The 43052-nt window shown below is 65.4% G+C and carries 42 protein-coding genes, 1 tRNA gene and 5 pseudogenes (1 of these 48 cut by a window edge); 25 read left to right on the top strand and 23 right to left on the bottom strand.

Annotated elements, in window-relative coordinates; translation table 11 throughout:
- From AAIL68_RS10460 to grxD, 6 genes and pseudogenes are all read left to right on the top strand, one after another.
- Positions 1 to 215 (top strand): hypothetical protein (locus tag AAIL68_RS10460; RefSeq protein ID WP_347139711.1); only part of this gene is annotated, 215 nt, incomplete at its 5' end.
- Positions 216 to 1269 (top strand): annotated as a pseudogene (locus tag AAIL68_RS10455) (ISNCY family transposase); the annotation flags it as partial. It lies immediately after the preceding gene.
- 191 nt (positions 1270 to 1460) lie between these two features.
- Positions 1461 to 1733, top strand: a complete 273-nt coding sequence (locus tag AAIL68_RS10450) for a hypothetical protein (RefSeq protein WP_347139710.1) — start codon at positions 1461 to 1463, stop codon at positions 1731 to 1733.
- A gap of 262 nt (positions 1734 to 1995) precedes the next feature.
- Positions 1996 to 2166 carry a hypothetical protein gene (locus tag AAIL68_RS10445; RefSeq protein WP_347139709.1) on the top strand — a complete coding sequence of 57 codons (171 nt, stop codon included), beginning with the start codon at positions 1996 to 1998 and terminating at the stop codon, positions 2164 to 2166.
- 109 nt (positions 2167 to 2275) lie between these two features.
- Positions 2276 to 2518, top strand: coding sequence for a BolA/IbaG family iron-sulfur metabolism protein (locus tag AAIL68_RS10440; RefSeq protein WP_347139708.1), 243 nt, complete (start codon positions 2276 to 2278; stop codon positions 2516 to 2518).
- A gap of 43 nt (positions 2519 to 2561) precedes the next feature.
- Complete coding sequence (grxD, locus tag AAIL68_RS10435; protein WP_347139719.1) at positions 2562 to 2924, top strand: Grx4 family monothiol glutaredoxin; 363 nt, start codon at positions 2562 to 2564, stop codon at positions 2922 to 2924.
- A gap of 56 nt (positions 2925 to 2980) precedes the next feature.
- Here the strand turns inward: grxD and AAIL68_RS10430 are convergent, their stop codons facing one another.
- The 3 genes from AAIL68_RS10430 to AAIL68_RS10420 form a co-directional block, all read right to left on the bottom strand.
- On the bottom strand, positions 2981 to 3634 hold the full coding sequence (locus tag AAIL68_RS10430) for a phage holin family protein (protein ID WP_347139707.1): 654 nt from the start codon (positions 3632 to 3634) through the stop codon (positions 2981 to 2983).
- An 8-nt stretch (positions 3635 to 3642) separates the two neighbouring features.
- Positions 3643 to 4110 carry a DUF883 domain-containing protein gene (locus AAIL68_RS10425; RefSeq protein ID WP_347139706.1) on the bottom strand — a complete coding sequence of 156 codons (468 nt, stop codon included), beginning with the start codon at positions 4108 to 4110 and terminating at the stop codon, positions 3643 to 3645.
- A gap of 75 nt (positions 4111 to 4185) precedes the next feature.
- A tRNA-His gene (locus AAIL68_RS10420) sits at positions 4186 to 4262 on the bottom strand.
- Between the two features lie 103 nt (positions 4263 to 4365).
- On the opposite strand from AAIL68_RS10420, the gene AAIL68_RS10415 reads away from it, so the two are divergent.
- Positions 4366 to 4584 (top strand): DUF6324 family protein, encoded by a 219-nt coding sequence (locus AAIL68_RS10415; RefSeq protein WP_347139705.1) that lies wholly within the window; start codon positions 4366 to 4368, stop codon positions 4582 to 4584.
- Here AAIL68_RS10415 and AAIL68_RS10410 read toward each other — a convergent pair.
- The 5 genes from AAIL68_RS10410 to AAIL68_RS10390 form a co-directional block, all read right to left on the bottom strand.
- A complete protein-coding gene (locus AAIL68_RS10410; RefSeq protein WP_347139704.1) occupies positions 4565 to 5029 on the bottom strand; it encodes an MmcB family DNA repair protein in 465 nt (154 codons plus the stop codon). The two genes, AAIL68_RS10415 and AAIL68_RS10410, sit on opposite strands and share 20 nt — an antisense overlap.
- A gap of 343 nt (positions 5030 to 5372) precedes the next feature.
- Positions 5373 to 6335, bottom strand: a complete 963-nt coding sequence (locus AAIL68_RS10405) for a DUF481 domain-containing protein (protein ID WP_347139703.1) — start codon at positions 6333 to 6335, stop codon at positions 5373 to 5375.
- A gap of 414 nt (positions 6336 to 6749) precedes the next feature.
- The gene (locus AAIL68_RS10400; RefSeq protein ID WP_347139702.1) at positions 6750 to 7061 is read right to left on the bottom strand and encodes a hypothetical protein; all 312 of its coding nucleotides are present in this window, start codon (positions 7059 to 7061) and stop codon (positions 6750 to 6752) included.
- A gap of 69 nt (positions 7062 to 7130) precedes the next feature.
- Positions 7131 to 7619, bottom strand: coding sequence for a transcription antitermination factor NusB (gene nusB / locus AAIL68_RS10395; protein ID WP_347139701.1), 489 nt, complete (start codon positions 7617 to 7619; stop codon positions 7131 to 7133).
- A gap of 52 nt (positions 7620 to 7671) precedes the next feature.
- Positions 7672 to 8280, bottom strand: coding sequence for a riboflavin synthase (locus AAIL68_RS10390; protein WP_347139700.1), 609 nt, complete (start codon positions 8278 to 8280; stop codon positions 7672 to 7674).
- A 134-nt stretch (positions 8281 to 8414) separates the two neighbouring features.
- On the opposite strand from AAIL68_RS10390, the gene AAIL68_RS10385 reads away from it, so the two are divergent.
- The 3 genes from AAIL68_RS10385 (at position 8415) to AAIL68_RS10375 (ending at position 12996) form a co-directional block, all read left to right on the top strand.
- Complete coding sequence (locus AAIL68_RS10385; RefSeq protein ID WP_347139699.1) at positions 8415 to 9749, top strand: capsular biosynthesis protein; 1335 nt, start codon at positions 8415 to 8417, stop codon at positions 9747 to 9749.
- 165 nt (positions 9750 to 9914) lie between these two features.
- A complete protein-coding gene (locus AAIL68_RS10380) occupies positions 9915 to 10991 on the top strand; it encodes a polysaccharide biosynthesis/export family protein (protein ID WP_347139718.1) in 1077 nt (358 codons plus the stop codon).
- 7 nt (positions 10992 to 10998) lie between these two features.
- Entirely contained in the window at positions 10999 to 12996 is a 1998-nt protein-coding gene (locus AAIL68_RS10375; protein ID WP_347139698.1) for a capsular polysaccharide biosynthesis protein, read from the top strand.
- A gap of 237 nt (positions 12997 to 13233) precedes the next feature.
- On the opposite strand, the gene AAIL68_RS10370 is transcribed toward AAIL68_RS10375, so the two are convergent.
- The 3 genes from AAIL68_RS10370 to AAIL68_RS10360 are packed head-to-tail and all read right to left on the bottom strand — an operon-like array spanning position 13234 to position 15451.
- Positions 13234 to 13863, bottom strand: coding sequence for a CDP-alcohol phosphatidyltransferase family protein (locus AAIL68_RS10370; RefSeq protein ID WP_347139697.1), 630 nt, complete (start codon positions 13861 to 13863; stop codon positions 13234 to 13236).
- Positions 13860 to 14813: a phosphatidate cytidylyltransferase gene (locus AAIL68_RS10365; protein WP_347139696.1), complete on the bottom strand. Its 954-nt coding sequence runs from the start codon at positions 14811 to 14813 to the stop codon at positions 13860 to 13862. The genes AAIL68_RS10370 and AAIL68_RS10365 overlap by 4 nt, the downstream gene beginning before the upstream one ends.
- Entirely contained in the window at positions 14810 to 15451 is a 642-nt protein-coding gene (locus AAIL68_RS10360; RefSeq protein ID WP_347139695.1) for a lysophospholipid acyltransferase family protein, read from the bottom strand. The genes AAIL68_RS10365 and AAIL68_RS10360 overlap by 4 nt, the downstream gene beginning before the upstream one ends.
- A gap of 245 nt (positions 15452 to 15696) precedes the next feature.
- On the opposite strand from AAIL68_RS10360, the gene AAIL68_RS10355 reads away from it, so the two are divergent.
- The 4 genes from AAIL68_RS10355 to cysW are packed head-to-tail and all read left to right on the top strand — an operon-like array spanning position 15697 to position 19464.
- Positions 15697 to 16794, top strand: coding sequence for an ATP-binding cassette domain-containing protein (locus tag AAIL68_RS10355; RefSeq protein ID WP_347139694.1), 1098 nt, complete (start codon positions 15697 to 15699; stop codon positions 16792 to 16794).
- Positions 16791 to 17786: a sulfate ABC transporter substrate-binding protein gene (locus AAIL68_RS10350; RefSeq protein WP_347139693.1), complete on the top strand. Its 996-nt coding sequence runs from the start codon at positions 16791 to 16793 to the stop codon at positions 17784 to 17786. Before AAIL68_RS10355 ends, AAIL68_RS10350 begins: the two co-directional genes overlap by 4 nt.
- Entirely contained in the window at positions 17783 to 18637 is an 855-nt protein-coding gene (cysT, locus tag AAIL68_RS10345) for a sulfate ABC transporter permease subunit CysT (protein ID WP_347139692.1), read from the top strand. Before AAIL68_RS10350 ends, cysT begins: the two co-directional genes overlap by 4 nt.
- A complete protein-coding gene (cysW, locus tag AAIL68_RS10340) occupies positions 18634 to 19464 on the top strand; it encodes a sulfate ABC transporter permease subunit CysW (RefSeq protein WP_347139691.1) in 831 nt (276 codons plus the stop codon). The genes cysT and cysW overlap by 4 nt, the downstream gene beginning before the upstream one ends.
- Here the strand turns inward: cysW and AAIL68_RS10335 are convergent, their stop codons facing one another.
- Positions 19465 to 20787, bottom strand: coding sequence for a sigma-54 dependent transcriptional regulator (locus AAIL68_RS10335; protein WP_347139690.1), 1323 nt, complete (start codon positions 20785 to 20787; stop codon positions 19465 to 19467).
- The gene (locus AAIL68_RS10330) at positions 20784 to 22466 is read right to left on the bottom strand and encodes an ATP-binding protein (protein WP_347139717.1); all 1683 of its coding nucleotides are present in this window, start codon (positions 22464 to 22466) and stop codon (positions 20784 to 20786) included. The genes AAIL68_RS10335 and AAIL68_RS10330 overlap by 4 nt, the downstream gene beginning before the upstream one ends.
- Before the next feature lie 215 nt (positions 22467 to 22681).
- On the opposite strand from AAIL68_RS10330, the gene AAIL68_RS10325 reads away from it, so the two are divergent.
- Positions 22682 to 24052: a dicarboxylate/amino acid:cation symporter gene (locus AAIL68_RS10325; RefSeq protein ID WP_347139689.1), complete on the top strand. Its 1371-nt coding sequence runs from the start codon at positions 22682 to 22684 to the stop codon at positions 24050 to 24052.
- 54 nt (positions 24053 to 24106) lie between these two features.
- Here AAIL68_RS10325 and AAIL68_RS10320 read toward each other — a convergent pair whose 3' ends face one another.
- Genes AAIL68_RS10320 through AAIL68_RS10285 form a run of 8 tightly spaced genes read right to left on the bottom strand, consistent with a single transcriptional unit; the run spans position 24107 to position 32910 of the window.
- Positions 24107 to 25066 (bottom strand): 2-hydroxyacid dehydrogenase, encoded by a 960-nt coding sequence (locus AAIL68_RS10320; protein WP_347139688.1) that lies wholly within the window; start codon positions 25064 to 25066, stop codon positions 24107 to 24109.
- 8 nt (positions 25067 to 25074) lie between these two features.
- Complete coding sequence (gene ggt / locus AAIL68_RS10315) at positions 25075 to 26679, bottom strand: gamma-glutamyltransferase (RefSeq protein ID WP_347139687.1); 1605 nt, start codon at positions 26677 to 26679, stop codon at positions 25075 to 25077.
- A 51-nt stretch (positions 26680 to 26730) separates the two neighbouring features.
- Positions 26731 to 28329, bottom strand: coding sequence for a GMC family oxidoreductase N-terminal domain-containing protein (locus tag AAIL68_RS10310; protein ID WP_347139686.1), 1599 nt, complete (start codon positions 28327 to 28329; stop codon positions 26731 to 26733).
- Positions 28329 to 29327: a branched-chain amino acid ABC transporter permease gene (locus tag AAIL68_RS10305; protein WP_347139685.1), complete on the bottom strand. Its 999-nt coding sequence runs from the start codon at positions 29325 to 29327 to the stop codon at positions 28329 to 28331. The genes AAIL68_RS10310 and AAIL68_RS10305 overlap by 1 nt, the downstream gene beginning before the upstream one ends.
- Before the next feature lies 1 nt (position 29328).
- Complete coding sequence (locus AAIL68_RS10300) at positions 29329 to 30216, bottom strand: branched-chain amino acid ABC transporter permease (protein WP_347139684.1); 888 nt, start codon at positions 30214 to 30216, stop codon at positions 29329 to 29331.
- A 1-nt stretch (position 30217) separates the two neighbouring features.
- The gene (locus tag AAIL68_RS10295; RefSeq protein ID WP_347139683.1) at positions 30218 to 30922 is read right to left on the bottom strand and encodes an ABC transporter ATP-binding protein; all 705 of its coding nucleotides are present in this window, start codon (positions 30920 to 30922) and stop codon (positions 30218 to 30220) included.
- Positions 30919 to 31692, bottom strand: a complete 774-nt coding sequence (locus tag AAIL68_RS10290) for an ABC transporter ATP-binding protein (protein ID WP_347139716.1) — start codon at positions 31690 to 31692, stop codon at positions 30919 to 30921. The genes AAIL68_RS10295 and AAIL68_RS10290 overlap by 4 nt, the downstream gene beginning before the upstream one ends.
- A gap of 15 nt (positions 31693 to 31707) precedes the next feature.
- Positions 31708 to 32910, bottom strand: a complete 1203-nt coding sequence (locus AAIL68_RS10285) for an ABC transporter substrate-binding protein (protein WP_347139682.1) — start codon at positions 32908 to 32910, stop codon at positions 31708 to 31710.
- Positions 32911 to 33098: 188 nt separating this feature from the next.
- Here AAIL68_RS10285 and AAIL68_RS10280 point away from each other — a divergent pair, with 188 nt between their 5' ends.
- Positions 33099 to 34004, top strand: a complete 906-nt coding sequence (locus tag AAIL68_RS10280) for a LysR family transcriptional regulator (protein ID WP_347139681.1) — start codon at positions 33099 to 33101, stop codon at positions 34002 to 34004.
- Positions 34005 to 34129: 125 nt separating this feature from the next.
- On the top strand, positions 34130 to 34582 hold the full coding sequence (locus AAIL68_RS10275) for a DUF1236 domain-containing protein (protein ID WP_347139680.1): 453 nt from the start codon (positions 34130 to 34132) through the stop codon (positions 34580 to 34582).
- Positions 34583 to 34671: 89 nt separating this feature from the next.
- On the opposite strand, the gene rhaI is transcribed toward AAIL68_RS10275, so the two are convergent.
- On the bottom strand, positions 34672 to 36228 hold the full coding sequence (rhaI, locus tag AAIL68_RS10270) for an L-rhamnose catabolism isomerase (RefSeq protein WP_347139679.1): 1557 nt from the start codon (positions 36226 to 36228) through the stop codon (positions 34672 to 34674).
- A gap of 5 nt (positions 36229 to 36233) precedes the next feature.
- Positions 36234 to 38335 (bottom strand): annotated as a pseudogene (locus AAIL68_RS10265) (bifunctional rhamnulose-1-phosphate aldolase/short-chain dehydrogenase).
- A gap of 164 nt (positions 38336 to 38499) precedes the next feature.
- On the opposite strand from AAIL68_RS10265, the pseudogene AAIL68_RS10260 reads away from it, so the two are divergent.
- From AAIL68_RS10260 to AAIL68_RS10225, 8 genes and pseudogenes are all read left to right on the top strand, one after another.
- Positions 38500 to 39305: pseudogene (locus AAIL68_RS10260) on the top strand (DeoR/GlpR family DNA-binding transcription regulator).
- Between the two features lie 34 nt (positions 39306 to 39339).
- A pseudogene (locus AAIL68_RS10255) lies at positions 39340 to 39678 on the top strand (ATP-binding cassette domain-containing protein); the annotation flags it as partial.
- Positions 39675 to 40199, top strand: a complete 525-nt coding sequence (locus AAIL68_RS10250) for a hypothetical protein (RefSeq protein WP_347139678.1) — start codon at positions 39675 to 39677, stop codon at positions 40197 to 40199. The pseudogene AAIL68_RS10255 and the gene AAIL68_RS10250, both read left to right, overlap by 4 nt.
- Positions 40151 to 40387, top strand: coding sequence for a hypothetical protein (locus tag AAIL68_RS10245; RefSeq protein WP_347139677.1), 237 nt, complete (start codon positions 40151 to 40153; stop codon positions 40385 to 40387). The genes AAIL68_RS10250 and AAIL68_RS10245 overlap by 49 nt, the downstream gene beginning before the upstream one ends.
- Positions 40356 to 40637 (top strand): hypothetical protein, encoded by a 282-nt coding sequence (locus AAIL68_RS10240; RefSeq protein WP_347139676.1) that lies wholly within the window; start codon positions 40356 to 40358, stop codon positions 40635 to 40637. The genes AAIL68_RS10245 and AAIL68_RS10240 overlap by 32 nt, the downstream gene beginning before the upstream one ends.
- Positions 40634 to 41623: pseudogene (locus tag AAIL68_RS10235) on the top strand (ABC transporter permease). The gene AAIL68_RS10240 and the pseudogene AAIL68_RS10235 overlap by 4 nt, the downstream one beginning before the upstream one ends.
- A complete protein-coding gene (gene rhaM, locus AAIL68_RS10230) occupies positions 41623 to 41937 on the top strand; it encodes an L-rhamnose mutarotase (RefSeq protein ID WP_347139715.1) in 315 nt (104 codons plus the stop codon). Before AAIL68_RS10235 ends, rhaM begins: the two are co-directional and overlap by 1 nt.
- On the top strand, positions 41934 to 43052 hold the 5' portion of the coding sequence (locus tag AAIL68_RS10225; protein WP_347139675.1) for an FGGY-family carbohydrate kinase. 240 nt of this gene lie beyond the right edge of the window; the window shows 1119 of its 1359 coding nt (coding positions 1–1119); it begins with the start codon at positions 41934 to 41936; its stop codon lies beyond the right edge, outside the window. Before rhaM ends, AAIL68_RS10225 begins: the two co-directional genes overlap by 4 nt.

The raw sequence follows: 43052 nt of genomic DNA, 5'->3' as shown, positions 1-43052 counted from the left end.
GAGGCACCATGACGAACCCTGCCCCGCAGGACTGGTGCATTCAGAATGGAGCCTGCACCGCAAATTTAAAATGTCTCACTTCTGCAGTTCAGGAATGTCACACTCCCTTGGATGAACATCGTGTCGATCCTTGGGAGCCGGACATGGGATGGGTGATGATGAGCGAACGGGAACTGAACCGCGTCGAGGTTCTGAGCCAAGTGCTGCAAGGTTAGATGTTAGCCGTAACCGCGGCGGATGTTCTGGCGCGCTGAGCCGCAGACAGGTTCACCGGTTGCTGAAGCGGTTTGGGGCTGATGGCCCGGCGGCGATCCGGCACCAGGCGCGTGGTCGGCATCGAACAACCGGATCGACCCAACGATCCGGGAGGCTGCCACGGCGCTTGTTCGGGAACGCTATGCCGACTTCGGCCCGACATTGGCGGCCGAGAAGCTGGCGGAGCTTCACGGGCTGACGGTGTCGCGGGAGACCTTGCGCAAGTGGATGCAGGATGCGGGTTTGTGGCTGTCGCGCAAGCAGCGCCTGGACGTTTCACCCGCCACATCTGCGCCGGGAGTGCCTTGGCGAGCTGATCCAGATCGACGGCTCGGATCATCGCTGGTTTGAAGGTCGCGGGCCGGCTTGCACCTTGTTGGTGTTCATCGATGACGCCACCAGCACCCTGATGCACCTGGAGTTCGTCCGTTCCGAGAGCACCTTCAGCTATTTCGGAGCCTTGGAGCGGTATCTGACGCTCCATGGCCGTCCCGTTGCCTTTTACTCCGATGAGCACACCGTGTTCCGGGTGCCGAAGTAAGATGCCAGGACAGGCTATGGGATGACCCAGTTCGGCCGGGCCTTGAACGAGCTGACATCGAGATCCTGTGCGCCAACTCCTCGCAAGCAAAAGGTCGCGTCGAGCGCGCCAACCGCACCCTGCAGGACCGCCTGGTCAAGGAACTGCGGCTGGCCGGCATCTCCGACAGGGAAGCCGCTAACGCCTTTCTTCCCGGCTTCATGGCGTGCCACAACGCGCAGTTTGCCAAGCTGCCCCGCCGTTCGGACAACCTGCATCGGCCGCTGAATGTCGAACCCGATCGGCTGCGCGACATTCTCTGCTATCGTGACGAGCGCTATGTGTTCGCGGACGGCCGACTGGAATTCCGCTGGAAAGGTGTCTCGCTGCCCTACTCCGTCTTCGACAAGGATCAGCGCGTGACCCATGCCGCCATCACCGAGAACAAGCATCTGAGCGCGGTCCTGGAATACATCAAGGCCGAGCAGGACAAGGCTCCTCCGAAAGTGCACCGGACGGGCCGAGCAACGCACCCGCTACACGCCCACCGGACGCCGCAACAACGGCTGGAACTCGCTGGCGGACCGCAAGGCAAAGGCGCATGCCGCTCCACCCCTGGAATGACGCTTCCCTGGCCCAGTTGCGGTGATACCCTGTGCTTTGATCGAGCAAGCGGGGCAAGAACATGGCAGACAGCGCTGAGCCGGAGATCATCTTCTCGGATCTGGCACAGGACGTGCTGATCGACGGTCACCGGTTCTCTGTCGAGATCTGCCGGACCTCGATCCACCCTGGCTGGGTGCTGTCGGTCATGAACGCGTTCGGCACCCTGACGATCTCGGACAGCCCGCCTTGTCTTGCTGATGGTCTTGCCTGGCGGGATTTCGAAAGGCGTGTCGAAACGGACGGCATTCGCGCCTTCTACTCGCCAAAGGAACGTCGAAAGCTGCGGCTCTGAACGCATGGCCGGTCAGGGCTGCGATGGCGGATCTCTCCGCCCTGCCCGGCCATGCTTCCCCCCACGGTGAGACATTTCTGCTTTGCGCAGCCGAGGACATTCCAACTTGGTTGCAACATTATCGACCCAGGGTGACGCGCTATCCTGAAATGCGACTTCCATAGCAAAGCCCTTCGAGAACCCGAACTTCTCTTCGGAACTTTTCACTGTCTCAAGCTTTCGTGAGATGAAGGCATGTCTTGGCGGCAGAAAGGATGACCTGATGCGAACTTTAGTGACGGCAAGTCTGATGGGATGCGTCATCTTCGGGCTGGCGGCTTGCGGAAATACGGCCACCGAGCGCGCCGCGACCGGAGGCCTTGGCGGGGCAGTTATTGCGGGCCCTGCCGGGGCCGTGGTCGGCGGCACTGTCGGCGCGGCGACGGCAAACTGATCCGATAAAAATTGAAACGGCCGTGCAACTTGCGCGGCCGTTTTTGTTGGCCTTGCGGGTCTATCCTGCTTCCCCTACATCTGGATGGCAACGGCAGAAGGACAGTCCCATGGCCATGGAAGCGCATGACATCGAAGCCCTTATCCGAGCTGCATTCCCTAACGCGCAGATCACCATCACCGATCTTGCAGGCGACGGTAATCATTATGCAGCCGAGGTGATCGACGAGAGCTTCCGGGGCCAGAATCGCGTCCAGCAGCAGCGCGCAGTCTATGCAGCGTTGCAAGGCAAGATGGATGGCAAGGCTGGCGAACTTCATGCCCTCGCGCTGACGACAAAGGCCCCTGACTAAGGCCCCTGCCCTTGGCCAGACCCTAGGAAACAGGATGACAAAAATGACCGAAGTAACTGAAAAAATTCAAGGATTGGTCGATCAGGCCGATGTCGTGCTGTTCATGAAGGGCACGAAGGAAATGCCCCAATGCGGTTTTTCCAGCCGGGTTGCCGGGGTTCTGAACTACATGGGCGTCGATTATCACGACGTGAACGTGCTTGCGGATGACCAGGTCCGCCAAGGCATCAAGGATTTCTCGGACTGGCCGACGATTCCGCAACTCTACGTCAAGGGGGAGTTCGTCGGCGGCTGCGACATCGTGACCGAGATGACGCTTTCCGGCGAACTGGACCAGTTGTTCGACCAGAAGGGCGTCAGCTATGACAAGGCGGCTGCCGATAAAATCCGTGAAGCGAACGCCTGATTCAACCGATGGCAAGACTGAAAGAAACGGGCCGCATCGCGCGGCCCGTCTGCTTTTTACAGGATGTCGTCTTCGTAAGGGTCGGGATCCCTGCCCTCTTTCAGCTTTGCAGCCAGGGTGATGCCGACGGCGAAGGCCCCCAGGATCTTGGCGATGCTGGCAGCATTGCTGCTGTTGGCGCGGGACAGGGTTTCGTTCGCGCTTTGGACCTTGGAACGTACGGTGTTGATATTGGTCGCCGTCAAACCCACCGCTTCTGCCGCGCTGCGGGCCGCGCCATAGACGCGCTGCTCGGTGTCGTTGGCAAGCTTGTTGGCGCGATAGGTGGCGTCGTCCATCAGCGAGGCAACCTTGTTGCCCGCCATGTCCATCAGCCGGTCCGCCTCGGCCCGCGCCTTGTCGGCCGCTGCTTCGGCCGCAAGACTGACCCGCGCCTCGACCTCTTTGCGCAGATCTTCCTTGGTGGGCATCTCGTGCTTGGTGTGCTTCGACATGACCAGCAGGATCACCGCGACCAAGACGAACAGCACGCCGATCGCCAGTGACGCCAAGGCTGGCCCCCAACCAAGGTTATGGGCGAGGAACGACCAAAGCGCAGCGACAAGAAAGCCGAAGGCGATGGCAAGGATGACCCCTGCCACCGCCTTCATCGCCGACCTGCGCGCCGTGTCCTTGAGTGCCAGTTGAAGACGCTGCGCATAGTCGAACATGGCAAACCTCAGCGACGTGCGAGAATCAGGCCGACAAGAAAGCCGACACCGGCGGCGATGCCCAGGGCCTGCGCAGGATTGCGGCGCACCATTTCGGATACTTCGTCATAGCGTTCGCCGGCATAATGGGTCAGGTCCGACGCCCGCTGCTGGCCTTGCTCATAAAGGCGCTCGGCCTCGGCCTTGGCGCGGCCGGCATAGTCGCTGCCGACTTCGCGCGCACGCTCCACATAGTCCTGCGCAGTATCACGGGCGTTCTGTGCAAGCTCGGCGCCGCGTTCCTTGAGACTGTCGATATTGGAGTTGTTCCCCAGCTTGTCCGCCGTGTCGCGGATATCCTCGCCCACCTTCTTGGCGCCTTCGTGAAGGTCGTTCTTGGCCTGCTGCCCGGCAGCGGCCGCGTCTTTCTTCATGTTGTCAGCGGTAGGGTTGTTGTTTTGAGCCATCTTGATGTCCTCCGGTGTGATTGTCACCATCAGGGATCAAACCCCGAAAAAACATCCAGGTTCCGCTTCAGGAAGAATAATCGGCGCGGCAATGGCTTAGGGGGATGGTACCGCCTCCCCGGCTCGAACGGGGGACCTCTAGATCCACAATCTAGCGCTCTAACCAACTGAGCTAAGGCGGCACGGATGCGTTCTGTAACGCCGGTTGGAGCGGGTTGCAAGCCTGTCTTGCCGGGAATTTGCACGCGCGATACAGAAAGCAATCACAGAACAAGGACAAGGGTCATGGGCATCAACAGCCAGAGCGACATCGCAGCCAATCTGCAAATCGGTCCCACCGACCAGGGCATGGTGCGAATCTATGTCGAGGCGGAAGGGATCGACCTGCCCCTGGACTTCGACCCTGACGAAGCCACCGAGATCGCCGAGGAATTGCTGGCTGCCGCCGAAGCGGCCCGGCAGATGGGCCAGACAGGCGGGAAGCCTAAAAAGCCGCGGCGCTGAAGGCCTCGGGGTCGGTCAGGCCTTGCAGGCGCAGGGCCGAGCAGCGGGCGAAATCGCGCATGACCCTGGAGCGCCGCGCCCCGGCAAGCCGCGTTTCCGGGGCCATCCGCTGGATTTCTGCGCCATAGGCGTCGGCGCAGATCAGGCCAGTATCAGGCGGCAGCAATTCGGACGGGAAATCGCAATCGACCGCCCAGAAATAGCGGTCGCACCATTCCAGATAGCCCTGCCATTTCCGGTCGCCCGTGAAGTCGGCGCGGCAGCTTTTGCATTCGACGATCCAGAATTCGCCCTTGGGGCCCATGCTGATGACATCGACCCGCAGCCCCCTGCTGGGCACGAATTCCGTCAGCACGGCATGGTCCATGCTGCGCAACATGCGGGACACGCCCCGCGCCAGACGCTGGCCGGGCATGGCGGGAAGGGTCGGGTCAGGCTGGTCCATCGCCGCACCATAGAACGAAGGGGAAACACCCTCAACCCGCTTGAAATGCGGGGGCGGCTTTCTTATCTGGTTGGTCAGGCGGGTTTCTGCTCTTCTCGCGAGCGGCCATTTTTCCACTGGCCTATAACTTTTCCGAGGGGGCTGGCTCTGGCGTGACCCTGGTCTCGTTACCCGGCGCCCACCTGGTAATCCAGGCTTTCGGGAAATCTCGTGCTGCCGCGGTCGCTGCGGTTCCCGCCACCTGATCCAACCGCCCTGCCCCGGCAGCGGCGGTTTTTTCATGCGAAAAGGGCGGCCATGCGGGCCGCCCTTTCCAGTTCGCTTCTGACCAGAGGGAGGGAAATCAGAAGCCGTAGACGACCGACACGCCCAGGGTGTTGTCCGTGCGGATTTCGCGGTTTTCCTGGTATTCGGTGGTATAGCTGATGCGGGTCGCCAGTTGGTCCGACATCTTGAAGTTCACGCCGAACTGGTTGGTGATCACGTCATCCGAATCTTCCGACGACAGGTAATCGGTGTCGTTGGTGATGAAGACCATGTCGTTGAAGCGGTGGTAGAGGCGCGACGACACGATATAGCCGACGCCGCTGTCCGACGAATCCTCAACGGCAACACGCTCCAGATCGCCGTCGCCATCGGTATCTTCCAGATCGAAGCCGACCCTCTGGGCGCCGGTTTGGGTGTAACGGTAGCCAATGCCAGCCTGAACACGCCAAGCGGTCGTGTCGGTGTTGATGATCCGATAGCCTGGACCCACGCCGATGAAGCCATCACGGGCAAATCTGTCCAGATTCTCGCGGACATCATCAAGGTCGTCACCGTCATTCTGTTCGGCATTGGCCAGGCCATCGATGCTGAAGCGGCCCAGAACGAAGGCATAGAAGCGGTCATTGAAGTAGTAGGCGCCATCATAGATGACCGAAACTTCTTCCTTGTCCTTGTCGCCGTCATCATCTTCGCCAAATTCGATCAGCATGCCAATCGACTGCTGCCAAGGTCCGGCGTTGTTCGACACGCGGCCAGCCAGCGAGAAGTCCTGGCTTTCGTCATTGCCGGTGTTGCCCGCATAGGTCAGCGCGACCGAACCGAAAAGACCTTCGCGGCGGTCCGGGTTGCCGAAGCGCGCGTCGTCGTTGTCACGGTCGAAATCGTCCTGAACGGCATCCTCGACATCGATGATGCGGTCGTTGATTGCCGAAATGCCGGTCGCGTCGGCGCCAGCCGCGATCTCGGTCTGGGCGAAAGCCGGGGCGGAAAGGGCGGCCATCAGCGCGGCGGTGCCGGTCAGCAGCGTAGCTTTTTTCATAATTTCCTCACGAGCTGAGTTCTTGTTGTTCTGGGGCCTGACGGTCGCCAGAGCATCTCTGCGGAATATGAAGTAATCCGATGCAGTCCGGGTTCAAAGCACCTCGAAGAAGGTCTTGGACTGCCATGAAAAGGAGAGAAGCGTGACATTTGCGTTGTGTGCAAAAATCCGCTGAAACATGGGTTTGATCGAGGCGTATGGAACCAAGACGAGCTTATTTTAACTTTTTGACTTCAGACACTTTTACTGAGAATTTCAGCGGGTGCATGCTGCTTCTGCAAAGCTGTCATTTTGAAACAAACCTGTGACTGCCTGCAAAAAAGGCAGCCGTTTCGGCTGCCTGATCGCCTTGATTTGTTGCAGAAAGGACACGCTCCCAGACTCATTCGCGCCCTGGTAGCATCCTGTGCCGCTTCAGCGCTTGCGCCCTTCCACTGCAGGAGCCTTTACCGCCGCGAGTTGCCGGATGCGGGACACCCGCTTGCCCCGGTCGGGCGGCGGCTGTTTTTCGGCCTGTCCCATGATGGTGATGGCGAACTGCACACCGGCAAAGACGATCGTGTTGAACATGACCATCATGACGACGGCCAGCCAGCCGATGCTGCTGCTGGATACGAGATGGCGCAGATGAGCGATGTCGAGCGCCAGAAGCGCGGCAACGAAGCAGCAGGCCAGCAGCAATCCGATCAGGCCGCTGCGAATATAGACGCGAATCATCGTGGGCATGATGCACCCCATGTTTCCTGACACGGGGAATATAGGATTTCCGTGTCAGGATTGCAGGGGTGATCCGCGTCAGAACGCTTCGGGCTGAAGCTCTCGCGCGACGTGGTCAAGGACGGCATTGACGAACTTCGCCTCGCGTCCTTCCGGGAAGAAGGCTTCCGCAAGGCGGACATATTCGCTGATGACGACCTTGGGCGGGGTCTGCGGGGTCACAAGCTCGGCCCCGGCGGCGCGGAACACGGCGCGAAGCACCGGGTCGATGCGGTCGATGGGCCATTTGGCGACCAGGCCGCGGTCGGTCGCCTGGTCGATCCGCGACTGCCAGTTCACCGCGGCATCGACAATGCGCGTGAACAGCGCTTCGTCCGCCGGCAGGTACTGGCCGTCCTCGTTCTCGACGCCCAGCCGATAGATTTCGAATTCGCGCATGACGCGATCGGCGGACTGGCCGGCCGCCTCCATCTGGTACAGCGCCTGCACCGCATAAAGCCGCGCACCGCTGCTGAGGGCACGCCGGTCGGCGCGCTTGTCCTTCGACTTGTCGTCGTTCGCGTTCATGAATCGGGCCCTGCACAAAGACCGGCTGCAATGGACGGAAAGCGGCGGGGCGTCAAGTCCCCGAAACGACCGAGGCCTCGGCCAGCCGGGCCACATAGCGGGCCAGGGTGTCGATCTCCAGGTTGACGGCGTCGCCTGCCTCAACCTCGCCCCAGGTGGTGACCTGCCGGGTATGCGGGATCAGGTTGATGCCGAAGCGATTGCCCGCAACCTCGTTCACGGTCAGCGAGGTGCCGTTCAGCGCCACCGACCCCTTGGGCGCGATGAAGCGCGCCAGGGCTTCGGGCGCCTCGAAGGTCAGGCGCAGGCTGTCGCCTTCGTTGCGCAGGCCAACCACCTGGGCGACGCCATCGACATGGCCGCTGACGATGTGGCCGCCCAGTTCGTCGCCGACGCGCAAGGCCCGTTCCAGGTTCAGCCGCTTGCCCACCGCCCAGCCGTTCGCCCCGATATTCGTCTTGGAAAGCGTCTCGGCCGAGATATCGACGGTGAACCAGCCCTGCCCCTTGTCCACCACGGTCAGGCACACGCCGTCGCAGGCAATCGAGGCCCCCATGTCCACCGTGCCCATGTCATAGTCGCACCCGATCCGGGCGCGCATGTCGCCGCGCATTTCGACGGCCAGAACGGTTCCGATGCTGGTGATGATGCCTGTAAACACGCGAAGATCCCTTTCTTGCCCAGACCTAGGCGATAGCATAGGGCGGTGCAAGGTTGCAGGGCATTATTGTCTGGCTCATATCGTTCTGGTTGTATTACAGGCTATCGCATAACACCCCCGCAAGGATGCACTGCGTGTCCCAGGATCGTCACGACTTCACGCCTTCAGGATTGGACAGGACCGAATTGCCCCGGCAGCGCGTTTTCCTGATGCTGCAGGGGCCGCACGGGCCTTTCTTCGACCGTCTGGGCAGGCTGCTCCGGGCGTCGGGCGCGCAGGTCTGGCGCTGCGCCTTCAATGCGGGGGATGAGTTCTTCTGGTCCGACAAGGCGCATCTGCTGCGGCATGAAGGCAGCAGCGCCCAATGGCCTGCCCATCTGGCGCGGATCATCGCCGAACGCAACGTGACGGACATCGTCCTTTATGGCGATGTGCGCCCGATCCATGCCGCTGCCCGCGCGGCGACCAAATCGCTTGGCCTGCGGCTTCACGTCTTCGAGGAAGGATACCTCCGCCCCTACTGGATCAGCTACGAACGCGGCGGATCGAACGGCCATTCGGCGCTGCTGGACATTTCCCTGCCGGAGATGCGCGCCATGCTGCGCGACACCGCGTCCGAGGTGCGCCGCCCGCCCGCCAAATGGGGCGACATGCGCCAGCACAAGTTCTATGGCGCGTTCTACCATTTCCTTGTCCTGGTCGCGAACCGCCGATACCGGCAGTTCACCAGCCACCGCGCCTTGCCGGTCTTCGACGAATTCCGGCTGAACCTCCGGCGCCTGATCCTGACGCCCTTCCACTCGGCCACGCGGGCGGTCCAATGGCGGCGCTTCCGGCTGTCGGGCGATCCCTACCTGCTGGTGCTGATGCAACTGGAACATGATTCGAACCTGCAGGGGCATTCGCCCTTCGACACCAACCGCCAATTTGTCGAGGATGTCGTGGCCGAGTTCGCCAGATCGGCGCCCCGCCATCACCACCTGCTGTTCAAGGCCCATCCGCTGGAGGATGGGCGTGCCCGAAACCGCCGCTCTATCCGCGAGGCTGCGGCAAGGCACGGCGTGGCCGACCGTGTGCACTACTTCCGCGGCGGCAAGCTGGCCGACATGCTGGCCCATGCCCGCGCCGTCATCACGGTGAATTCCACAGCGGCCCAGCAGGCGCTGTGGCGCGGACTGCCGGTCAAGGCCCTGGGATCCGCAGTCTATTGCAAACCGGGCCTGGTTTCGGACCAGCCGCTGGCCGAATTCCTCGCCCATCCCCGGCAGCCCGACACCGCGTCCTACCGCGCCTTCCGCGACTATCTGCTGCAAACCAGCCAGGTGCCCGGAGGCTTTTACTCGCGCCGCTCGCGTGCTCATGCGTTGCGATTGGCGGCCGATCTGATCCTTGCACCCGAGGATCCGTACCAAGCCCTGGCCGTCGGCCGTTTCCAGCGGCGCCAGCAGATCGGCGAACTTCTGGACTAGGGTGCACGAAGTTATGGCGCCCGGCTGCGGGTCAAGGTAGATTGCCTGCACAACCGGACGGCAAGTCCGGGCTAAAAGGAACAGGAGTTTCGTTAGGTGACAGTGAAGCTTTCCCCTGTCCGTCCGGCGGCGGGCCGGGCCATGCGCCTGGTCATGATCGCGGCGATGGCATTGCTTGCGGCTTGCAGCCTGCCGAGGTCCGGGCCAAGCAAGAACGAAATCTACTCGGGCGCCGTCGAAAAGGGCGGGAACGCGCATGTGATCTACGTGAACGATCACGTCGCCCGCGCCACGAACTTCACCCCGGCCTATGGCTTCTCGAACAGCTTCCTGCGCGCGGGCCAGGTGGGCGCGGACGAGATTCGGGCGGGCGACAGGCTGGGCCTGGCGATCTGGGAAAACGTCGATGACGGCCTGCTGACCTCGCTGGGCTCCAGCTCGACCGCGCTGCAGGAAATCCAGGTGGACAGCGGCGGCTATATCTTCGTGCCCTATGCGGGCCGGGTGCGCGCCGCCGGCAACACGCCCGATCAGTTGCGCCAGATCATCACCGACCGGCTGTCCACGCAGACGCCCGACCCGCAGGTCACCGTGGCGCGCGTCGCGGGCGATGGCGCAACCGTTTCGGTGATGGGCAAGGTTTCGGCGCAGGGCGTCTATCCGATCGAACGCCCGACCCGCAACCTGTCGTCGATGCTGGCGCGTGCGGGCGGCGTGTCGATCGAGCCCGAGATCGCCGTCATCACCGTCAAGCGCGGCAACGACACGGGCAAGGTCTGGCTGACGGATCTTTACTCCAACGCCAGCAACGACATCGCGCTGCGCCCCGGCGACGTGATCCTGGTCGAGGAAGACCAGCGCAGCTTCACCGCGCTTGGCGCCCTTGGCGGCCAGACCCGCGTTCCCTTGGGCAACGAGATGATCAACGCGGTCGAGGCCGTGGCGATGGTGGGGGGGCTGAACTCCAACCTCGCCGATCCCACGGGTGTCTTCATCCTGCGCGACGAACCGGAATCGGTCGCCTCGCGGGTGCTGGGCAAGACGGTCCGGGGCACGCAGCGCATCGCCTATGTGCTGGACCTGACGCGGCCGAACGGGCTGTTCCTGGCTCGCGACTTCCTGATCCGGGACGAGGACACGGTTTACGTGACCGAGGCGCCCTATGTTCAGTGGCAGAAGCGGCTGGCATCGTTGACCGGCCCGATCAGCACCGCGAACTCGGTTTCCAACATCACGCAGTGATGGACGGATGACCGGCAAGGACAAGGCCGCCGGCAACCACGCCCGGCGGCTTTTCGCATATAATGGCGGCTTCTGGCGCGCCCCCCGGCTTCGGCGCATCCTGCAACTGTCGGGCTGGGAGTTGCGGCTTGGGCTGCCGGGCCCCGGGGACGCCGTCGCCATCTGGGGCGCCAGTCCCACGGCATGGCGGGGCCGCGCCGTCGCGGCGCGCAGGGGCGTTCCGCTGGTGGCTGTCGAGGACGCGTTTCTGCGATCCATCCTGCCCGGCCGGGCCAGGGGCCATATCGCCCGACGCGGACCCATTGGCCTGCTGATCGACCCGGTCGGGCTGCATTTCGACCCTTCCCGCCCCTCGCTGATCGAGCGGCTGGTCGTCGAAGGCGCGACAACCGGGCACGAACAGCGTGCGCGCGACGGCATCGCGCGTCTGCGGGCGCTGGATCTGTCGAAATACAACGCCCACCGCCCCAACCTGTCCGCCCCGGAACCTGGCTATGTCCTGGTGATCGACCAGACGCGCGGCGATGCGTCGCTGATGGGGGCCGGGCGCGGCCGTTTTCTGGCGATGCTGGCCGCCGCCCGCCGTGAACACCCCGGCCGCCCCGTCCTGCTGCGCAGCCACCCCGAGACCATCCGCGGCCTGCGCCCCGGTCACTTGGGCGCAGACGATCTGCGCCCCGGCGACATGCTGTGCGACCAGGAGATCTCGCCCTGGGCGCTGCTGGAGAATGCCCATGCCGTCTATGCCTTCAGTTCGCAGATGGGATACGAGGCGATCCTGGCCGGACACAAGCCACGCTTGTTCGGGCAGCCTTTCTATGCCGGCTGGGGCTTGTCGCAGGACGAGGCTCCCCTGCCCCCAGGCCGTCGCGGTCCTGCCCTGGCCGAGACGCTGTTTGCCGCAAGCCACCTTCTTGCGCCGGTCTGGTACGATCCCTGCCGCGACCGCCTGACTGATTTCGAAGGCGCCGTGGATCAGCTGGAGGCTGAGGCCAGGGCCTTTCGACAGGACCGGGACGGCCATCTGGCCTATGGGATGCGGCTGTGGAAACGGCCCTTCATCGCGCGCGCCTTTTGTGACGGCCAGGGGGTGCGGTTCACGAACAAGCCCCAGGCCAATGTCACGCTGGCCTGGGCGGGCAAGGCCGATGATGTCCCCCAGGCGATCCGGGTCGAGGACGGATTTCTGCGTTCCCGTGGGTTGGGCGCCGACCTGACGCCGCCCTTGTCGCTGGTGGCGGACGATCTGGGCATCTACTACGACCCGACGCGCGAAAGCCGTCTTGAGCGATTGATCGCCGCCGGACCCCCACCCGGCGGCTTGCCGAGGGCCGAGCGCCTGATCGCGACGATCCGGGAGGCGGGGCTGTCGAAATACAACCTGCGGGGCGGCTATCGCCCGGTGTCCGGCGCAGGCAGGCGCATCCTGGTTCCGGGGCAGGTCCAGGACGACGCCTCGATCCGGCTTGGCGCGGGCGCGGAACGCAGCAACCTTGAGCTGTTGCGCCGCGCCCGCCGCGACAATCCGGGCGCCCACCTGATCTACAAGCCCCATCCCGATGTCGAGGCGGGCCTGCGCCCCGGCGCCATTGCCCCCGCCGACCTGCAGGGCCTTGCCGATGAGGTGGCGACCGCCACCGATCCCAGCATGCTGCTGGTCCATGTCGATGAGGTCTGGACAATGACCTCGACCTTGGGGTTCGAGGCGCTGTTGCGCGACATTCCGGTTACGACCCTCGGCGCGCCCTTCTATGCGGGCTGGGGCCTGACCCGCGATCTTGGCCCGGTCCCGCCGCGCCGCCGCGCGCGTCCCGATCTGGCGGGTTTGGTCCACGCCTGCCTGATCGCTTATCCGCGCTATCGCGACCCTGTGACCGGCCTGCCTTGCCCCGTCGAGGTCGCCGTTGACCGCCTGCGCAACGGGATCAGCCCGCGCACCCCCGCGCTGCGCTTGTTGGCCAAGCTGCAGGGGGCGTTGTCGGGGCATAGCTGGATCTGGCGCTAGAGCGGATCGACATTCAGCGGCTACAGGAGCGGTGCAGTCCGCTTCCCCGCCCGCGTGTGACGGTGCCATCAGAGACGGTGCCATCCCGCGACCACGAGAGGTCAGCGCCCGCCTGGGGGCGGGGCGGGCGCTGGCCGGGCCTTCGAGGCCCGGCGGCATGGGTGGCAGTCTCATCGCGTGGCGAAGGCGATGGCCTTCGCCAAACCCAGGCAGCGCAGCGGTGAATGCCGCCCCGCCCTAGCCTCGGCCGCGTTTCAGGAACCGCACCAGCCGCAGCGACCGGCAGAGCGCCGTCAGCCCGGCAAGTGCGACGATGATCCACAGCGCGATCCGCAGCACCTGCGGTTCGGGGATGGCCAGCAGCGCCGCGCCGGTCATCAGCGCCATGCGGTGCTGCTTGGCCATCGGGCCGCCGAAATCGGCTGGCGCGCCGCAGGTCACGCCAAGCTCTCGGACATAGGCGGTCAGCACGGCCATGGCCGCCGCAGCCCAGCCAAGCGCCGGCACGCCCGCGCCGATGCCTGCACCCACAAGGATCAGGATGTCCGACACCCTGTCGGGAAACTCGTTCCAGAAGGGGCCGTCGGGCGCGCCCTTGCCGCCTTCGACCGCGACCATGCCGTCCAGCAGGTTGCACAGCAGCCGCGCCTGGCAGAACAGCGCGGCAAGGACCAGGCCCGCCGCCCGCCCCCATGGTCCCGCATCGGGCGCAACAGCCAGGCAGCCGCCTGCAAGCAACGCCGCCGCCATCCCCGCGACCGAGATCTGGTTGGGCGTCACCCCGGCTTGCGCCAGCCGGGTGGCAGCGCGGTTTGCCCATCGGCTCTGGCGGCTGGCCAGCGGTCGGCGTTTCGATGTGTCGATCATCCCGTGGCCCAGAAATATCGTGTCAGGTGAAAGAAGATAGGCGCCGAAAAGACCACCGAATCCAGCCGGTCGATGAAGCCGCCATGCCCCGCGATGGCGTGGCCCCAGTCCTTGACGCCCCGGTCGCGCTTGATTGCCGACATGACCAATCCGCCCAGGAAGCCCATCAGCGTGATGATGGCCCCCATCAGCGCCGCCTGTCCCGGCGAAAACGGCGTCATCCACCACAGCCCCGCCGCGATCAGCGTGGCCGACAGCGCGCCGCCGACAAAACCCTCGACCGTCTTGGACGGCGACAGGGCGGGGGCGATCTTGCGGTGCCCGATCAGCTTGCCCCAGACATATTGCAGCACGTCGCTGATCTGCACGACGATCACCAGGAAGGCGATCAGCAGGACGTTGCGCCCCTCGTATCCCGGTATGCGCAGGTTCAGCAGCGCCGGGACATGCGAGGCGCAATAAACGCAGATCATCAGCGCCCATTGCATCTCGGCGATGCGGACCAGGAAATTGCGGGTTTCCCCGCGCAGGGCTGACACGATGGGCAGCAGCAGGAAGACATAGACCGGGATGAACACCGCGAAGATGCCGTATTGCTGGTGCCAGATCAGCCAATACTGGACCGGCAGCACGACGAAGAAGGCGCCCACAAGCGTCCAGTGGTCGGCCCGCGTGGCATTGGTCAACGTCATGAATTCGCGCAGCGCCGCGAACGAGCAGATGCCGAACAGCAGCAGGACGCCCGTCCTGCCGCCCAGAAAGGCCAGGCCAAGCGCTATCACCATGACCCACCAGGCGCGGATCCGGTCGTTCAGGTTCTCGATCGCCTCGTTGCGGCCATCGGGCGACAGCTTCCGCCGCAATACCCAGCCTGTGGCCGAGGCGACGGTCAGCACGCCCCCGACCCCGGCCAGCACGGTCAGCAGGTCCGATTGCGCCAAGGGCGTCATGCGGTCCCCCTGGCAGGCCGCAGCGCCAGAAGCGCGTCGCGGGCGCGGGTCAGGAAAGCGTCCTTGCCTTCGTCCGCATCAAGCCGCAGGGGGCTTCCGAAGATCACCTTGCACATCAGCGGCACCGGGATGAAGGCGCCCTTGGGCAGGACGCGGTTCAGGTTGTCGATCCAGACGGGGACCAGATCGACCTGCGGGCAGGCGCAGGCCAGATGGTAAAGCCCGCTGCGAAAGGGCAGCAGGTCGGTGTCCGTCAGGTTGCGCGTGCCTTCGGGAAACAGGATCAGCGAGGCGCCGCCTTTCAGGGCATCGGCCATCTGGCCCACCGGATCGCTGCCCCCTTGCGCGCGGGTGCGGTCGATCAGCACCGCGTCGAAAACGTCGCGCCCGACAAAGCGGCGCAGGCCACCGCCCCAGTAATCCGCCCCCGCCACGGGCCGGGTCTTCCGCCGCAGCGGATCCGCCAGGACCGTCCAGACCAGGATGAAGTCGCCATGGCTGGCGTGGTTCGCGAAATAGATGCGCTGCCGCTGATCCAGCGGGTCTGCCCCCTGCCAGACCGCCTGCACGGCCGTCACCAGCCGCGCGAACAGCGCGATGGCGCGGCCTGTCAGCGTCGCAACGATGACCCGGATCACAGCCTCCCCTTGCAGCACATGGTCAGGCTTATAGGGACGAAGTCTTGATAAAAAGGAAAATATCTGCTTCCGCAGCGTCGCGGCGCACCGGATTACGCAGGGCGTGGGTGATGGTGGTCCGGGGCTTTCGCAAAGCCCGGCATTTCGGGAACAACGTCCTGACTTTCCACCCCGAAACGCAACCCTCCATTCCTTGGCAAGGAAGGGCCCGGTTGCTAGGTGTCGCGTGAAAACAGGAGCCACCCATGTCGCTTGTGATCTCGCACCTTGCCCGGCGCTTCGGCGCGACCCCTGTCTTGCGGGGGATCGAGCTTGAGGTGCGCCAGGGCGAACTGATCGCGCTGCTCGGTCCCTCGGGGTCGGGCAAGACGACGCTCTTGCGGATCATCGCGGGGCTCGACTGGCCGGATGCGGGCGGGCTGTCCTTTGACGGCGCCGACTGGCTGGCGAAGTCGGCGGCGGAACGGCGGATCGGCTTTGTCTTCCAGCATTACGCGCTGTTCCCGCACATGACCGTGCGCGACAACATCGCCTTCGGCCTGACCGTCCTGCCGCGCGCCAGCCGCCCCGGCCAGGCGCAAGTCGCGGCCACCGTGAACCGGCTGCTGCGGTTCCTGCAGATCGACGGTCTGGCCGGCCGCTATCCGGCGGAACTGTCGGGCGGGCAGCGCCAGCGGGTCGCCCTGGGCCGCGCCATGGCCATCGAACCCCGCGTGCTGCTGCTGGACGAACCCTTCGGCGCACTGGATGCCCAGGTCCGCCGCGACCTGCGCCGCTGGCTGCGCGGCGTCCATGACAGCGCGGGCACGACCACCATCTTCGTGACCCACGACCAGGAGGAAGCCTTCGAGCTTGCCGACCGCGTGGTGGTGATGAACGGCGGCGTCATCGAGCAGATCGGCCGCCCGGACGAGATCTATGACCATCCCGCCACGCCTTTCGTCGCCCGTTTCCTGGGCCTGACGGTGGAACTGCCCGTGACCATGCGCGCGGGCCGGGCACATGCTGCGGGCCTGGATCTGACCGGCCTGCCCCGCCGTGCCATCCCCGACGGACCTGCCACGCTGTTCCTGCGCCCCGCCGACATCATGCCCGTCCCCGACCCTGCGGCACCGTTCCGCGTGGCCGAGATCGCCTCCACCGGCGCGCTGCTGCGGCTGGTGGCGGAAGACGGCACCGGCTGCCGGATCGAGGCCGAGGTGCCGCGCCGCGATGGCCGTGGCCTGTCAGTCGGCCAGCATGTCGGACTGCGCATCATCGCGGGCCAGATCTTTCCCGGCGGCACAGCGCCTGCCGCCCTGCCCGCCGACACATCCCGGACCCTGAAGGAGGCTCGCCCGTGAAAACCCGTCTGACCACCGCCCTTGCCCTTGTGCTGGGCCTTGCCTCGCCCGTGGCTGCGCAGGACGCGATCCTGAACGTGTCCTATGACGTTGCCCGCGAGTTGTTCGCCCAGTTGAACCCGGTCTTTGCCGAGAAGTGGCAGGAGCAGACCGGCCGCAGCGTCACCATCGACCAGTCGCATGGCGGATCGTCCAAGCAGGCGCGCGCCATCTTGGAAGGGCTGCCCGCCGATGTCGTGACCTTCAACCAGGTGACCGACATCGACGTTCTGGCCGAAGGCGGGATGGTCGATGAGAACTGGCGCGAGGCTTTCCCGAACCAGGCCTCGCCCTATTACTCGCTGCCCGCCTTCCTGGTGCGCGAGGGCAACCCCAAGGGAATCGACGACTGGGACGACCTGGCGCAGGACGGCGTGCAGGTGATCTTCCCCAACCCCAAGACCAGCGGCAATGCGCGCTATACCTATCTGGCGGCCTATGCCTATGCGCTGGACAAGAGCAACGGCGATCAGGCGGCGGCGCAGGAGTTTGTCAAAAAGATCTTCGCCAATGTCCCGGTCTTCGACCAGGGCGGACGCGCGGCCACCACGACCTTCGCCGAACGCGGCATCGGCGACGTGCTGATCACCTTCGAGGCCGAGACCGGCGGCATCGCGAAACAGTATGCCGACGCCAAGCTGGAACGGGTCACGCCGTCCCTGTCGATCCTGGCGGAGTTCCCGGTCGCCGTCGTGACGGAAAACGCCGAAAGCAAGGGCACGGAGGAGGTGTCGAAGGCCTATCTCGACTTCCTCTATTCGCCCGACGCGCAGCGCATCCTGGCGCAGAACTTCAACCGCGTGCATGACCAGGCGATCACCGCCGAATTCGCCGCCAACTTCCCCGACGTGAAGCTGGTCACGGTGGAAGACGTGTTCGGCGGCTGGGAGAAGGTTCAGGAGGAACACTTCGCCGAAGGCGGGATTCTTGATTCGGTGTTCGTGAACCAATGAGCGTCGCGGCGGTCATTCCCGCCAGAGGGCGGCAAAGGCGGGTTCTGCCGGGCTTCGGCCTGACCATGGGCCTGACGCTGACCTATGTCGGCGTCATCGTCCTGCTGCCCGTCATCGCCCTGTTCCTGAAGGGGGCCGAGATCGGTCCCCTCCGCTTCTGGGAGATCGTGACCGCCCCCCGCACGCTGGCCGCCCTGCGGCTGACCATTACCGCCGCCGCCCTGGCGACACTGTTCAACGCGGCCTATGGGCTGCTGATGGCCTGGGTGCTGGTCCGCTACCGCTTTCCGGGTCGCAGGCTGCTGGATGCGATGATGGACATTCCCTTCGCCCTGCCGACCGCCGTCGCGGGTCTGGCCCTGACCGCGCTGTTTTCGGAAAACGGCTGGTATGGCGCGATCCTAGCGCCCGCCGGGATCTCGGTCGTCTATACGATCTGGGGGGTGGCGATCGCCATGTCCTTCACCTCGATCCCCTTCGTGGTCCGCACCGTCCAGCCGATCCTGGAGGATCTGGACCAAAGCCAGGAGGAAGCGGCCCGCACACTTGGCGCGACCCCGTTCCAGATTTTCACGAAGGTGATCTTTCCGGCGATCCTGCCGTCCTTTCTGGTCGGCACCACCATCGCTTTCGCGCGGTCGCTTGGCGAATTCGGCGCGGTGATCTTCATCGCGGGCAACCTGCCGATGAAGACGGAAATCGCCTCGCTTCTGGCGGTGATCCGGCTCGAGGAATACGACTACAACGGCGCCGCAGCCATCGCGCTGACGCTGGTCGCCATCGCCATGGTGCTGCTGGTGCTGTCGAACTGGCTGCAATCGCGCCTGACGCGGCGGAGGGTTCCGGCATGACGCCTGCTGCCCCCGCCGCCCTTGCCCCGCGACAGGACCGCCGCGCCCAGTGGCTGCTGGTCGGCCTTGCCATCGCGCTGACCCTGTTCATCGTCGTGGTGCCGCTGGTCTATATCTTCTGGCGCGCCCTGTCCGAGGGCTTTGCGGCCTTCGCACAGAACATCCTGGCCCCCGACACGCTGCACGCGATCTGGCTGACCTCGGCCGTGGCGGTCATCACGCTGCCCATCAACCTTGTCATCGGCATTGCCGCCGCCTGGCTGATCGCGCGCTTCACCTTTCCCGGCCGCAAGGCGCTGCTGACGATCATCGAACTGCCGTTCTCGATTTCTCCGATCATCGCGGGGGTCTGCTATCTGCTGCTCTACGGGCGGCAGGGGCTGCTTGGCCCGGTCCTGGCGGCGGGCGACATCAAGATCCTGTTCGCCCTGCCCGGCATCGTCATGGTGACGCTGTTCGTCACCGGCCCCTTTGTCGCGCGCGAAGTCCTGCCCCTGATGCAGGCGCAAGGGTCCGAACAGGAGCAGGCGGCGCTGACGCTGGGCGCCTCGGGCTGGCAGATCTTCTGGCGGGTGACGCTCCCGAACATCCGCTGGGCGCTGCTTTACGGCGCGGTCCTGGCGACGGCGCGGGCGGTGGGCGAGTTCGGCGCGGTCTCGGTCGTCTCGGGCGCGATCCGGGGGCAGACCATGACCCTGCCCTTGCAGATCGAACTGCTGTTCAACGACCTGAACACGGTCGGCGCCTTCGCCGCCGCATCCACCCTGACGCTGATCGCCCTTGTGGTGCTGGTTCTGAAAACCATCCTGGAAGGCCGCACCCGCTGATCAGCGGCGGAAATCCGTGGGCCTGATCCCGTGGCGGGCCAGCTTGTCATAGAAGGTCTTGCGCGGCAGTTGCAGCCGCGCCATCGCCGCCGTGGCATTGCCGCCCGACAGCCGCAGGGCGTCGCGGATCAGGTCGGCCTCGTAGGTCGCGACCAGCTGGGACAATCCGGGCGCGGTGCCGTTGGACTGCGCATCGAAGGGCGTCACGCCGATGGCCTGGCTTTCGGCGAATCCGCGCAGTTCCGGCAGGTTGCCGGGCCATCCATGCGCCGCCAGACGCGACTTGACGGGGCCGGTCATCGCGGGCGGGGGCCGGTCAAGGCGCGCGCAGGCAGCCAGCAGGAAATGGCGATACAGCCCGGGAATATCCTCTCGCCGCTCGGCCAGCGAAGGCACGGGCAGGACCGTGCCCGACAGGCGATAGAACAGGCGGGCATCGAACTGCCCGTCTGCGACCCGCTGCTCCAGATCGGCCGTGGTCGAGGCCAGAAGCTGCACGTCCATGGGCCGGGGTGCTGCGGCGCCTGCGGGCCAGAACTCGCCCGCCTCAAGGATCGCGGCCAGACGCGCCTGCATCGGGGACGTCAGCGCATCCACGCGGTCAAGGAACAGCACACCCCGCTGCGCCCTTTCCAGATGCCCCGCCTGCCTTGTGCCGCGCGGCCCCGGCGCCTCGCCGCCCAGAAGGTCGGCGTCGAAACGAGCATCATCCAAGGCATCGCAGGCCAGATGCACGAAGGCGCGGGCGCGGCGCGGCCCCTGGCGGTGGATGGCGCGCGCGACGGTCAGCTTGCCCGCGCCATCGGGGCCGGTCAGCAGGGCGTGTCCTTCGGCCTCGGCGATGCGGTCAAGCGCGGCGCGCAGATGCTGCATGACCTCGCTACTGCCAGCCAGTTCGGGAAAGCTGTCCGAGGCATCGTGGCTGGCCTGCCGCAGCGCGCGGTTTTCCAGCACCAGGGCACGGGCGGCGGCGGCACGGTTCAGCGCGGCCAGCAGCACGTCGCGGCCCAAGGGCTTGGTCAGAAAGTCGTAGGCCCCGGCCTTCAGCGCGGCCACCGCCATGGGCACGTCGCCATGGCCGGTCAGCAGGATCACCGGCAGGTCGGGGTCGATGGTGTGAAGGCGCTGGAACAGTTGCAACCCATCCATGCCGGGCATCCGCACATCCGACAGGACGACACCCGGATAGTCACGCGTGACCCCCGCCAGGGCGTCTGTCGCCAGCCCGAAATCCTCGACCGCGAAGCCTGCCATCTGCAGCGTCTGGACCTGCGCGGCGCGCAGATCCTCGTCATCCTCGACCAGACGGACAAGCCCTGTCATGCGGCTCTCCTCAGCGTCAGGCGGAAGGTCGCGCCCTGCCCGTGCACCACATCGTCGGCGGTCAGGTCGCCGCCGAGGTCGCGGGCGATGTCGCGCGAAATGACCAGGCCCAGCCCAAGCCCCTGCGCCTTGCTGGTCGCGAAGGGGGCGAAAAGCTGGTCCCTGACTTGGGCCGACAGGCCAGGTCCGTTATCCGCAACCGTCAGCGTCACGCGGTCGGTGTCAGCCTGAACCCCGATGCGGATCCAGGGGTCGGCGCGGCCTTCCTGCGCCTCGAAGGCATTGGTCAGCAGGTTCACGAGGATCTGCTCCACCCGCACCTGTTCGCCGACAACCGCCAGCCCTTCGGGTATTTCGGGCAGATGCACGGGAATGTCGCCGGCCTTGCGGCGGCTGGCCGTCAGCAGCAGCGAAGATTCGATTACCGCGTGCAGGGGAACGGGGCCGATCTCGCCGGTGGCCTTGCGGGCAAAGCTGCGAAGCTGGTCGGTGATCTGGCCGATCCGGTCGGTCATGCGTGCGATGCGGACCAGGTTGTCGCCCGCCGGTCCGCCGGGGGACATGGCCTGCCCGTTCTCGGCCAGCAGCCGGATCGTTGCCAGCGGCTGGTTGATCTCATGCGCGACGCCTGCGGTGATCTGGCCCATGGTTGCCAGCTTGTTGGCCTGGACCAGGTCGGACTGCATCCGCGACAGGCGTTGCCGGGCCCGCTGACGCTCTCGGATCTCCTCGGACAGGTCACGGGTGCGTTCGGCCACGGCACGCTCCAGCTCGGCGCGATAGGTGCGGTCGGCCTGGGCCTTGCGGAAGGCGCGCCTGCGTGCGCGGCGGGCCTGATCGGCCAGGGCGATCAGCAGCAGCATCGCCAGCGCAGCCGCGCCCGAGGCATAGGCGGCCGTCTGCGACGCTTCCCGCGTGGGCACATGCATGGCAAGCGTCCAACCCGTGCCCCGCACCGGCAACGCGATGACCAGGCTGTCGGGCACGACAGGCGGCGTGCCGGTAAAGCGAAGCTGCGCATCGGTGGTGATGATGACACGGCCATCGGCCTCGGTCACATGGGTGGCGTTGGGACTGCGCGCCCAGGCGGCCTCCAGCGCGTCGAATTCCACCTTGACGACGACCACCCCCAGCAGCACGCCTTGGTCCCGCACGTCGTGGGACAGATACAATCCCGGCTTTCCGCTGACGGTGCCAAGGGCGAATTCCATCGCGGTCGGCTGGACAAGCGCGTCCCGGAAATAGGCGCGGAAGCTGTAGTCATGGCCCACGAAGCTTTCGGGACGGTTCCAGTTCGAGGCCGCGATGGTATAGCCCGTCGCCTCCATCAGATAGATCACCGCGCTTTGCGTCTCGGACCGCAGGCGTTCCAGCTTGGCCGATACCCGGTCCCGCATGTCCTGCGATCCGGCGCGAAGCGTGGCCTTGACCAGATCGTCATCGGCCAGGATCGCCACCACGGCCCGCTGCCGGTCCAGGATGCTTTCCAGGGTCAGGGCGCGGGATTGCGCAGCCGCCTGCCCTTCGGCCCGCAGGTTCTGAAGCGCGCCGGACCGCACGCCCCAGAAGACCGCCGCCGGAACCAGGACCAGCAGCGCCAAGGCAACCGCAACCGCCAGCCATCCCGCCACCCGCGACAAGGGCGGCGAATCACCTGCTGTCTGTGCGGCGTCCTGCATGTCGGTCACGCGTCCGGCTGTCCTGGCCAAGTGTTTCCATTTCCACACTAGCAGTTTGGACCTGTGCGGAAAACCACACATATTTCAGGCGCCATCATATGAAAACGGACATGTTTTCAGTGGTTTGCTGCCATGATGCAAGAATTTCGGGCAGCCCCGCCGCCTGCATAGAATAGCCCCCACCGCATTACATCAAGGCTGGAGGAGGCCTTTCCATGCAGCTGGACACATCCGCGCATCCCGTGGCCCATGAGAAGCGGCCATTCTATCGCCACCTGTATTTCCAGGTCGTCATCGCCATCGCGGCGGGCGCCCTGCTGGGCCATTTCTATCCCGAAACCGGCGAGGCGCTGAAGCCGCTCGGCGACGGCTTCATCAAGCTGGTCAAGATGATCATCGCCCCCGTCATCTTCCTGACCATCGTCACCGGCCTTGCGGGCATGGGATCGCTGCGCGGCGTGGGCTCGGTCGTGGGAAAGGCGTTCGCCTATTTCCTGACCTTCTCGACTCTGGCGCTGATCGTGGGCCTGATCGTGGCCAATGTCATCCAGCCGGGATCGGGGATGAACATCGACCCCGCGTCGCTCGATGCCTCGACAGTGTCAGGCTATGCCGAAAAGGCGCATGAAACGTCGCTGACGGGCTTTGTCATGGACATCATCCCGACCACGCTGGTCTCGGCCTTTGTCGAAGGCAACATCCTGCAGGTGCTGTTCGTCGCCATCCTGTTCGGCATCGGCCTGATCCTGGTCGGCGACAAGGGCAAGCCCGTGCTGAACATCCTGGAATCGGCCAGCTTCGCGATCTTCCGCGTGGTGGACATCCTGATGAAGGCTGCGCCCATCGGCGCCTTCGGGGCCTTCGCCTTCACCATCGGCAAATACGGCATCGCGTCGATCATGAACCTGGCGATGCTGGTGGGCACGTTCTACCTGACCTCGGCGCTGTTCGTGATCGTGGTCCTGGGCACCGTCTGCATGGTCAACGGCTTCTCGATCTTCCGGCTGATTTCCTATCTCAAGGCGGAAATCCTGCTGGTCCTGGGCACCTCGTCCTCGGAATCCGCCCTGCCCTCGCTGATGGAGAAGATGGAAAAGGCGGGCTGCGCGCGTCCCGTGGTGGGCCTGGTCGTCCCGACCGGCTACAGCTTCAACCTGGACGGCACCAACATCTACATGACGCTGGCCGCGCTGTTCATCGCCCAGGCGACGAATACCGACCTGACGCTGCAACAGCAGGTGCTGCTGCTGCTGGTCGCCATGCTGTCGTCCAAGGGCGCTGCGGGCGTGACCGGCGCGGGCTTCATCACCCTGGCCGCGACCCTGTCGGTCGTGCCGACCGTGCCGGTGGCCGGCATGGCGCTGATCCTGGGCGTGGACCGCTTCATGTCGGAATGCCGGTCCATCACCAACTTCATCGGCAACGCGGTCGCAACGGTGGTCGTCAGCCGCTGGCAGGGTGCGCTGGACCGGGAACGCTTCGATGCCGCAATGGGCGGGCGCGACCTGGAAGGCTTCGCCGCCCCTGTCACCGGCCTGGCCATGCACCCCGCAGGGCTGCAACTGGGCGAACGCAACGCCGACTGACCTGCCGGAAAAGACGAAAGGGTGCCGCGTCACTGCGGCGCCCTTTTTGCTGCCTTACACCAGGATGTCGTCCTGACGCGGTGGCGTCCCGTTCTGGACCGCCAGCAAGTTCTCCACCATCCGCGTCACCGAAGGCGCAAAACCCTTCGCGTCAAGCGCCGCCAGATGCGGGGTCAGCACGACCCGGTCCAGCCCCAGCAGAGGGTTGTCGGGCGCGATCGGTTCGACCGAGAACACGTCGATCCCGGCGCCGCGTAGGCGGCCCGCGCGGATCGCCTCGGCCAGATCAGCCTCGACCAACACGCCGCCGCGAGCGGCGTTGACCAGGATGGCGTCGGGCTTCATCAGCGCCAACTGGTCGCGCCCGATCAGGTTGCGGGTGCTGTCGTTCAACTCGCAGTTCAGCGTCACCACCTCCGATGCCGCCAGCAGATCGTCCAATGGCGCGAAGCTGGCGCCCAGATCCGCTTCCTCGGCGGCAGGCAGGGGGGTGCGCTTGGTGTAAAGGATCGGGCAGCCAAAGCCCCGCAGCAGCCGGGCAAGCGCCTTGCCGATATGGCCCATGCCGATGATCCCGACGGTGCGGCCCGACAGCGTGACCGAACTTGGCGCGACCTGCCCCTTGGGCCAGCCGCCGTTCAGGATGCCGACATGGCCGCGCACGATGCCGCGGTTGACGGCAAGGATCAGGCCCAGCGTGGTTTCCGCCACCGCCACCGCATTCGATCCGGTGGTGCGGAACACCCGCACCCCATGCCTGCGCGCGGCATCCAGATCGATGCCGTCAAAGCCCACGCCCCACTTGTGCACCGCCCGCAGCCCTGGCGTGGCGAACATCGCCTCGGTCACGGGTACGTCGCCGGTGATGGCGAAGCGGGCGCCCTGCAGCGCCGCAAGCTGGTCCTGCGGCGCACGGGATACCGCCGTGGTCAGCACCCATCCCGGCGGCAGGAAGGGCCGGATGCGGTCCAGCCGTTCGGGCGCCGCGGGATCGAGAAGAACAACGGTGGTCATGCTTTGCCTCAGATCACGAAGCGGATGCCGGCGCGCGCCAGGCCGCCGGCCTGCGCCATGACGGTGCCATCCGCGCGCCAGCAGGCGGCGCCGGTCATGGTGCCGTCCGGCGCGAAGCCGATGGCGTTCATGCCGCCGCCGATGGTCTTGACCAGTCGCACCTCATGGCCGCGCGCGCGCATGGCATCGGCCTGCGCCGCATAAGCCGGTTCCAGTTCCAGGTGATGTCCTTCGGTCCACAGGCGGGGCGCCTCGACCGCCTGTTGCAGGGTCATGCCGTGGTCGATCAGGTTGACGATGGCCTGCATGGCGGACGGAAAGATCCGCACCGCCCCCGGCAGGCCAAGCGCATAGAGCGGCTGCCCGTCCCGCAGCACCATCATCGGCGCCATCGAGGTCGGCACCCGCTTGCCTGGCGCGATGGACAGCGCCCGCCCCGGCCGGGGGTCATAGTTCAGCATGTAGTTGTTCGGGATGATCCCCGTTCCCGGCACCATGAAGCACGCGCCCCACAGCCCGTTGATCGTATGGGTGGCGCTGACGATATTGCCGTCCGCATCGGCCACGGTCAGGTGCGTGGTGTCGCGGCTTTCATGGATCACGGGCATCCGCTGCCGGGCATAGTCCTTGGAGGTGAAGCGATCCACGGGCACATCCACGAAATCGGGATCGCCGGACGCCGCGCGGCGGTCCTCGAACGCCAGGGCAATCGCCCGCGCCAGCAGGTCCATGGCATCGGGGTTGCCAAAACCCATGCCGCGCAGGTCGAACGGCTCCAGCATGTTCAGCATCTGGACGACGTGAACGCCCGAGGATGCGGGGGGCGGCGGGCCGACGATGGTATGGCCGCGATAGGTGCCGAAGATCGCCTCTCGCTCAATGGCCCGCGCTGCCGCCAGGTCGTCCAGTGTCACATGACCCTCACCTTCCAGGCGATCCACGAGGGCGCGGCCCAGATCGCCGCCATGCAGCGCCGCATCGCCCTGCGCCTGGATCAGCCGCAGGCTTTCGGCGTAATCGCCCATGACCAGCCGCGACCCCGGTGCCAGCGGCGCGCCATCCGGCAGCAGCAGGCGCGCGATCTCGAGGTCCATGCGCAGGTCGGATTCGTGTTCGCGAATGGCGCCGTGCAGGTATGGGCTGACGGCAAATCCGCGCGCCGCCGCGCGGATAGCTGGTTCCACCACATCGGCCCACGGTAAGCGCCCGTATCGCTGGTGCATCAGGCACCAGCCGCGCAGGTTGCTGGGCACCGCAACCGCTGACGGCCCGACCCTGTTGCGCCGCCCTTCGACCTCCATATAGGCATCCGGCAGGTCGGACAGCGGCGTGAACATGTCGGGCCGCGCGCCCTGCCCCGCCGCCGACAGCGCGTCGATCACCACATGCCGCCCGTCCGCCAGCCGCAGATGCGCGATGCCGCCGCCCGCGATGCCCACCATCATCGGCTCTACCACCGTCAGGGTCAGCAGCGCGGCCACAGTGGCGTCGATGGCATTGCCGCCTATGGCCAGCATCTCGGCCCCGGCGGCGGAACCCAGCGGCGCATTCGTCACCACGACGCCCCGTGATCCCGAAGCCGGGCGCTTTTCGCAATCAAAGGGCAAGGTCATGCTGTCGTTTCCGCTGTTCGCCGCCAGCTTAGGCGGCGGGTGGAAGCGCGATCAAGCCCGCGCATCCTCCAGCATCATCCGCGCGGCCTTTTCCGCGATCATCATCACCGGCGCATTGGTGTTGCCGCTGGTGATCGTCGGCATGATGGACGCATCCGCGATCCGCAGCCGCCCCAGCGCGCGCATCCGCAGGCGCGGATCCACGACAGAGCCGTCATCGCTGCCCATCCGGCAGGTGCCGACCGGGTGGAAGATCGTGGTGCCGACCGCGCCCGCCGCCTTGACCAGATCGTCGTCGGTCTGAAAGGCGATGCCAGGGACGTGTTCTTCGGGGTCATAGCGGGTAAAGGCTGGTTGCGCAGCGATCTTGCGGGCCAAGCGTATGGCACGGACGGCCACGTCCCGGTCCCCTGGCGTGGACAGGTAATTCGGCCTAATTGCGGGATGGGCGCGGAAATCGGGGCCTGTCACATGGACCGACCCCCGGCTTTCGGGGCGCAGGTTGCAGACGCTGGCGGTCATGGCGGGGAACGGGTGAACTGGATCGCCGAACTTGTCGAGGCTGACCGGCTGGACATGAAACTCCAGATCCGCCGTGGCCTTGTCGGGACCGGACTTGGCGAAGATGCCCAGCTGGCTGGGCGCCATGGACATCGGCCCGGACCGCTTCAGCAGGTATTCCAGCCCGATGGAGGCCTTGCCCAGCAGGCGAGAGGCCTTTTCGTTCAGCGTCGGCACCCCGCGCACCTTATAGACGAGGCGCAATTGCAGGTGGTCCTGAAGGTTCTCGCCCAGGCCGGGCACCTCGACCTGAGGGGTGATGCCTGCGGCTTGCAGCACATCGCCGCGCCCGATGCCGGATTGCTCCAGGATCTGCACCGACCCGATCGCGCCCGCCGACAGCACGGTTTCACGGGCTGCGCGAACCTGTTGCCGCTGACCGGCGTGATGGAAGACGACGCCCGTGACCTCGCCACCCTCGATCACCAGCCGCTCGACCTCGGCCCCGGTCAGGACGCGCAGGTTCGGGCGCTTGAGGATCGGCCGCAGGAAGGCCTTTGCCGCGCTCCACCGCCAGCCCGCGCGTTGGGTCACGTCGAAATAGCCGCCCCCTTCGTTGTCGCCCCGGTTGAAGTCATCCGTGCGCGGGATGCCCGCCTGTTCCGCCGCGTCCATGAAGGCATCCAGCACGGCCCAGCGGACACGCGCGGTTTCCACCCGCAATTCGCCGCCCGAGCCATGGGCGTTGTCGGCGCCGCGATAGAAATCCTCCTGCGCCTTGAACAGCGGCAGGATGTCGTCCCAGCCCCAGCCGGTGCAGCCCATCTGCCGCCAGCCGTCATAATCCGCCGCCTGCCCGCGCATGTAGATCATGCCGTTGATCGACGAACAGCCGCCCAGAACGCGACCCCGCGGATAAACCAGCGACCGGCCCCCCAGCCCTTCCTCGGCCTGGGTCTTGAAGCCCCAGTCGGTGCGCGGGTTGCCGATGCAGTAAAGATAGCCCACCGGGATGTGGATCCAGTGGTAGTTGTCGCGGCCCCCTGCCTCCAGCAGCAGGACGCGGGTCTTGGGGTCGGCGGACAGGCGGTTGGCCAGCACGCAGCCCGCGCTGCCCGCGCCGATGACGATATAGTCGTAGCTTTCCATCACGATTCCGACCGGAAGCCCAGCCTGCGGCCCAATTTGCTGGCGAAGAACTCGCCGATCAACCCGCGCCGGAACAACAGCACGCAGACCATGAAGACGACGCCCGTGATGATCGTCACCGGAAAGTCCGAGGTGGCGAGATAGTTCTGCAGCGTCACCACAAGGCCCGCGCCCACAACCGGCCCGGCCAGGGTGCCGATGCCGCCCAGAAGGGTCATCAGGATCACCTCGCCCGACATCTGCCAGGTCACGTCGGTCAGGGTGGCGAACTGGAAGATCAGCGCCTTGACGCCCCCCGCCAGCCCCGCAAGCGCCGCCGACATGACAAACGCCCCCAGCTTGTAGCGGCTGACCGAATAGCCCAGCGAGATCGCGCGCTGTTCGTTTTCGCGGATCGATTTCAGGATCATGCCGAAGGGCGAATTGACGAAACGCCAGATGATCAGCAGCCCGATGACGAAGACCGCCAGCACGAAGTAATACATCGTCATCGTGTCGGACAGGTCGATGACGCCGAACAGATGCCCGCGCGGCACCGACTGGATGCCGTCTTCGCCATGCGTGAAGCCCGCTTGCAGGCAGAAGAAGAAGAACATCTGCGACAGGGCCAGCGTGATCATCGCGAAATAGATGCCCTGGCGGCGGATGGCGATGGCGCCCATGACCAGACCCAAGGCCGCTGCGCCCAGGACGCCCAGAAGGATCCCGGCCTCGGGCGGCCAACCCCAGACCTTCACGGCATGGGCGGTGAAGTAGGCCGAGCCGCCGAAGAAGGCGGCGTGGCCGAAGGACAGAAGCCCCGTGTATCCCAGCAGCAGGTTGAAGGCCGCCGCGAACAGGCCGAAGGCCAAGAGCTTCATCAGGAAGATCGGATACAGGAATTGCGGCGCCAGCAGCAGCGCGGCCACGATCACCGCCAGAAGCGCCAGTTGGATCGCCCCGGCCTTGGGGTGGATGGCGATGTGTTCGGAGGGGATGGGTTCGGATTTGCCGGCCATGTCAGGCATCCTTTCCGAAAAGGCCCGCAGGCCGCAGGATCAAGACGATCGCCATGATGACGAAGATCACGATATTGGACGCCTCGGGGTAGAAGACCTTGGTCAGCCCTTCCACCACGCCCAGCATGTAGCCGGTGACGATGGCTCCCAGGATCGACCCCATGCCGCCGACCACGACCACCGCGAAGACGATGATGATGAGGTTCGACCCCATCAGCGGGCTGACCTGATAGACCGGCGCCGCCAGCACGCCGGCAAAGGCCGCCAGCCCCGCGCCAAGCGCATAGGTCAGTGTCAGCAGCAGCGGCACGTTGACGCCAAAGCTTTGCACCAGGACCGGGTTTTCCGTCGCGGCGCGCAGGTAGGCGCCCAGCTTGGTCTTCTCGATCAGGAACCAGACACCCAGGCAGACGATCAGCGAAGCGATAACCACCCAGCCGCGATAGATGGGCAGGAACATGAAGCCCAGGTTGACCGCCCCCGTCAGCGCGCCGGGCGCCGCATAGGGCATCCCGGATGCGCCGTAGAAATAACGGAATGTCCCTTCGATGGCGAGCGCTAGGCCGAAGGTGAACAAGAGCCCGTAAAGGTGGTCCAGCTTGTACAGCCGCGACAGCATCGTGCGTTCGATGATCGCGCCGAACAGGCCCACGATCACCGGCGCCGCAATCAGCGCCAGCCAGTAGTTGACGCCGCCCACGGTCAGCAGCAAGAGCGCCGTGAAGGCGCCCAGCATGTATTGCGCGCCATGCGCGAAGTTGATCACGCGCAGCAGGCCGAAGATCACCGCAAGGCCGAGCGACAGCAGCGCATAGAAGCTGCCGTTGATAAGCCCCACCAGCAACTGTCCCATCAGGGCCTGGACAGGGATGCCGAAGATCATGGTCATGTCACACCCCCAGTTCCCGATGCAGCAGGTCCATGCGGTTCGGCAGGTCCGATACCGGGAATTCGGCGGTCATGGTGCCATGGTCCATCAGATAGAAGCGGTCCGCGACCTTGGCGGCGAAGCGGAAGTTCTGTTCCACCAGCACCACGGTCATGCCGCGTTGTTTCAGTTTGCGCAGCACGTCACCGATGGCGTTGATGATGACCGGGGCCAGCCCCTCGGTCGGTTCATCCAGCAGAAGGCAGCGCGCCCCCGTGCGCAGGATGCGCGCCATGGCCAGCATCTGCTGTTCGCCCCCCGACAGCTTGGTGCCGGGGCTGTTGCGGCGTTCCTGCAGGTTCGGGAACAGGTCATAGATCTCGGCCACGGTCATGCCGCCATCGGCGACCTTGGGCGGCAGCATCAGGTTTTCCTCGACCGACAGCGTGGCGAAGATGCCGCGTTCCTCGGGGACGAAGCCCAGGCCCGCGCGGGCGGTCTTGTGCAGCGGCACCGCCATCATGTCCTGGCCCGCGAAGGTGATGCGGCCCGTGCGCTTGCGCAGGATGCCCATGATCGTGCGCAGGGTCGTGGTCTTGCCCATGCCGTTGCGGCCCAGGATGCAGATCATCTCGCCTTCGTTGACGTGCAGGTCCACGCCGTGCAGCACATGGCTTTCGCCGTACCAGGCCTGCAGCCCGGCGGTTTCCAGAAGCGGGGCCGTCATTCCTCGGTTCCCATATAGGCGGTGCGCACGCGCGGATCGGCGGACACGGTGGCGTAGTCGCCCGTCGCGATGATCTCTCCGCGTTGCAGGACGGTGACGTGGTGGCAGATGTCGGCGACCACGTTCAGGTTATGCTCGACCATCAGGACGGCGCGGGCCTGGGCCACGTCGCGGATGATGTTCGCCACCATCTGCACGTCCTCCTGCCCCATCCCCGCCATCGGTTCGTCCAGCAACAGAACCTCGGGGTCGAGCGCCAGCGTCGTCGCGATCTCCAGCACGCGCTTGCGGCCATAGGACAGGTCGGCGGCGCGGTGGTCGCGGTATGGGGTCAGGCCCAGGTGGTCGATCAGTTCATCGGCGCGCGCGTTCAGCCGATCCAGCGAGGACAGCGGCTTCCAGAACTGCACCGCCAGCCCCGCCGGACGCTGCAGCGCAACCTTGACGTTTTCCCGCACAGTCAGGTTCGGAAACACCGCCGAAATCTGGAAGGACCGCACCAGCCCCATCCGCGCCACCTTGTCGGGCCGTTCTCGGGTGATGTCCTGGCCCAGCAGCGTGATCTTGCCGCGCGTCGGTTGCAGGAACTTGGTCAGCAGGTTGAAGACCGTGGTCTTGCCCGCCCCGTTGGGGCCGATCAGCGCATGGATGCGGGCATGTTCCACATCCAGATCGACATTGTTGACAGCGGTGAAGCCGGCGAAATCCTTGCCCAGACCGCGGGCGGAAAGGACCACCCGCGGCTGGGATTGCGTCATGGCAGGCGCAATATTCATCGGGACGCCTTACTGGGTGACCAGCGGGCAGCCGCTTTTCGCCGGATCCATGAAGGCCTGGTCGCCCGGAATGGTCGCCAGCACGTTGTAATAGTCCCAATCCTCGGTGATGTCGGCGGGGGCCTTCACCTCCATCAGGTAAACGTCCTTGATGAGGCGGCCATTGGCGCCGACCTTGCCGTCCTGCGCGAACACGTCGTTGACCGGCAGTTCGTGCAGCTTGGCGGCGACGGCTTCGGTTTCGTCGGTGCCTGCGGCTTCGATGGCCTTCAGATAGGACATGACCGCGGAATAGGTGCCCGCATGGACCATGTTCGGCATCGACCCGGTGCGTTCCAGGAAGCGGCGGCCGAATTCCTCGGACTCTGGCGTGCGCTTCCAATAGAAGCTTTCCGTCAGGTTCAGGCCCTGCGCGGCCTCGGCCCCTAGGCCATGCACGTCGGCCAGCGTGAACAGCAGCGCGGCCAGCTTCTGCCCGCCCTGCGTGATGCCGAATTCGGCCGCCTGCTTGATCGAATTCTGCGTGTCCGCCCCGGCATTCGCCAGGCCGATCACCTTGGCGCCCGATGCCTGCGCCTGCAGCAGGAAGGACGAGAAGTCGGTGGTTGCCAGCGGATGACGGACCGAACCGACGACCGTGCCGCCATGTTCCTTGACGAAGTTGCCGGTGTTTTCCTCCAGCGAATAGCCGAAGGCATAGTCGGCGGTCAGGAAGAACCAGCTGTCGCCGCCTTCCTTCACCAGGGCGCCGCCGGTGCCGACCGCCAAGGCGTGCGTGTCATAGGCCCAGTGGAAGCCATAGGGCGAACACTGCGCGCCGGTCAGTTCGGTCGTCGCGGCGCCGGTGTTGATGGTGATCTTCTTTTCCTCGACGCTCAGCGCCTGGACGGCCAGGCCTACGGACGAGGTGGTCAGTTCCATGATGGAATCGACCTGTTCGTTGTCATACCACTGGCGCGCGATGTTCGAGGCGATGTCGGGCTTGTTCTGGTGGTCGGCGGTCACGACCTCGATCGGGGCGTCCAGAACCTTGCCGCCGAAATCCTCGACCGCCATCAGCGCGGCTTCATAGGAATTCTTGCCGCCGAAATCGGAATAAACGCCGGACTGGTCGTTCAGGATGCCGATCTTGACCTTGCCATCCGATACCTCGGCCATGGCGGGCGCGGCGATCAGGCCGACCGATGCAGCCGACAACAACAATTTACGCATAGAGCCTCCCTGGGCACGGTCCTTCGGCGCCGCAGCGGGCGCTGCAGGCCGGGACGATGTCTTTTCCATAATGACGAAGGCCTCTCCACCTGCCCTCGTTCATGCGAAAGGATGACCCTAAAGTCACTTTGACACAAGCGTTCAAGGATGACTAATTTCGTTCAGGTTCTGCACAAATTTGAACAAGCATGCTCAGTTGGGACGATCTTCAATTCTTTCTTGCCGTTTCGCGCGAAGGGCAGCTGTCGCGGGCCGCGCGGGTGCTGGGCACGTCCCATGTCACCGTGTCGCGCCGGATCGACCGGCTGGAGCAGGCGCTGAACACCCGCCTGTTCGAACGCAACCCGCGCGGCTATGAGCCCACCCCCGCCGGCCGCCGCCTGGTCGAGACGGCCGAGCGGATGGAGGAGGCCGCCGACCAGATCCCCGTCGAACAGGGCACGGCATCGCGGCAGGCAGGCCCGCTGCGGCTGGCCGCGCCCGAGGGCTTTGCCAGCCTGTTTTCCACCCATCTGTGGCCGGATTTCATCGCCCAGTTTCCCCTGATCTCGCTGGAGCTCATCACCATGCCGCAGATCCTGTCCTTGTCGCGGCGCGAGGCGGACATGTCCGTGACGCTGGATCCCATATCCAGCGGGCCTTACCGTTCCGAAAGGCTCGCGAACTATACGCTGCATCTTTACGCGACCGATGCCTATCTGGCCGCCAATACGCCCATCCAGCGGCGCGAGGATCTGCGCCAGCACCGCATCATCGGCTATATCGAGGAGATGATCTTCGCCCCCGGCCTCGACTATCTGGGCGAGATCCTGCCGGGGATCCGCGCCTCGATCAAAAGCTCCAGCGTGTTCAACCAGCTTGCGGCGGCGCGCAACCACCTGGGGGTGGCCGTGCTGCCCCATTACATCGCCGCGAAATATCCCGAATTGCGGATCGTGCTGCCTGACGAAGTCACGCTGCTGCGCAGCTATTGGCTGACCTGCCACCGCGATGTCCGCGCCATGCGGCGGGAACGCGCCGTGATCGCCTTCCTGACCGACAGCCTGCAGGCGCGCGCGTCCGAACTGGTGCGCCCGCACGCCGCTGCCGGTTGATCTTGAGACCGCGCGGGACAGCCTGCTGGCGAACCAACAGGTTACGGCAGATCACAGGCCCGCGAAGGATGGAACTCTTTGCAGGATCACGGCTTGTCTCGTCATATCATGAGCGGAGACATCCCATGAAAACGATACTGACCATGACCGCCGCCGCCACCCTGGCCGCAGGCGCTGCCTTTGCCCAGACGACCGTGGTCACCACCCCCTCGACCACCGTGCAGGAGGTCCAGACCGATCCCAACACCACGGGCGGCGGCGCTGCTGGTGGCGCGGCCTCGGGCGCGATTGCCGGTGCCGTTGTGGGCGGTCCGGTCGGCGCCGCTGTCGGCGGGATCGCCGGCGCAGTCCTGGGCGACGTGTCCGAGGATGCGCTGACGCCCGAAACCCGGACCTATGTCCTGGAAAACAAGACCGAGTCGGTGGTCATCGACGGAGGCGTCGCGGTCGGCACCGCGATCCCGCAAACCGCCACGATCCAGACCATCCCGAATTCGCAATACCAGTATGTCTATGTGAACGACCGCCCTGTCCTGGTCGATCCGCAGACGCGCCAGGTGATCTACGTCTACGAATAGGCGATATATCCTTGCAAGACGGCAGGCTGGCCCTTGGGCCAGCCTGTTTCCTTTTCGGGATCCCTTTCCCCGGCGGTCCTGCGCCTTCATTAGGCCTTCGGCGTTATGCCCCGCCAGCGTGAAAAATCCGCCGATGCGATGATGCCAAGACCGGCGCAGCTTACGCGCGTCTTGCGGCTGCGGTCGAAGACGATGGTGTCGAAACATGACAACGGGACTGCCGATCCAAGCTCGCGCCAGCGGCGCCTGTCGGTCAGGCCCTCTGCTCCAACAACAGATAGCGGCTGCGGCTGGCCGTTAGCGCTGCGGGTTGAGAGTTTCCCTGCCCCGACAGGTGGAGCCTGCGCCGTGGGCGGCGCCGGACTGCCCAGGGCTAGACGATCCCGCCGCCTCCGCCGGTCACTTTCGGGCGCTTTTCCGCAGCGCGCGCGCCAGCCCGATGCGCGATAGGTGGCGACCGGGTCGATGGCCGCGCCCGTGCGCAGGTGCGCCATCTGCAGGATCGGTTCGACATCGGTGCGGAAAGCCGCGCGCAGGGTGGCCGCCGCCATCAGCGCGTCGCTGCCCTGCTGGAAGGCGGAAAGCGCCGCGCGGTCCACAAGACTGGCCTGGACAAAGGCGCGCTGGATCTCGACGGCCGAGACGATCAGGCTTTCGATGGGATCGGTGACGTTGTGGCTCTGGTCGATCATGTGGGCGAGATCCAGGCCGGGGGTATCCTCCAGTTCCACCAGCTCGTTCCAGACCAGGAACAGGCGGAAGGGCTCGATGGTGCCGCTGTCGAGATCGTCGTCGCCATACTTGCTGTCGTTGAAGTGGAAGCCGCCCAGCTTGCCCGCGCGGATCAGGCGGGCCACGATCATCTCGATGTTCACGTTGGGCGCGTGGTGGCCCAGATCCACCAGGCATTGCGCCTTGGGGCCAAGCTCCTGCGCAGTCAGCAGGCTGGTGCCCCAGTCCTGCACCACGGTCGAATAGAAGGCGGGCTCATAGATCTTGTGTTCGGAAAAGATCCGCCAGTCGTCGGGCAGCCCGGCATAGATCACCTTCATCGAGTCGAGATAGCGGTCGAACTGCCGCGACAGCGAGGTCTGGCCCGGAAAGTTCGACCCGTCGCCGATCCAGACTGTCAGGGCGCGCGATCCGATGGCCCGGCCGATCTCGATGCATTCCAGGTTGTGCTCGACGGCCTGCCGGCGCGTCGCGGCGTCGGTATGGGAGAGTGACCCGAACTTGTAGCTGCGCCCTTGGTCCGGCTGGTCCTGAAAGGTGTTCGAGTTCATGGCATCGAAGCCAAGCCCGACCTCCTCGGCCTTTTCGCGCAGCAGGGTCGGGTCGGCCTTGTCCCATGGGATGTGCAGGCTGACCTTGGGGGTCGCCGCCGTCAGCGCGTGGATCACGCCGCAATCGTCCAGCTTGTCCATGATGCCCGCAGGCTCGCCCGGGCCCGGAAAGCGGGCGAACCGCGTGCCGCCGGTGCCGGTGCCCCAGCTTGGGACAGCCACCCCGAAACCCATGGCACGGGCCGTCAGCGTTTCGATGTCCACGCCCCGCCGCGCCAGTCGCGTGCCCAGGGCGTCGTAATCGGCGGTCAGGTCGGCTTTGCGGGCGGCATTTTCCGCTTCAATGATGGTCTTGTCGATCATGGCCGTTACCGGGTGAAGGCCTGGACGTTGCCTGCGTCCACGTTGAGGATGTTGCCCGTCGATTTCGCCGACAGGTCGGAGGCGAAGAAATAGACGCCCTCGGCGATGTCTTCCGGCAGGACGGATCGCTTGAGCATGGACCGCTTGCGGTACATCTCCTCCAGCCCGTCCTTGTCGGTGCCATAGGTCGCGGCGCGCTGGTCCAGCCATTCGCCTTCCCAGATGCGCGACCCGCGCAGCACGGCATCAGGGTTCACGACATTGACGCGGATGCCGCCCTCGGCCCCTTCCAGGGCCAGGCAGCGGGCCAGGTGGATCTCGGCCGCCTTGGCAGTGCAATAGGCGGATGCGTTGGGCGAGGCGGCAAGGCCGTTCTTGGAGGCCACGAAGATCACCGACCCGCCGATACCCTGGGCGCGGAAGGTGCGGAATGCCTCGCGGCTGACCAGGAAATAGCCGGTGGACAGGATGTCCATGTTCTTGTTCCAGAGCGCCAATGACGTGTCCTCGATGGGCGCGGACGAGGCGATGCCTGCGTTCGACACCAGGATGTCGATGCCGCCGAACTCGACCGCCATTTCCGCATAGGCGCGGGCGACTTGGTTCTCATCTGTGACATTCATGGGCACGCTGCGCACCACATCGCGGCCAAAGCGGCCCGCCAAGCCGTCATGCGCCGTTCTCAGCGCGCCTTCGTCGATATCGGCCAGCATCACGCAGGCCCCTTCGCGCAGGAAGCGTTCTGCCGTTGCCGCACCGATGCCACCCGCGCCGCCGGTGACAAGCGCCACGCGGCCCGCCAGCGACTTGGGCCTGGGCATCCGCTGAAGCTTCGCTTCCTCCAGCAGCCAGTATTCGATGTCGAAGGCTTCCTGTTCGGGCAGGCCCTGATAGGCGCCGACGGCCGAAGCCCCGCGCATCACGTTGATCGCGTTGACGTAGAATTCGCCCGAGATGCGGGCGATCGCCTTGTCCAGCGCGAAGGTGATCATGCCGACGCCGGGAATCAGGTAAACAACTGCGTTGGGATCGCGCAGGGCCGGGCTGTCGGGGTGCTTGCAGCGATTGTAGCAGGCGGCATAATCCTCACGATAGGAGGCGACGGCCTTTTCCAGCCCGGCAATGGTGGCATCAAGATCGGGCCTCGCGGGGTCGAAATCCACGACCAGCGGGCGGATCTTGGTGCGCAGAAAATGGTCGGGGCAGGATGGCCCAGCGGCGCCAGGCTGTCCAGCATCTGCGATCCGACGAAGTCCAGAACGGCGGGCTGGTCGTCGAAATGGCCGACCTTGTGGCGGTCCCTGGAGATCAGCCCGCGGATCGCGGGCATCAGCCGCGCGGCGATGTCGCGGCGCTGTGCCGCTGGCAGCGTGAGACGCGCCGCACCCCCGAAGGTGGGCTTGTCGCCTGCGGTGCGATCCAGCCATCCGGCGGCCTTGTTGATGATCGCCAGCGTCGCCAGGTAGCAGTCCTTGGCATCGTCCGCCCAGGTGAACAGCCCGTGGCTTTCCAGCACGCAGCCCTTGGCCTGCGGGTTCTCGGTGGCGAACTTCTCCAGCCACAGGCCCAGCTCATAGCCGGGCTTCTTCCAGGGCAGCCAGCCGATCTCGTCCCCGAAAATCTGCCGCGTCAGGTCGCGCGAATTGACCGAGGCCGCGATGGCGATGATCGCATCCGAATGGACGTGATCGACATGGCGGCGGAGCACATAGGCGTGCAGCGGCGTGTCGATGCTGGCCGCGCGCGGGTTCAGGCCGAACGTGCAAGGTGGCAGGTAGCCCACCATCTCGTCCTCATGCGCGACCCCGCGATACTTGGCCCTAAGCGCGCGCAGCTTGTCCATGTAAAGCGTGGCAAAGCCGTCCATCCCTATCGACCCGATATCGCCGCCCGAGCCCTTGACCCACAGGACCTCGACCTGCTCGCCGGTCAGGGGGATCGGTTTCCATGACCTTGGCCGAGGTATTGCCGCCGCCATAGTTCGTTACCCGCTTGTCAGACCAAGCAGGTTCGAGCGGTAGAGCAGCTTTTCCGATTCGGTCATGGCGGCGGCCTTGGCGTCGTCCCAAAGGCTTTCCAAACGGTTGGCGGTCAGGTTTGCGGTCATGGATGTCCCCTCTCATGGCGGCAGGATGCCGCGCGCTTCATCACCGATACAGGGCCGCAGTCGTCGTCGATCATTAACGATCAAATACGATCATTTTGCTATTTTGCCCGAATATGATTGACAATGCGCGAAGCTGGAGGAGGTATCAGGGCTGGAAGATCGCCATGCTGGAAACGGAACGCCACCGCATCATTCTGTCGGCCGTGCAGGAACGGCCGGTGGTGAGCGTCTCGGATCTCTGCGCCCTGACCGGCGCGTCCGAGGCGACGGTGCGCCGCGACATCGCCCAGCTGCACCTGGCCAAGAAGCTGCGCCGGGTGCGCGGCGGGGCCGAGCCCATCGCGCCCCCCCCGCCTTCGTGGGCATCAACGCCAAGCCCTTTGCCGTCACGCAGACGATCAACATCGCGCAGAAGCGCGCCATCGCGCAGGCGGCGGTGGATCTATGCGCCGATGGCGACGCGATCATCATCAATGGCGGCACGACGACCTTCCAGATGGTCCATCCGCTGACGACCAAGCGGTTGCAGGTCTTCACCAACAGCTTTCCAATTGCCGAACACCTGCTGAAGCAGTCGAAGAACACCGTCCTGGTTCCGGCAGGGGCGATTTATCGCGAACAGAACATCATCCTGTCGCCCTTTGACGAGGACGGCAGCAGCCATTTCTATGCCAGCCGCATGTTCATGGGTTGCCGGGGTCTGGGGCCGCTGGGTCTGATGGAGGGTGACCCGCTGCTGATCCAAGCCGAACAGAAGCTGATCGACCAGGCGGACGAGCTGGTCGTGCTGGCCGACAGCTCCAAGTTCCGCAGACGATCAAGCCTGCTTCTGTGCCCGCTGACCCGCATCCGCACCGTCATCACCGACGACGGCATCGACGACCGCGCAGCCCAGATGCTGGAGGCGGCCGAAATCCGGCTGATCGTGGTGGAACCCGCACCAGACCGACGAAAACGCGCCGAGGAATAAGGCGCATCTGCTCATAAGGGGAGGAAACATGAGTGTGGGCCTGCTGTCGGGCGGCAACCAGCAGAAGGTCGTGATCGCCAAGTGGCTCTGGCGACCAAGCCCCGCGTCATCATCCTGGACGAGCCCCACCAAGGGCATTGACATCGGATCGAAGGCCGCCGTCCACGATTTCATGTCCGAACTCGCCGCCGAGGGCCTGGCCGTCATCATGGTCAGCAGCGAGATCCCCGAGTTCCTAGGCATGTCCGACCGCGTCATCGTCATGCGCGAAGGCCGCAACGCCGCCGAATTCGAGGGCGATGCGATGAGGCCCGCAAACCTCGTCCGCGCCGCCGTCGGCATTACCCGCCAGCCGCAGGGGGAAGCCGCATGAGCCTGCTCAAGTCGCGCGAAACGATCCTGGCGCTGGCGATCGTCGCCCTGTTGGCGGCGGTCGCCAGCCGCTTTCGGGGCTTTGTCGAACCGGGCAATCTGGGCCGTGTGTTTACCGATACCTCGCCCCTGATCCTGCTGGCGCTTGGGCAGATGGCGGTGATCCTGACCAAGCGCATCGACCTGTCGGTGGCGGCGAACCTTGCGCTCTGCGGCATGGTCGCGGCGCTGATGAACGGGGCAGGAGTGCCGCTGCCGCTGATCCTGCTGGCGGTGGTTGTGCTTGGCGCGGCGCTTGGGGCAGTGAACGGGCTTCTGGTCTGGAAGCTGGGCATCCCGTCCATTATCGTGACGCTGGGGACGATGACCATCTATCGCGGCACGATCATTCTGATGACCGGCGGCGCCAACGCCCACCAGAGAGCGAGGGCTTCAAGTCCTTCCCCCGCGCTGTCGTCCTTGGCCTGCCCGTCATGGCCTGGATCGGCATCGCGGGCATCGCGGCCGTCGCGCTGCTGCTGACCCGCACGCCGCTGGGCCGCGCCTTCTACGCGGTCGGCGGCAACCCCCATGCGGCGGTCTATGCGGGCATTTCCGTGGGCCGCACGCAATTCGCGGCCTTCGTGCTGTCGGGCGCCTTGGCGGGGCTGACCGGATACCTGTGGGTCGCGCTATGCGGTGGCCTATGTGGACATCGCGGGCGGGTTTGAACTCGACGTGGTCGCGGCCTGCGTGAACGGCGGCATCGCCATCGCGGGCGGGTCAGGCACGGTCGCCGGCGCGGTCATGGGCGCGCTGTTCCTGGGCATCATCAAGAACGCCCTGCCGGTCGTGGGCATCTCTCCCTTCTGGCAGATGGCGATCTCCGGCAGCGCCCTCCTGATCGCCATCGCCTCCAACACGCTGAGCCAGCGGGATTCGGGCCGCATCATCCTGAAAAAAGCCGAGGCCGCCGAATGATCGCCGCCCTTCACACGCAACGCCAGATCCCCGACCGCCTGACCCGCCCGGCGTTCCGCGCCCTGAAAAGCTGGGAGGCGCTGCTTCTGGTCGTGGCGATCGGGATCTTCGTCCTGAACGCCTGGGCCTCGCCCTATTTCCTGGACCCTTGGACCCTGTGGGACGCGAGCTTCAACTTCACCGAAAAGGCCATGATCGCCTTTGCCATGGCCATGCTGATCGTCGCCGGAGAGATCGACCTGTCCGTGGGCGCGATCATCGCTCTGGCCTCGACCGTGATGGGGCTGGCGACGACAGCGGGGGCGCCGGTGCTGGTCCTGCTGGGACTGGGCACGGGGCTGGCCTGCGGGGCCTTCAACGGGATGCTGGTCGCGCGCTTCGGCCTGCCGTCCATTGTCGTGACCATCGGCACCATGAGCCTGTTCCGGGGCATCAGCTATATCGTACTGGGCGACGGAGCCTTCACCGGCTACCCCGACAGCTTCGCCTGGTTCGGGCAGGGCTATGTTGTCTGAGTCATCACCGTCGAACTGGTGATCTTCACGCTGGCCGCGCTGGTCTTCGGCATCCTTCTGCACCGCACCAGCTTTGGCCGCACCGTCTATGCCATTGGCAACAACGCGACCACCGCGCGGTTTTCCGGCATCCGCGTGGACCGCGTCCGCTTCATCCTGTTCCTGCTGACCGGACTGATGAGCGGGGTCGCCGCGATCTGCCTGACCTCGCGCCTTGGCTCCACGCGGCCCTCCATCGCCTCGGGGTTCGAACTTGAGGTCGTGACCATCGTCGTCCTGGGGGGCGTCAGCATCCTGGGCGGGTCGGGCAGCATCGTCGGCGTGATGCTGGCGGCCTTTGTCATGGGGCTGGTGACTTTCGGCCTGGGCCTGCTGAACGTGCCGGGGATCGTGATGTCCATCGTCGTGGGCGCGTTGCTGATCGGGGTCATCGCGGTGCCGCGCCTATGGACGATAGCGCGGAGAAAATGATGCAGAGATACGCCTTCCGCATGATGCTGAACCCCGGCATGGCGGATGAATACCGCCGCCGCCACGACGCGATCTGGCCCAAACTGACGGCCCTGCTGAAAGACGCCGGGGTGCAGGACTACTCGATCCACCTGGATCCCCAAACGAACGCGCTGTTCGGCGTGCTGTGGCGCCCGGACGATCACGGCATGGACGCCCTGCCCGCCCATCCGGTGATGCAGCGCTGGTGGGCGCATATGGCCGATATCATGGCGACGCACCCGAACAACGAACCTGTCGCGGTGCCGCTGGTGCCGATGTTCCATCTGCCATGACGCACATCGCCGTCATCGACATCGGCAAGATCAATGCCAAGCTGGCCCTGGTCGATGGCGCGACCCTGGCGGAAATCGCCGTCGTCACCCGCCCCAACAGCCCCCTGCCCGGCCCGCCCTTTAGCCATGTCGATCTGGACGGGCATTGGCAGTTCTTCCTGCATCACCTTGCAGCTTTTCACGCGAAACACGGGGTAGACGCGATCTCGGTCACGACCCATGGCGCGGCGGCGGTGCTGCTGAACACCAAAGGAAAGGTCGCCGCTCCGATGCTGGATTACGAACATCCTGGCCCTGACACCATCGCGGCGGAATACGACGCGCTGCGGCCGCAATTCCTGCGGACCGGATCGCCCAAGCTGCCCATGGGGCTGAACCTGGGCGCGCAACTCCACTGGCTGCTGGCGAGTGATCCAGGGCTGCGGGACCGCATCGCCCATGTCGTCACCTATCCGCAATACTGGGGATGGCTTCTGACCGGAGAGCTTGCCAGCGACCTGTCGTCGCTGGGCTGCCATACGGATCTGTGGGATCCGTGGCAGGGATGTTTTTCACCGCTGATCGACAGGCTTGGCCTGACGGGCCGCATGGCCCCTGCCCGCTGCTCGAACGAGGTTCTGGACGGCGTGACGGCGCAGGTCGCCGCCATTACCAGGATTCCCGCAGGGACGCCGGTCGCGGTGGGGATCCATGACAGCAACGCCTCGCTTTACCCCCATATCCTTGGACGCAAGACGCCCTTTGCCGTTGTCTCGACCGGCACCTGGGTGGTGGCGATGGCGGTGGGCGGCGACGAGGCCAGGCTGGATCCGGCGCGCGACGTGCTGGTGAATGTCGATGCGCTTGGACGGCCCGTACCCTCAGCTCGCTTCATGGGCGGGCGAGAGTATGAAACGGTGCGTGCCGGTTCAACAGCCGATCCCACCGATGCCGACCGTGAAGCGGTACGGCGCGGCAGGGTGATGATCCTGCCGGCGGTCGAGCCGGGGTCGGGGCCGTTCCGGGGACGCCGGATGGAATGGACGGGCAGTCCTCACACCGATGGCCAGCGTGCGGCTGCCCTGTCCTGGTATCTGGCGCTGATGACCCATACCCGCCTGGGCATGACCGGCGCG

Source organism: Paracoccus sp. SSK6, assembly GCF_039770665.1.
Taxonomy (GTDB): Bacteria; Pseudomonadota; Alphaproteobacteria; order Rhodobacterales; family Rhodobacteraceae; genus Paracoccus.
Note: the sequence above shows the minus strand (reverse complement) of the source record. Positions and strands in the feature narration are given on the sequence as shown.

Excerpts from the sequence above, each read along its gene's own strand:
- rhaM (WP_347139715.1), top strand. The coding sequence starts at position 41,623 with ATGCAGAGATACGCCTTCCGCATGATGCTGAACCCCGGCATGGCGGAT.
- cysT (WP_347139692.1), top strand. The coding sequence starts at position 17,783 with ATGAGCGTCGCGGCGGTCATTCCCGCCAGAGGGCGGCAAAGGCGGGTT.
- AAIL68_RS10305 (WP_347139685.1), bottom strand. The coding sequence starts at position 29,327 with ATGGCCGGCAAATCCGAACCCATCCCCTCCGAACACATCGCCATCCAC.
- AAIL68_RS10275 (WP_347139680.1), top strand. The coding sequence starts at position 34,130 with ATGAAAACGATACTGACCATGACCGCCGCCGCCACCCTGGCCGCAGGC.
- AAIL68_RS10285 (WP_347139682.1), bottom strand. The coding sequence starts at position 32,910 with ATGCGTAAATTGTTGTTGTCGGCTGCATCGGTCGGCCTGATCGCCGCG.
- ggt (WP_347139687.1), bottom strand. The coding sequence starts at position 26,679 with ATGACCTTGCCCTTTGATTGCGAAAAGCGCCCGGCTTCGGGATCACGG.
- AAIL68_RS10445 (WP_347139709.1), top strand. The coding sequence starts at position 1,996 with ATGCGAACTTTAGTGACGGCAAGTCTGATGGGATGCGTCATCTTCGGG.
- AAIL68_RS10375 (WP_347139698.1), top strand. The coding sequence starts at position 10,999 with ATGACCGGCAAGGACAAGGCCGCCGGCAACCACGCCCGGCGGCTTTTC.
- AAIL68_RS10320 (WP_347139688.1), bottom strand. The coding sequence starts at position 25,066 with ATGACCACCGTTGTTCTTCTCGATCCCGCGGCGCCCGAACGGCTGGAC.
- cysW (WP_347139691.1), top strand. The coding sequence starts at position 18,634 with ATGACGCCTGCTGCCCCCGCCGCCCTTGCCCCGCGACAGGACCGCCGC.
- AAIL68_RS10430 (WP_347139707.1), bottom strand. The coding sequence starts at position 3,634 with ATGTTCGACTATGCGCAGCGTCTTCAACTGGCACTCAAGGACACGGCG.
- AAIL68_RS10335 (WP_347139690.1), bottom strand. The coding sequence starts at position 20,787 with ATGACAGGGCTTGTCCGTCTGGTCGAGGATGACGAGGATCTGCGCGCC.
- AAIL68_RS10415 (WP_347139705.1), top strand. The coding sequence starts at position 4,366 with ATGGGCATCAACAGCCAGAGCGACATCGCAGCCAATCTGCAAATCGGT.
- rhaI (WP_347139679.1), bottom strand. The coding sequence starts at position 36,228 with ATGATCGACAAGACCATCATTGAAGCGGAAAATGCCGCCCGCAAAGCC.
- AAIL68_RS10355 (WP_347139694.1), top strand. The coding sequence starts at position 15,697 with ATGTCGCTTGTGATCTCGCACCTTGCCCGGCGCTTCGGCGCGACCCCT.
- AAIL68_RS10440 (WP_347139708.1), top strand. The coding sequence starts at position 2,276 with ATGGCCATGGAAGCGCATGACATCGAAGCCCTTATCCGAGCTGCATTC.
- AAIL68_RS10325 (WP_347139689.1), top strand. The coding sequence starts at position 22,682 with ATGCAGCTGGACACATCCGCGCATCCCGTGGCCCATGAGAAGCGGCCA.
- AAIL68_RS10400 (WP_347139702.1), bottom strand. The coding sequence starts at position 7,061 with ATGCCCACGATGATTCGCGTCTATATTCGCAGCGGCCTGATCGGATTG.
- AAIL68_RS10450 (WP_347139710.1), top strand. The coding sequence starts at position 1,461 with ATGGCAGACAGCGCTGAGCCGGAGATCATCTTCTCGGATCTGGCACAG.
- AAIL68_RS10300 (WP_347139684.1), bottom strand. The coding sequence starts at position 30,216 with ATGACCATGATCTTCGGCATCCCTGTCCAGGCCCTGATGGGACAGTTG.
- AAIL68_RS10380 (WP_347139718.1), top strand. The coding sequence starts at position 9,915 with ATGGCATTGCTTGCGGCTTGCAGCCTGCCGAGGTCCGGGCCAAGCAAG.
- AAIL68_RS10425 (WP_347139706.1), bottom strand. The coding sequence starts at position 4,110 with ATGGTGACAATCACACCGGAGGACATCAAGATGGCTCAAAACAACAAC.
- AAIL68_RS10370 (WP_347139697.1), bottom strand. The coding sequence starts at position 13,863 with ATGATCGACACATCGAAACGCCGACCGCTGGCCAGCCGCCAGAGCCGA.
- AAIL68_RS10295 (WP_347139683.1), bottom strand. The coding sequence starts at position 30,922 with ATGACGGCCCCGCTTCTGGAAACCGCCGGGCTGCAGGCCTGGTACGGC.
- AAIL68_RS10330 (WP_347139717.1), bottom strand. The coding sequence starts at position 22,466 with ATGCAGGACGCCGCACAGACAGCAGGTGATTCGCCGCCCTTGTCGCGG.
- AAIL68_RS10405 (WP_347139703.1), bottom strand. The coding sequence starts at position 6,335 with ATGAAAAAAGCTACGCTGCTGACCGGCACCGCCGCGCTGATGGCCGCC.
- grxD (WP_347139719.1), top strand. The coding sequence starts at position 2,562 with ATGACCGAAGTAACTGAAAAAATTCAAGGATTGGTCGATCAGGCCGAT.
- AAIL68_RS10250 (WP_347139678.1), top strand. The coding sequence starts at position 39,675 with ATGAGCCTGCTCAAGTCGCGCGAAACGATCCTGGCGCTGGCGATCGTC.
- AAIL68_RS10310 (WP_347139686.1), bottom strand. The coding sequence starts at position 28,329 with ATGGAAAGCTACGACTATATCGTCATCGGCGCGGGCAGCGCGGGCTGC.
- AAIL68_RS10280 (WP_347139681.1), top strand. The coding sequence starts at position 33,099 with ATGCTCAGTTGGGACGATCTTCAATTCTTTCTTGCCGTTTCGCGCGAA.
- AAIL68_RS10365 (WP_347139696.1), bottom strand. The coding sequence starts at position 14,813 with ATGACGCCCTTGGCGCAATCGGACCTGCTGACCGTGCTGGCCGGGGTC.
- AAIL68_RS10410 (WP_347139704.1), bottom strand. The coding sequence starts at position 5,029 with ATGGACCAGCCTGACCCGACCCTTCCCGCCATGCCCGGCCAGCGTCTG.
- AAIL68_RS10245 (WP_347139677.1), top strand. The coding sequence starts at position 40,151 with ATGGCCTGGATCGGCATCGCGGGCATCGCGGCCGTCGCGCTGCTGCTG.
- nusB (WP_347139701.1), bottom strand. The coding sequence starts at position 7,619 with ATGAACGCGAACGACGACAAGTCGAAGGACAAGCGCGCCGACCGGCGT.